At 39.5% G+C, this 57,671-nt stretch carries 51 protein-coding genes (2 of these 51 cut by a window edge); 38 read left to right on the top strand and 13 right to left on the bottom strand.

Annotated elements, in window-relative coordinates; genetic code table 11:
• The 4 genes in view from gldG to ACKTS5_RS11935 are tightly spaced (at most 40 nt apart) and all read right to left on the bottom strand, a layout consistent with a single transcriptional unit that may run on beyond the window.
• Positions 1–1,283 carry the 5' portion of a gliding motility-associated ABC transporter substrate-binding protein GldG gene (gene gldG, locus ACKTS5_RS11950; protein WP_408044106.1) on the bottom strand. Its footprint begins 361 nt before the window's first position, so the window shows 1,283 of its 1,644 coding nt (coding positions 1–1,283); it begins with the start codon at positions 1,281–1,283; its stop codon lies beyond the left edge, outside the window.
• Positions 1,276–1,992, bottom strand: a complete 717-nt coding sequence (gene gldF / locus ACKTS5_RS11945; RefSeq protein ID WP_408044105.1) for a gliding motility-associated ABC transporter permease subunit GldF — start codon at positions 1,990–1,992, stop codon at positions 1,276–1,278. The genes gldG and gldF overlap by 8 nt, the downstream gene beginning before the upstream one ends.
• Before the next feature lie 40 nt (positions 1,993–2,032).
• A complete protein-coding gene (locus ACKTS5_RS11940; RefSeq protein ID WP_408044104.1) occupies positions 2,033–2,329 on the bottom strand; it encodes a putative quinol monooxygenase in 297 nt (98 codons plus the stop codon).
• A gap of 3 nt (positions 2,330–2,332) precedes the next feature.
• Positions 2,333–3,196, bottom strand: coding sequence for an SAM hydrolase/SAM-dependent halogenase family protein (locus ACKTS5_RS11935; protein WP_408044103.1), 864 nt, complete (start codon positions 3,194–3,196; stop codon positions 2,333–2,335).
• A 120-nt stretch (positions 3,197–3,316) separates the two neighbouring features.
• On the opposite strand from ACKTS5_RS11935, the gene ACKTS5_RS11930 reads away from it, so the two are divergent.
• The gene (locus ACKTS5_RS11930) at positions 3,317–4,270 is read left to right on the top strand and encodes a PhoH family protein (protein ID WP_408044102.1); all 954 of its coding nucleotides are present in this window, start codon (positions 3,317–3,319) and stop codon (positions 4,268–4,270) included.
• A 35-nt stretch (positions 4,271–4,305) separates the two neighbouring features.
• On the opposite strand, the gene ACKTS5_RS11925 is transcribed toward ACKTS5_RS11930, so the two are convergent.
• Positions 4,306–6,477, bottom strand: coding sequence for a DUF5916 domain-containing protein (locus tag ACKTS5_RS11925; RefSeq protein WP_408044101.1), 2,172 nt, complete (start codon positions 6,475–6,477; stop codon positions 4,306–4,308).
• Positions 6,478–6,716: 239 nt separating this feature from the next.
• On the opposite strand from ACKTS5_RS11925, the gene ACKTS5_RS11920 reads away from it, so the two are divergent.
• The 8 genes from ACKTS5_RS11920 (at position 6,717) to ACKTS5_RS11885 (ending at position 17,750) form a co-directional block, all read left to right on the top strand.
• On the top strand, positions 6,717–7,772 hold the full coding sequence (locus ACKTS5_RS11920; RefSeq protein ID WP_408044100.1) for a sensor histidine kinase: 1,056 nt from the start codon (positions 6,717–6,719) through the stop codon (positions 7,770–7,772).
• Entirely contained in the window at positions 7,769–8,485 is a 717-nt protein-coding gene (locus tag ACKTS5_RS11915; protein WP_408044099.1) for a LytR/AlgR family response regulator transcription factor, read from the top strand. The genes ACKTS5_RS11920 and ACKTS5_RS11915 overlap by 4 nt, the downstream gene beginning before the upstream one ends.
• 90 nt (positions 8,486–8,575) lie before the next feature.
• On the top strand, positions 8,576–9,532 hold the full coding sequence (locus ACKTS5_RS11910) for a phosphoribosylaminoimidazolesuccinocarboxamide synthase (RefSeq protein WP_408044098.1): 957 nt from the start codon (positions 8,576–8,578) through the stop codon (positions 9,530–9,532).
• Positions 9,516–9,872, top strand: a complete 357-nt coding sequence (locus tag ACKTS5_RS11905) for a hypothetical protein (protein ID WP_408044097.1) — start codon at positions 9,516–9,518, stop codon at positions 9,870–9,872. The genes ACKTS5_RS11910 and ACKTS5_RS11905 overlap by 17 nt, the downstream gene beginning before the upstream one ends.
• Before the next feature lie 155 nt (positions 9,873–10,027).
• On the top strand, positions 10,028–10,489 hold the full coding sequence (locus ACKTS5_RS11900) for a (2Fe-2S)-binding protein (RefSeq protein WP_408044096.1): 462 nt from the start codon (positions 10,028–10,030) through the stop codon (positions 10,487–10,489).
• 19 nt (positions 10,490–10,508) lie between these two features.
• A complete protein-coding gene (locus ACKTS5_RS11895; protein ID WP_408044095.1) occupies positions 10,509–12,671 on the top strand; it encodes a xanthine dehydrogenase family protein molybdopterin-binding subunit in 2,163 nt (720 codons plus the stop codon).
• A gap of 298 nt (positions 12,672–12,969) precedes the next feature.
• Entirely contained in the window at positions 12,970–16,422 is a 3,453-nt protein-coding gene (locus tag ACKTS5_RS11890) for a pyruvate carboxylase (RefSeq protein ID WP_408044094.1), read from the top strand.
• A gap of 74 nt (positions 16,423–16,496) precedes the next feature.
• Positions 16,497–17,750 (top strand): aminotransferase class I/II-fold pyridoxal phosphate-dependent enzyme, encoded by a 1,254-nt coding sequence (locus ACKTS5_RS11885; protein WP_408044093.1) that lies wholly within the window; start codon positions 16,497–16,499, stop codon positions 17,748–17,750.
• A 63-nt stretch (positions 17,751–17,813) separates the two neighbouring features.
• On the opposite strand, the gene ACKTS5_RS11880 is transcribed toward ACKTS5_RS11885, so the two are convergent.
• Positions 17,814–18,443, bottom strand: coding sequence for an OmpW/AlkL family protein (locus ACKTS5_RS11880; RefSeq protein ID WP_408044092.1), 630 nt, complete (start codon positions 18,441–18,443; stop codon positions 17,814–17,816).
• Between the two features lie 131 nt (positions 18,444–18,574).
• On the opposite strand from ACKTS5_RS11880, the gene smpB reads away from it, so the two are divergent.
• Genes smpB through ACKTS5_RS11855 form a run of 5 tightly spaced genes read left to right on the top strand, consistent with a single transcriptional unit; the run spans position 18,575 to position 22,158 of the window.
• On the top strand, positions 18,575–19,033 hold the full coding sequence (gene smpB, locus ACKTS5_RS11875; RefSeq protein WP_408044091.1) for an SsrA-binding protein SmpB: 459 nt from the start codon (positions 18,575–18,577) through the stop codon (positions 19,031–19,033).
• A complete protein-coding gene (locus ACKTS5_RS11870) occupies positions 19,033–19,929 on the top strand; it encodes a UbiA family prenyltransferase (RefSeq protein WP_408044090.1) in 897 nt (298 codons plus the stop codon). Before smpB ends, ACKTS5_RS11870 begins: the two co-directional genes overlap by 1 nt.
• Entirely contained in the window at positions 19,919–20,500 is a 582-nt protein-coding gene (locus ACKTS5_RS11865; protein WP_408044089.1) for a Maf family nucleotide pyrophosphatase, read from the top strand. Before ACKTS5_RS11870 ends, ACKTS5_RS11865 begins: the two co-directional genes overlap by 11 nt.
• 52 nt (positions 20,501–20,552) lie before the next feature.
• Positions 20,553–21,503 carry a transketolase family protein gene (locus ACKTS5_RS11860; RefSeq protein WP_408044088.1) on the top strand — a complete coding sequence of 317 codons (951 nt, stop codon included), beginning with the start codon at positions 20,553–20,555 and terminating at the stop codon, positions 21,501–21,503.
• 49 nt (positions 21,504–21,552) lie between these two features.
• The gene (locus ACKTS5_RS11855) at positions 21,553–22,158 is read left to right on the top strand and encodes a porin family protein (RefSeq protein WP_408044087.1); all 606 of its coding nucleotides are present in this window, start codon (positions 21,553–21,555) and stop codon (positions 22,156–22,158) included.
• 65 nt (positions 22,159–22,223) lie between these two features.
• On the opposite strand, the gene ACKTS5_RS11850 is transcribed toward ACKTS5_RS11855, so the two are convergent.
• Positions 22,224–23,129: a lysophospholipid acyltransferase family protein gene (locus tag ACKTS5_RS11850; protein ID WP_408044086.1), complete on the bottom strand. Its 906-nt coding sequence runs from the start codon at positions 23,127–23,129 to the stop codon at positions 22,224–22,226.
• Between the two features lie 370 nt (positions 23,130–23,499).
• Between ACKTS5_RS11850 and ACKTS5_RS11845 the strand changes: the two genes are divergently transcribed.
• The 4 genes from ACKTS5_RS11845 to ACKTS5_RS11830 all read left to right on the top strand — a co-directional run bounded on the left by ACKTS5_RS11845 (position 23,500) and on the right by ACKTS5_RS11830 (position 29,292).
• Positions 23,500–24,060, top strand: a complete 561-nt coding sequence (locus ACKTS5_RS11845) for an RNA polymerase sigma factor (protein WP_408044085.1) — start codon at positions 23,500–23,502, stop codon at positions 24,058–24,060.
• Complete coding sequence (locus tag ACKTS5_RS11840; protein ID WP_408044084.1) at positions 24,050–24,895, top strand: hypothetical protein; 846 nt, start codon at positions 24,050–24,052, stop codon at positions 24,893–24,895. The genes ACKTS5_RS11845 and ACKTS5_RS11840 overlap by 11 nt, the downstream gene beginning before the upstream one ends.
• Positions 24,896–24,951: 56 nt before the next feature.
• Entirely contained in the window at positions 24,952–26,010 is a 1,059-nt protein-coding gene (locus tag ACKTS5_RS11835) for a hypothetical protein (protein ID WP_408044083.1), read from the top strand.
• A gap of 96 nt (positions 26,011–26,106) precedes the next feature.
• Positions 26,107–29,292, top strand: a complete 3,186-nt coding sequence (locus ACKTS5_RS11830; protein ID WP_408044082.1) for a TonB-dependent receptor — start codon at positions 26,107–26,109, stop codon at positions 29,290–29,292.
• A gap of 57 nt (positions 29,293–29,349) precedes the next feature.
• Here ACKTS5_RS11830 and pepT read toward each other — a convergent pair whose 3' ends face one another.
• The 3 genes from pepT to ACKTS5_RS11815 form a co-directional block, all read right to left on the bottom strand.
• On the bottom strand, positions 29,350–30,588 hold the full coding sequence (pepT, locus tag ACKTS5_RS11825; protein ID WP_408044081.1) for a peptidase T: 1,239 nt from the start codon (positions 30,586–30,588) through the stop codon (positions 29,350–29,352).
• A gap of 107 nt (positions 30,589–30,695) precedes the next feature.
• Complete coding sequence (locus ACKTS5_RS11820) at positions 30,696–31,250, bottom strand: hypothetical protein (RefSeq protein WP_408044080.1); 555 nt, start codon at positions 31,248–31,250, stop codon at positions 30,696–30,698.
• Positions 31,243–32,325 (bottom strand): DUF3810 domain-containing protein, encoded by a 1,083-nt coding sequence (locus ACKTS5_RS11815; RefSeq protein WP_408044079.1) that lies wholly within the window; start codon positions 32,323–32,325, stop codon positions 31,243–31,245. The genes ACKTS5_RS11820 and ACKTS5_RS11815 overlap by 8 nt, the downstream gene beginning before the upstream one ends.
• 128 nt (positions 32,326–32,453) lie before the next feature.
• On the opposite strand from ACKTS5_RS11815, the gene dnaB reads away from it, so the two are divergent.
• The 4 genes from dnaB (at position 32,454) to bshA (ending at position 37,537) form a co-directional block, all read left to right on the top strand.
• Complete coding sequence (dnaB, locus tag ACKTS5_RS11810; protein ID WP_408044078.1) at positions 32,454–33,986, top strand: replicative DNA helicase; 1,533 nt, start codon at positions 32,454–32,456, stop codon at positions 33,984–33,986.
• A 69-nt stretch (positions 33,987–34,055) separates the two neighbouring features.
• Positions 34,056–35,321, top strand: a complete 1,266-nt coding sequence (locus ACKTS5_RS11805) for an asparagine synthetase B (RefSeq protein WP_408044077.1) — start codon at positions 34,056–34,058, stop codon at positions 35,319–35,321.
• 112 nt (positions 35,322–35,433) lie between these two features.
• The gene (locus tag ACKTS5_RS11800; RefSeq protein WP_408044076.1) at positions 35,434–36,279 is read left to right on the top strand and encodes a transketolase; all 846 of its coding nucleotides are present in this window, start codon (positions 35,434–35,436) and stop codon (positions 36,277–36,279) included.
• Between the two features lie 124 nt (positions 36,280–36,403).
• The gene (bshA, locus tag ACKTS5_RS11795) at positions 36,404–37,537 is read left to right on the top strand and encodes an N-acetyl-alpha-D-glucosaminyl L-malate synthase BshA (protein WP_408044075.1); all 1,134 of its coding nucleotides are present in this window, start codon (positions 36,404–36,406) and stop codon (positions 37,535–37,537) included.
• 15 nt (positions 37,538–37,552) lie between these two features.
• Here bshA and aroB read toward each other — a convergent pair whose 3' ends face one another.
• Positions 37,553–38,611: a 3-dehydroquinate synthase gene (gene aroB, locus ACKTS5_RS11790; RefSeq protein ID WP_408044074.1), complete on the bottom strand. Its 1,059-nt coding sequence runs from the start codon at positions 38,609–38,611 to the stop codon at positions 37,553–37,555.
• A gap of 100 nt (positions 38,612–38,711) precedes the next feature.
• Here aroB and ACKTS5_RS11785 point away from each other — a divergent pair, with 100 nt between their 5' ends.
• From ACKTS5_RS11785 to typA, 3 genes are all read left to right on the top strand, one after another.
• The gene (locus ACKTS5_RS11785; protein ID WP_408044073.1) at positions 38,712–39,878 is read left to right on the top strand and encodes a proline dehydrogenase family protein; all 1,167 of its coding nucleotides are present in this window, start codon (positions 38,712–38,714) and stop codon (positions 39,876–39,878) included.
• Complete coding sequence (locus tag ACKTS5_RS11780; RefSeq protein ID WP_408044072.1) at positions 39,878–40,234, top strand: LETM1 domain-containing protein; 357 nt, start codon at positions 39,878–39,880, stop codon at positions 40,232–40,234. The genes ACKTS5_RS11785 and ACKTS5_RS11780 overlap by 1 nt, the downstream gene beginning before the upstream one ends.
• A gap of 112 nt (positions 40,235–40,346) precedes the next feature.
• Positions 40,347–42,119, top strand: coding sequence for a translational GTPase TypA (gene typA / locus ACKTS5_RS11775; RefSeq protein ID WP_408044071.1), 1,773 nt, complete (start codon positions 40,347–40,349; stop codon positions 42,117–42,119).
• A 52-nt stretch (positions 42,120–42,171) separates the two neighbouring features.
• On the opposite strand, the gene ACKTS5_RS11770 is transcribed toward typA, so the two are convergent.
• Positions 42,172–43,083 carry a DUF4476 domain-containing protein gene (locus tag ACKTS5_RS11770; RefSeq protein WP_408044070.1) on the bottom strand — a complete coding sequence of 304 codons (912 nt, stop codon included), beginning with the start codon at positions 43,081–43,083 and terminating at the stop codon, positions 42,172–42,174.
• Between the two features lie 990 nt (positions 43,084–44,073).
• On the opposite strand from ACKTS5_RS11770, the gene ACKTS5_RS11765 reads away from it, so the two are divergent.
• From ACKTS5_RS11765 to ACKTS5_RS11705, 13 genes are all read left to right on the top strand, one after another.
• Positions 44,074–45,609, top strand: a complete 1,536-nt coding sequence (locus ACKTS5_RS11765) for a tetratricopeptide repeat protein (RefSeq protein ID WP_408044069.1) — start codon at positions 44,074–44,076, stop codon at positions 45,607–45,609.
• Between the two features lie 451 nt (positions 45,610–46,060).
• Complete coding sequence (gene hisG / locus ACKTS5_RS11760; protein ID WP_408044068.1) at positions 46,061–46,918, top strand: ATP phosphoribosyltransferase; 858 nt, start codon at positions 46,061–46,063, stop codon at positions 46,916–46,918.
• Between the two features lie 2 nt (positions 46,919–46,920).
• On the top strand, positions 46,921–48,210 hold the full coding sequence (gene hisD, locus ACKTS5_RS11755) for a histidinol dehydrogenase (RefSeq protein ID WP_408044637.1): 1,290 nt from the start codon (positions 46,921–46,923) through the stop codon (positions 48,208–48,210).
• Positions 48,203–49,249 carry a histidinol-phosphate transaminase gene (gene hisC / locus ACKTS5_RS11750; RefSeq protein ID WP_408044067.1) on the top strand — a complete coding sequence of 349 codons (1,047 nt, stop codon included), beginning with the start codon at positions 48,203–48,205 and terminating at the stop codon, positions 49,247–49,249. The genes hisD and hisC overlap by 8 nt, the downstream gene beginning before the upstream one ends.
• A gap of 1 nt (position 49,250) precedes the next feature.
• The gene (gene hisB, locus ACKTS5_RS11745) at positions 49,251–50,387 is read left to right on the top strand and encodes a bifunctional histidinol-phosphatase/imidazoleglycerol-phosphate dehydratase HisB (protein WP_408044066.1); all 1,137 of its coding nucleotides are present in this window, start codon (positions 49,251–49,253) and stop codon (positions 50,385–50,387) included.
• A complete protein-coding gene (gene hisH / locus ACKTS5_RS11740; protein WP_408044065.1) occupies positions 50,387–50,968 on the top strand; it encodes an imidazole glycerol phosphate synthase subunit HisH in 582 nt (193 codons plus the stop codon). The genes hisB and hisH overlap by 1 nt, the downstream gene beginning before the upstream one ends.
• Positions 50,965–51,678: a 1-(5-phosphoribosyl)-5-[(5-phosphoribosylamino)methylideneamino]imidazole-4-carboxamide isomerase gene (gene hisA / locus ACKTS5_RS11735; RefSeq protein ID WP_408044064.1), complete on the top strand. Its 714-nt coding sequence runs from the start codon at positions 50,965–50,967 to the stop codon at positions 51,676–51,678. Before hisH ends, hisA begins: the two co-directional genes overlap by 4 nt.
• Positions 51,672–52,424, top strand: a complete 753-nt coding sequence (gene hisF / locus ACKTS5_RS11730) for an imidazole glycerol phosphate synthase subunit HisF (RefSeq protein WP_408044063.1) — start codon at positions 51,672–51,674, stop codon at positions 52,422–52,424. The genes hisA and hisF overlap by 7 nt, the downstream gene beginning before the upstream one ends.
• The gene (hisIE, locus tag ACKTS5_RS11725; RefSeq protein WP_408044062.1) at positions 52,421–53,005 is read left to right on the top strand and encodes a bifunctional phosphoribosyl-AMP cyclohydrolase/phosphoribosyl-ATP diphosphatase HisIE; all 585 of its coding nucleotides are present in this window, start codon (positions 52,421–52,423) and stop codon (positions 53,003–53,005) included. The genes hisF and hisIE overlap by 4 nt, the downstream gene beginning before the upstream one ends.
• Before the next feature lie 199 nt (positions 53,006–53,204).
• Complete coding sequence (locus ACKTS5_RS11720) at positions 53,205–54,170, top strand: fasciclin domain-containing protein (protein WP_408044061.1); 966 nt, start codon at positions 53,205–53,207, stop codon at positions 54,168–54,170.
• A gap of 163 nt (positions 54,171–54,333) precedes the next feature.
• The gene (locus tag ACKTS5_RS11715) at positions 54,334–55,497 is read left to right on the top strand and encodes a class I SAM-dependent methyltransferase (RefSeq protein ID WP_408044060.1); all 1,164 of its coding nucleotides are present in this window, start codon (positions 54,334–54,336) and stop codon (positions 55,495–55,497) included.
• Positions 55,490–56,062: a Crp/Fnr family transcriptional regulator gene (locus tag ACKTS5_RS11710; RefSeq protein ID WP_408044059.1), complete on the top strand. Its 573-nt coding sequence runs from the start codon at positions 55,490–55,492 to the stop codon at positions 56,060–56,062. Before ACKTS5_RS11715 ends, ACKTS5_RS11710 begins: the two co-directional genes overlap by 8 nt.
• Before the next feature lie 74 nt (positions 56,063–56,136).
• On the top strand, positions 56,137–56,811 hold the full coding sequence (locus ACKTS5_RS11705; protein ID WP_408044058.1) for a type 1 glutamine amidotransferase domain-containing protein: 675 nt from the start codon (positions 56,137–56,139) through the stop codon (positions 56,809–56,811).
• A 215-nt stretch (positions 56,812–57,026) separates the two neighbouring features.
• Here the strand turns inward: ACKTS5_RS11705 and ACKTS5_RS11700 are convergent, their stop codons facing one another.
• Positions 57,027–57,671, bottom strand: the 3' portion of a protein-coding gene (locus ACKTS5_RS11700) for a hypothetical protein (RefSeq protein WP_408044057.1). It continues 246 nt past the right edge of the window; 645 of the gene's 891 nt are visible here — the last part of the coding sequence; the start codon falls outside the window, past its right edge — the gene reads right to left on this strand; it ends in the stop codon at positions 57,027–57,029.

Genomic DNA, 57,671 nt, shown 5'->3' with positions numbered 1-57,671 from the left:
GGTTTAATTCTGTTCTCGTAGGCAGAAGCGAAATCCCCCTCAAGCAGTACGGCGAGTAATTGCGGTCCATCGGAATAATCGCGCTGTTGAGGTTCCTGAGTAATACTTTGTAATTCAATGATTTTAGGGGTTCCTATTTTCTTGCTCAAAGGAGAAGAGACCAATAAAGGTGTTTTTTGGAGCCCGCCTTTTAAGGTGTCAATTTGAGTTGTAAATCGAAAACGTACAGGCGATACATTCTTTGTAATAACATGATACGGATTTGCTTGTGCTAAAGGGTAATAAAACCAAGGCAACTGCTGAAACTGTGATTGGTTTCCTACATTTCCGGTGGCAAGTGGGATTTTTGCACTGTATAGGTCTTTGATCAACTTGTTATTAATACGAACTTGATAGCCAAACAATAAATCGGTGAGGTTGAGGTCTCTCGGAAAGGCCATCATTTTACCTTCGTTGTACAAACTGTCTGTATCGGAGTAGTTGGCATCCAACATCCATAGAGATTTTCCTCCGTGTGTAATAAATTGATCCAATACTAACTTTTCGCGTTCACTAAATCGTTCCGTAGGTTTTGCGATGAATGCAAGATCGTATTTTCGAAGGTCTTTTAGCGTTTTTTCAGGGTTCGAAGCGGTACTGTCGAGGGTGAATTTTGCCAATCGGTATTTTGTGCGAATGTCAGAGAGTAAACTGTAGAGATACTTATCGTCCAATTCTCCATTTCCTGCTAATACGGCGATGCTTGGTTTTTGGTCCTTTAATAGGGTGGCAATTCCATTTGCAAACGAGTATTCGAGTTTTTCGATAGCTTGTTGTAGCTGTTCTTCTTGCGACTTTGCCTGGGTTGATGGTAATAGTGAAACTGAGGTACGTCGGGTACCGTAGGTGAGTTCGGCCCAAGGGAAAATAATGGCTTCTGACAGCTTGCCATCTTCCTCGACGGTGAGTCTGCTAGGTAGCATGCCTCTTTTGATCAGATCTTCACGATAGTCGTCAGGATTGATAAAACGGATGTTAACTGAGCCATTTCTGGCTTGTAACTCATCTAAAAATTGGGCGGTTTCGATTTGCAATCGTTTAAATTCGGCAGGGAATTCTCCTTGTAAATAAACGTCGATATAGAGTGATTCGTCTAAGGAATCTAATAAGTCTTCACTGACCTCTGAAAGCGTATAGCGCTTGTCTTCAGTTAAATCAAATCGGAGGTAGCTGCGTTGTGCTATATAATTGAGAACTGCGATGCCTAAAAGCACCAGTAAACTGTTTTTTATGCTCTTATTCATTGCGTAGTTGTTGTTTGGTCATAAATAAAAAGAAAAAGGTCAAACTTCCGAAATACAATATATCTCGGGTATCGATAACACCTCGACTAATACTTTTATAATGCTCGTTGAGTCCAAGGAGTTGAAGCGTCCTATTGTTGTCAAGTGTTGTTGCGGCTGCTTCAAATCCGTAAAATAGCAGGAAACAAATAAACACCGCCGCGATAAAAGCAACAATTTGATTTTTGGTCAGTGTCGAAGTGAAGATCCCAATTGCGGTGTAGCAAATGGCAATACAAAACAAGCCTACATATGACCCTGCAATGCTTCCAAAATCAATCCCTCCTATAGGGTTTGCAAGCGCGTAAATAGTATAAGTATAACTCAGTGTTGGCAAGATAGCAATGCAAACTAATAATAGCGCCGCCAAGTATTTTCCGACGATAATTTGCCAATCTGATAGGGGTTGGGTTTTGAGTAACTCAATAGTTCCCGTTTGATATTCATCGGCAAAAGACTTCATTGTTATTGCTGGAATGAGAAATAAAAACAGCCAAGGAGCTAGAAAAAAATAACTGCTCAAATCGGCAAAACCAGCTTGAAGTATATTCAAATCGTCTTTTAAAACCCATAAAAACAAGCCGTTGATTAAGAGGAATACACCAATAACCAAATAGGCAATAGGGGACGAGAAAAAGGAGTTAAACTCTTTTTTTATTATTGAGATCATAGAGATATACGGTTTATAGGGTTATCGTGTGTTCCTCACCTTAAGGTAGGCTCACTAGTTTGTCTACACTCCAAGCCTCGGGTTTTCCATTGAAAAAAACTTTCGTTTTGGCCCAAATTCCTTGGAAGAGTTCTGAATTTCTGTAATTTTCTAAATCTTCTTCACGTTCCCAATAGCTATACGTGAAAAAAATACTAGGGTCGTGCTTATCGCTGTACATTTCTAATAAACGACAACCGGGGAAGTTTCGTATGTGTTCTTTTTGTTCTTCAAAGTTGGCTAAAAACTCCTCGATGTGTTCTGGAGCAAAACTAAGCTTGACAATTCTTACAAACATATATTAAGTTATGGGGATAAATTCAGGTTTTACGATTTCTTCAAATTCAATAGTTACAGTATCTCTGTATTGCAATCCTAAAAGGGTAGAGGCGCCTCCAACAGTTCCTAAATTACTGCGGTAAATGGCAATTTCCAAAAAACCTGCTGAATTAAAAAGGGCCAGTTTCTCTCCGTCGTATTGCCGCTTCTCTTCTGGTAAAGTGAGATCTACAATTTCATTGTAACGGTTGAAGATCTTTTTGAAGCGGTATCGTCCTGCCGATACGACAAAAGGACGTCCTTTTCCAATTTTTTGAAAAAATCTCTTGTGTATATTACTGATAACATTACCGTAATTGTCGATGTACAAAACACCTCCTTTGATGATGGTTTGTCGCTGATTGGTTTTGGGTTGAATTTCAATCAGTTTTTTGTAGTCGGTAATTTCTTTACCGATAACGTTTAAACTACCACCTCGAGCAATGTGAGAGGCAACCTTAACAAAGACGTCCAACACCGGGAAACTCGTGCTTATGTGGTTGTGGATGTTGATTTCGACAATTTTTGTCGGTTGTATTTCTGAGGCAATCATAGAAATTAAGCCGTTGTCAGGACAAATAAAATAATGATCGTCTAAGAGTATAGCAATGTGTTTATTTTCGACGCTGAGTTCCGAGTCTACACCGACGATATGAATCGTATTTTTCGGAAAACTCTTGTAGGCATTTTTTAAGATATACGCCGTTTCTGTGATATTGAATGGCGATATGCTATGGGTAATATCAACAATCTTCGCATCGGGTAATTCCGAATATATGGCTCCCTTGACAGCTCCCACAAAGTGGTCTTTGATTCCAAAGTCGGTGGTTAAGGTGATGAGAGACATTGCGTTAGCGTGTTGTTAATTGTTTTGTTAAAAAATTACTCGAAAATTAAAGCAAAACTAAGTAATTCATTAAAAATAATTGGTATTTTTAAACAGAATAATATTTAAAATCTATTACATTTGAACGAACGTATTATTGAATTAACAGAAATCAACCCAAATGATTTTTTTGGTGCGCAAAATAGCACCATCGCTCAATTAAAAACGTACTTCCCAAAAATAAAAATAGTTGCTAGAGGAAATACCCTGAAAATTTACGGAGAATCGGAGATATTGGATGAGTTTGAAAAGCGCTTTGACATGTTGGTGCGCTATTTTCACAGATATAATCGATTGGACGAGAATAGTATTGAACGAATTTTGACCTCTACCGGTAAAGAAGAAGAACTGAGGAAATCGGGGAGCAGTAAGGATGTGTTAGTCCATGGAGTGAGTGGGAAATTGATCAAAGCGGAAACAGAAAACCAACGCAAAATGGTCAGTTTGATGGGGAAAAACGATATGCTTTTCGCTGTTGGACCTGCTGGTACCGGAAAAACCTATACAGCAGTAGCCCTTGCGGTGCGCGCATTGAAAGAAAAGGAAGTTCGCAGAATTATTTTAACGCGTCCAGCGGTAGAGTCTGGAGAGAACCTCGGTTTTTTGCCAGGAGATCTAAAAGAAAAACTCGATCCGTATATGCAACCGCTTTACGACGCCTTGAGAGATATGATCCCACATGAGAAATTACAAGCCTATATAGAAAACGGAACCATTCAAATTGCACCTTTAGCGTTTATGCGTGGACGTACTTTAGACAATGCCTTTGTAATTTTAGATGAGGCTCAGAACACTACCCACGCCCAAATGAAAATGTTCTTAACCCGTATGGGACGACGAGCAAAGTTTATTATTACGGGAGATCCGGGGCAAATTGATTTACCGCGTAAACAAGTTTCAGGTCTTAAAGAATCCTTGTTGGCCTTAAAAGATATAGAGGGCATTGGACAAGTATACCTAGACGATAAAGATGTTATCAGGCATCGATTGGTGAGAAAAATTATCTCAGCGTATAAAAGCATAGAATCAGAATAAAAAAAAGCGAGTAGTTCACTACTCGCTTTTTTTAGCTATATGTTAAAGCGATAGTTGAGTTTAAGTGCCACACCCCAATTCGTTCTGTGTACGTGCTGGTCAAAGTTGTCGGTTACAACGAGGTATACATAAGACAATGGAAGGTACTCCCATTGCAAGCGACTGTTGATGTTCAGATTGTTGAGTTGGGTGTTGTATTGAATGTAAGTAGTCCAATTTAATCGACGTGAAAAAAAGAGCTCGTTGGTCATTCGCAATAAATGAAACGTGCGTTTTCCCAGTGCTTTTAAGTCTATGGCATTTACTTCGTAGGTAGCTCTGAATTTAGCTGTGGGGAGTACTAAATATTCTGCATTTACAAATAGTCTTGACCGCGTGCCGTGATAGTAGCTACCGTGACGCAAGGAAGCGTTGTACCGAAAGTTTCGATTGCGAACGGAGTTGTATCCTGCCTGTACGCCAGCATAATGATAAGTTCCGGGTTGCAAGTAGTTCCCATTTCGCAATAAGTCAAAGGCGTATTGGAGTTCGTTATAGTCGAAGAAAGCATTGAAATAGATAGAAGAAAGGTTTTTAAACCACAGGGCATTGTTGAAAAATAAAGACGATTGTATGAGTTGCCCACGAGCATTCCAGGTACCGCTGCTTCGCAAAAGAAAATAACGATAAGAATCGAGGGATGCGTGATTTTTGAAAAAAGTTCGAAAGGAAAGTCGTGCGTTGGCCTGGGTATAGCTTTCTCTCATGGTTTGTTGACTCGCGGCATCATAGGTGTACAAACGAGGTACAAAGCCAATATTGGTGAGGTAGTTCTGTTGCACGTGATGTGCCGAAAAGCCAACTTCACTTTTATTACTGGTATACCACATTCCTAAATGATAAAAATTGTTGGCGCTGTCGTAGTCGTTTCCGAGGCTTTTGGCGTAATTGGCTAGGCCAGTCCATTTGTTGTTGTCTGACCGATAGTTTACATTCGCCCCTGCAACGCGATTGTATTGATCTCCAAACCGAAACCCGTCCATTTCTTGGTGATTGACAATAAAGCCAGTTGTGCTAAAATTGCGATTTAATTGCTGTTCGAGTACTAAAGCTCCGTAGTTTTCTGCAGAGGTATTGGCATTGGCCTTAGTGAATACGTCTAAAAATCCCAAACGCGTTTTTGGACTGAGGTTTCCGGAGAGTTTTGCACCGAATAAAATATCGCTTTTTGCTCCAATGCGACGAGAATAGAACGGGTTTACCGCAGGGATCCCCAAATTTGAAAACAGATCGCTGTTTTCGAGAAAAAAGTTTCTTCTCTCTGGAAAGTTAATAGAAAACTGACTCAAATTGGTTACTTGCTGATCCACATCGATCTGTGAGAAATCGGGATTCACTGTAGCGTCGAGTCGCAAGGATGCGTTGATGGAATACTGCAGGTCTAAACTCGGGGTAAACTGACTTTTGTGAAGCGCTGGACGGAGTGTGTGTTGGTATTGTGAGGTGATAGAAGGCGTTAAAGTGATGCGAGAAGTACTGCTCTGATTTAGTTTTTCAACGTGAAATTTCTTGGTAAATCGCAAATCGAAGATTTGATAGTTGCGCGTTATGGCGCTATAACTAGACCAGGAATTTTTTTTAATGTCTCGATGGTAAAACAGCAAACCAAATTCAGGGCTGTTTTCTGAGAACCCAATAGAAGAGAGCGGGATTTCTATTTCGTAGATTTTACGTGTGTTTTCCTGTGAGGTTTCAGCAGTCCATATAGCATTCCAACTGTTGTTGATATTGTAAAATTGACCGTTGCGTTCAATCAGAGCATCGGAAAGAGCTCCTCCGATATTGCAGGCAAAATAAAAGGCATTTTGATGTTGATTATTGGTGTCGAGTACCAAGACAAAAGCATCACTGCTCGCAACGGAATTTCGGATGTCGTCTCTTTTTAAGGAGCCAATTTGCGTTCTTTCAGTCGAATCGCGATAGACAGCACTGATAAATAGCGACTGTCCATTGTGGAAAATTTTAACCTCAGTTTGCTGTTCGGATAAACTGCCATTTTCTGGAATAAAGTTGCGGAACTTACTATAGGAAGGTAAGCTTTGCCATACCGCTTCTTGAAGCTTTCCATCGATGGAGGGGCGTTGATTGATAAAAGGAATTGTCTGCTCCTGTGCTCGGGTGAATTGCAATGTGGCCAACAGTGCGATGACGGTGAGTAATGATTTCATAGATTTGGTTTTGTGTAATAGGTTTATTGAGGACCAAACTATAAGTTTGATGGGAGCTATTTTCGGAAAGTAGACCAACCTAGTACCAAGGCATACAGAAACTCAATAGGAGTCGAAAACGGTGTTGGTCGACCTAAATCTTGGTTTGGTTGTCGTCAAAGGGGTTTACGTCTTTGCTATGGCTAAAATTTAAAAATTAACTGTACATTCGCTAGATAAGTAGTTTTTGAGTTTCTGTTATGAATGTTCAGCTGTTAAGATATACCTATGTAAAGCAAAGCCTTTTTTGGCTTTTGGTCTTTAGTTATTTTTACCTCACCACCGATATTTCTTTTTATGAGGCGGGGTATTTACAAGTATTTGAAAGCATTTTGATTTTGGTATTTGCTCAGTTTATTTGTGCGCAACTCATCCGTCAGTGGTTGGTACCTGCTTTTTTGAATAAGGGGCAGTTTTATAAATTCATCGCGAGTACCGTGCTGTTGCTTTTTCTGGCCTATGTACTGTATTTAGCCATGCGCACGTATTGGTATGAACCGCGTTATCTTTCGTATTATCCCATCAAAAAGCAGCAAATTATGCTCCGTCCCTTTTGGGAGAAGGTCTGGAATTTTAGAGCTATTTTAAGCAAGGCCATTAAGTTTGTCACACCGGCGGCGATGTTGTTGATGTACGATTTTTACCGTAAACAGCGTCAGTTGTTAGAGTTAAACGAGCAAAAGAAGATCGCTGAATTAAAAGTACTAAAGCAGCAGTTGAATCCTCATTTTTTATTCAATACGCTCAACAATCTCTACGCGTTGACCTTGAAAAAATCAGAATTAGCTCCTGTGATTATTGAAAAGTTGTCGGCTATATTGGATTATATGCTTTACGGGTGTACCGCTAATTTTACGAGTTTGTCAAAAGAGTGGCTGTTGATAGAGAATTACATCACCTTAGAAAAAATCCGCTATGGAAAACGCGTCAAGGTCGTGAGTAGGAGCGAAGTTACAGAAGAAGTGAAAATAGCCCCGTTGATCGTATTGACATTTGTTGAGAATGCCTTTAAGCACGGAGTGGCTCAAGAACTCGAACAGGCTACTATTGAGATACATTTATCGATCGTAGCGAATCAAATTGTATTTACGGTAGTAAATTCAAAACCCAAAAAACAACTAAGCACAAACAAACCCAGTATAGGACTGCAGAATGTAAAAAAACAGTTGGCGCTTTTGTATCCACAGGCACATACATTGGACATTTCTGAAACCGATACCGAGTTTAGTGTCCGATTAACACTTGAAAAACGATGAAGTATACTTGTATGATAGTCGATGATGAGGAATTAGCCAGAGAACTCATTGAAACGCATTTGTCACAACTCGATGATTTTGAGTTGGTAGCTTCTTGTGGGAGCGCGATAGAGGCGAGCAAGGTATTGCAACAAGAGGCGATTGATTTACTGTTTTTAGACATAGAGATGCCAGTGTTAAAAGGAACGGAGTTCTTTAAGAATTTACTAAATAAACCTAGAGTTATTTTTACGACCGCTTACAGGGATTACGCGGTGGAAGGTTTCGAATTGAACGCTGTTGATTACCTTCTAAAGCCCATCGTTTTTCATCGTTTTTTTCAGGCGATTGAGAAGTTCAGAGCATTGCAAACTACCACACCTACGAAGGTACGAGCAACGGTGCCGGAAACGGGAAGCCAAAAGAGCATCTTTATTCGAAAGAATCGCAAGCAATGCAAGCTGATACTCGCTGAAATTGCGTATGTGGAAAGCGTGAAAGATTACGTGAAGATAGTTACCGATACCGAAGTTCACGTGGTCAAATACGGCATTTCGGAGTTCGAAAAAAAACTGGACCATCGATTTGTTAGAATTCATCGTTCGTATATCGTAAACAAAAACAGAATTACCGCATATACCAAAAACGATCTCGAATTAGGAGAAAAGGAAATTCCTATAGGGGAGGTGTTTAAGGGTAATATGGAGCGCTTGTTTAACGACAGTGCTACCTAGCGAAATTTGCTGATTTTTCCGATCTAAATAGCCGGTAATATTCCCGAAATCACTTACATTTGTGAGCTACAACACAACTTACAAGAATACATGAATACAATTAACGAAACTGCGTTTCAGTTTCCTGGGCAAAAGGCCGTTTACAAAGGGAAAGTAAGAGAAGTATATACTTTAGAAAACGATTTGCTAGTGATGATCGCTTCTGATCGTTTATCTGCATTTGACGTGATTTTACCGAAACAAATTCCGTTTAAAGGGCAAATCTTAAATCAAATCGCTGCGAAAATGATGAAAGATACCGAGGATTTGGTTCCCAATTGGTTGGTGGCAAATCCGGATGAGAATGTCGCTGTCGGACATGCCTGCGAGCCTTTTAAGGTAGAAATGGTTATCAGAGGGTATTTGTCAGGACACGCAGCGCGAGAATACAGTGCAGGAAAAAGGGTATTGTGCGGAGTAGCCATGCCTGAAGGAATGAAAGAAAACGATCAATTTCCTGAGCCTATCATTACGCCTTCTACCAAGGCAGATAATGGAGCCCATGACGAAGATATTTCTAGAGAAGACATCTTGAGCAAGGGAATTGTTTCAGAAGAAGATTACCTCGTACTAGAAAAGTACACACGTGCACTTTTTCAAAGGGGGTCTGAGATAGCTAAAGAGCGCGGATTGATACTCGTAGATACCAAATATGAATTCGGTAAAACGCCTGCAGGAGAAATTGTTTTAATCGATGAAATTCACACGCCAGATTCGTCGCGCTATTTCTATTCGGATGGTTATGAAGAACGCCAGGAACGCGGAGAAAAACAAAAGCAGCTGTCAAAAGAGTTTGTCCGTCAGTGGCTTATCGAAAACGGTTTTCAAGGGAAAGAAGGACAGGAAATCCCAGAGATGTCTACAGAGAAAATTACAGAAATTTCGAATCGATACATCGAACTTTTCGAGCAAATTACCGGAGATCGCTTTGTGAAAGCCGATACTACCAATGTGGCGAAGCGAATAGAAACCAACGTGTTAAATTTTTTAAATGAACAGAACGCCTAAAATTAGACCGGAATTGAATTTGTCGGGCACGAGTGAAGCTGAGGAGTTTCAGAATACTGTATTGCGACCTGTGCTAAAATTACAGCACGAATTATTGCTAAGGCTAATAGATGAATATGCTGCACAGTTTAAGTTGGACGTATACCGTGGAACGAAGGAGACTGTTTTAGAAGAAGTCACCAATTTAGTTCAAAAACAGCGAAGTGTGAAGGCAACGCTCATAGGTACGGTCATTGGCCAGTTTTCCACGGCAGAACTCGAGGTGTATTTGGCAGGACGAAAAGAGTACGACAAGAGAATTCAACAAATGATTTTACAGCGTTTTAGAGATAGTCTATAAACATTTACAACAAGCTCACTGAGCTTGGATGAATGTATCAAAAAAACAGTCTTCGGACTGTTTTTTTATTTAAAAATATCTTAAAAAGGAGTGTAGCTTTTCTTGGCTATGGGATTTTTTGTAACTTACACAGAACGAACAAAACTTTCAAAATAATGCCAACCTATACACTGAAAATTAACGGTGCATCGAAACAGGTGACCGTTGATTCAGATACCCCGTTACTTTGGGTACTGAGAGATGAACTCAATTTAGTAGGAACAAAATTTGGCTGTGGAATTGCCCAATGTGGCGCTTGTACAGTCCATATTGACGGTGTAGCCATGCGGAGTTGTCAGTTGCCAGTTTCTGCACTGACTACCGAGGCGGTTACGACGATCGAAGGGCTGTCTGCTGAAGGCGATCATCCATTACAAGAAGCGTGGAAAGCGGTTGATGTTCCACAATGTGGTTATTGTCAGGCTGGCCAAATAATGACTGCAGCTTCCTTCCTAAAGGACAATCCCAATCCGACCAAAGATGAAATTAGAGAGGCGATGCACGGAAATTTGTGCCGTTGCGCTTCTTACAATAGAATAGAGAAAGCTGTGGCGATAGCTGCTGAGAAAATGAGCTAACCTTTACAAAAATAACTACATGAAAACAACAGTAAAAACTTCAGGTGTAAGTAGGAGAAATTTTTTAAAGGCCAGCGCGCTTACCAGTGGTGGTTTGCTCATTGGGTTTAATTTGTTTACTGCTTGTAAATCCAATGCTAAACCTCCTGTAAATATCGACCAGTTAAATTTTAACGACTTTAATGCCTTTATTGAAATAGCGGATAATGGTTATGTGAGCATTTATTCTCCTAACCCAGAAATTGGGCAAGGAGTGAAAACAGCAATGCCCATGATCATCGCAGAAGAATTGGATGTTCCTTGGGAGCACGTTAAGGTGGTACAAGCAAAATACGACAATAAAAAATACACCCGTCAAGTAGCCGGTGGTAGCCAGAGTATTCGACAGGGCTGGGATGCGTTGCGTCAAACTGGGGCAACTGCCAAACAAATGTTAGTGAACGCCGCTGCTGCAAAGTGGGGGGTGAGTCCTGACCAGTGTACTGCACGTGCAGGAATTATCAGTAATGCTGACGGAAAAACCTTAGGTTATGGAGAGGTGGCCTTAGCGGCCGCCAAATTGGAGGTTCCGAAAGATGTAAAACTTAAGAAGCCTAGTGAGTTTACCTTGATAGGTACGGATGCTATAAATGTAGATTTGAGCAAAATTGTCACAGGGAAGCCGCTGTTCGGATTGGATTATAAGGCCGAAGGAATGCTGTATGTATCAGTACTCAGACCTCCTGCGTTTGGAAAAAAACTCGTCAGTTTTGACGATCGTGTGACAAAAGAAGTTTCAGGAGTAAAAGAAGTACACCGTTTTGGTGATAAGGTGGCTGTTTTGGCCACGAGTACTTGGGCTGCCATGAAAGGAAAGAAAGCCTTGCTTGCAGAATGGAAAGCGGAAGGGAGTTTGGAAAGTACAGCAGATCACGATAAAATTTTAAACGGTATTTTGGATGCTGATGATTTTGATGTACGAAGAGAAGATGGAAATGTAGCCCGCGCTTTTAAAGAGGCTGATGAAGTTCTGGAACGCACTTACCATTCCCCTTTTTTACCGCACAATTGTTTGGAGCCGATGAATTTTTATGCCGATGTCACCCCAGAACGAGTGCATTTGGTAGGCCCCATACAAACACCTCAGTGGACAGCAGGAAGAATAGCAAAGTTGCTCAACCGAGATGAAAGCGATATCGAACTCGAAATGACGCGTATGGGAGGTGGATTTGGAAGGCGTCTTTACGGAGATTTTGCACTGGAAGCTGCAGAGATTTCCAATATAGCCAAAAAACCAGTAAAGGTAGTGTTCTCCCGAGAAGATGATATGACGGACGGAATCTACAGACCGGCGATTAAGTATCGAATAAAGGCCGCAATTAAAGAAGGTAAAATAACCGGATATCATTTAAAAGAAGCGGCTATTAATGGAAATATGTACGGACTCATACCTCATTTTTTTCCTGCAGGCTGTATTCCAAATTACAAAGTATCCACTCAAAACTATAAAAGTGCTATTACAACGGGGGCATGGCGAGCTCCTTACACCAATTTCTTAGCATTTGCCGAGCAGAGTTTTTTCGATGAGCTGGCCGAAAAATTAGCAAAAGACCCTGTTCAATTGCGATTAGAACTTTTGCAAGAAGTAAAAGGCTCAAGTGATGAGAAAATTGAATATTCTGGTGAGCGTATGGAGCAAACTATTAAACTAGCAGCCGAAAAAGCAAACTGGGGCAAAGCCAAAGAGGGAGTGTATCAGGGGTTTGCAGCATATTACAGTCATAATACACACGTTGCTGAGGTAGCAGAGGTAGTCCTAGAAGATGGGAAGCCTCGTGTAACCAAAGTAGTGGCAGCGGTGGATTGTGGTATCGTAGTAAATCCGACGGGTGCTATAAATCAAATTCAAGGAGGTGTCTTGGATGGAATAGGCCATGCAATGTATGGTGATTTTAGTTTTGAGGACGGCAAACCATCAAGTAAAAATTTCGACTCGTATCGTCTAATACGAATGCAAGAAACACCAGCGGTCGAGGTGCATTTTGTGAGCAATGAATTGTCTCCAACAGGTTTGGGAGAACCGGGTTTACCTCCGGCAGGAGGAGCTGTGGCCAATGCGGTTTTTAAAGCACTAAATACTCGAATGTATTCACAACCTTTTACAAAAGAATTGGAAGCTTCTACTAATGAACTCAAGAGCTAGCTCTGGGTTTTGAATTGAATGTACAAAAGGAAAAGACGCATTTTGCGTCTTTTTTTTTAGCCCTTTTGTTGAGAATTTAATTTTTTACTCGTAAATTGAGAAATACTACTGCATTTTGAGTTGTTTTTCTTTTGTATTATAACTATTGGTGTGTGTTTTTGTTTTAAAAATGGTTTAAATTTAGTTTTTGGTTAAAAATTTATATCATTTTAACATAGTTTAATAAAAAATACAAAAAAGAGCTAACTTTGTTGGAAATCAACAACACAATTAATATTTATCAAAACATTTACGTACAATGAACATCAAAAAAGTTCTCGTAGCTAACCGTGGAGAAATCGCCATTCGAGTATTCAGGGCTTGTTATGAAATTGGTATCAAAACAGTAGGGATTTACACTTTTGAAGACCGCTATTCACTCCATCGTTACAAAGCGGACGAATGCTATCAGGTAGGAGCGGACAACGATCCGTTAAAGCCGTATTTAAACATGGATGCAATTATAAAGGTTGCCAAAGAGACCGGAGCAGATGCGATTCATCCAGGATATGGTTTCCTCTCTGAAAATGCTGAATTTGCCCAGAAATGTGAGGATCATGGAATCATCTTTATCGGGCCCAAAGTGTCAGTTTTGAAGGCTCTTGGTGACAAAATCACAGCAAAGCAAGTAGCTGTTGACAATCAGGTACCTATTATTCAAAGCAATGCCCAAAGTTTGACTTCAGTAGCGGTTGCTCTTGAAGAAGCGGTCAGAATTGGCTACCCTGTTATGCTCAAGGCTGCCTCTGGAGGAGGAGGAAGAGGAATGCGCGTGATTCGAAATGACGAGATGCTTCGCAAAGCCTTTCCTGAAGCGCAACGAGAATCGTTAAATGCATTCGGAGACGATACCTTGTTTTTAGAAAAGTACATAGAAAATCCAAAGCATATAGAAATCCAAATCGTAGCTGATGCACACGGGAATATGGTACATCTTTATGAACGTGATTGTTCGGTTCAAAGACGCTATCAAAAAGTGGTAGAAATTGCTCCTTCAATTAACTTAGATACCGCGATTACAGAACGCTTATACGATTATGCCTTGTCTATTTGTAAAGCGGTAGATTATAACAATATTGGAACTGTTGAGTTTTTGGTGGATCAAGACGGAAGCATTTATTTTATCGAGGTCAACCCTAGAATTCAGGTAGAACACACGGTTACAGAAATGGTAACCAATATAGATTTGGTTAAGACACAGCTATTCATAGCTGGAGGCTACAAATTAGCAGACAAACAAATTAAAATTCCAAATCAAGCATCGGTAAAGGTAGTTGGTCATGCCTTGCAATGCAGGGTTACCACGGAAGATCCAGCTAACGATTTTAAACCTGATTACGGAACGGTAACAACCTACCGTAGTGCTTCTGGTTTTGGAATTCGTTTGGATGCGGGAAGTATTTATCAAGGAGTGAAAATTTCACCATTTTTTGATTCGATGCTCGTAAAGGTATCTGCGCGAAGTAGAACTTTTGATGGTGCCTGTCGAAAAATGATCCGAGCTTTGGGGGAATTCAGAGTCCGAGGCGTAAAGACAAATATTCCGTTTTTAGACAATATATTAAAACACGAAACCTTCCGAAAAGGCGAGGTAACGGTGAACTTTATAAAGGAACACCCTGAGTTATTCAAGCTCAGAAAATCGAGGAACAGAGCAAATAAAATAATTAACTATTTGGGTGAGGTGATCGTAAACGGGAATCCCGATGTCAAGGTGGTGAACCCGAATCACAAATTTAGCACGCCTATAGTTCCTTCATTTCCGCTCCTAGACAAGCATCCTAAAGGAACGAAAGACCTTTTGACAGAGCTCGGACCCGAAGGTTTTTCAAAGTGGTTGCGCAGTGAAAAGAAAGTTCATTTTACAGATACCACCATGCGCGATGCACATCAGAGTTTGTTGGCGACGCGAATGCGAACTGTTGATATGCTAAAAGTGGCAGAGGGCTACAGTAAGAATCATCCGGAAATTTTTAGTATGGAAGTTTGGGGAGGAGCAACTTTTGACGTGTGTCTCCGATTTTTACAAGAAAATCCTTGGGAACGACTGGCACTTCTGAGAAAAGCAATGCCCAACGTACTTTTGCAAATGTTGATTCGAGGGTCAAACGGAGTAGGATACACAGCTTATCCAGATAATTTGATTGAGAAGTTTGTCGAAAAATCTTGGGAAACTGGAGTAGATGTTTTTAGAATTTTTGATTCGTTGAATTGGATGAAATCGATCGCTCCTTGTATTAGTCACGTACGAAATAAAACGAATGGATTGGCAGAAGCGTCGCTCTGCTATACAGGAGATATTTTAAATCCTTCAAAAACAAAGTACGACTTAAAGTACTATTTGCAACTGGCCAAAGACATTGAAAATGCAGGAGCGCATATTCTCGGTGTCAAAGATATGGCGGGCTTGTTAAAGCCTCAGGCGGCTTATGAACTAATCAGTGCCTTGAAATCAGAAATTTCGATTCCTATCCATCTGCATACGCACGATACTTCTTCCTTGCAATCGGCCACGTATATCAAGGCGATAGAAGCAGGAGTTGATGTGGTAGACGTAGCGTTAGGAGGACTGTCAGGTTTGACCTCGCAGCCTAACTTTAATGCATTGGTGGAGGTGTTGGCTCACCATGAGAGGGCGCCGCACTTCGATACGGAAAAACTCGCAGAATACTCCAACTATTGGGAGGCTGTAAGAGGTTATTACTACCCTTTTGAATCAGGCTTAAAATCGGGTACAGGAGCAGTGTATACCCACGAAATTCCCGGAGGGCAATATTCGAATTTAAAAGGACAGGCAATAGCTTTAGGCTTGGAAGATAAATTTAATGAAGTGACGAAGATGTACGGAGAGGTTAATCAACTTTTCGGTGATATCATCAAAGTGACGCCGAGTTCGAAAGTTGTGGGAGACATGGCCCAGTATATGATTACGAATAACTTGACGGTCCAAGAAGTTTTGGAACGTGGAGAAACAATTTCGTTCCCACAATCGGTGATTAACTTTTTTAAAGGAGATCTCGGACAACCTGTTGGAGGATTTCCTGAGAAATTGCAAAAGATTATCCTTAAAGGTGAAAAGCCTTATACAGACCGACCGAATGAACATTTAGCACCGATCGATTTTGAAAAGGAGTTCGACGTGTTTAAAAATCAATTTCAGACGGGAATTGACAGGGAATTGCAGCTCACGGATTTCTTATCGTATAAGTTGTACCCTAAAGTGTTTGTCGATGCTTTTAACAAGCATGAAAAATACGGAGACATCATGCAGCTGCCTACCAAGAGCTTCTTTTTTGGTTTAGAGGAAGGAGAAGAAATTATGGTTGATATTGAGCCAGGAAAGCGCATTTTGATCTCATTGATGCAAAAGAGTGCCGCCAATGAAGACGGAATGGTAGAGGTGTTTTTCAAAGTAAATGGTCAAATGAGATCGGTACTGATCAAAGATGAAACCATTGCGGTAGAAAAGATAGAGAACGTCAAGGCCTCTGAGGGTGATGAGAAGCAGATAGGTGCACCACTACAAGGTTTGTTGTCGAATGTATTGGTTAAGCCGGGCGAAAAAGTGCTGGAAAACCAACCCTTATTTGTCATTGAAGCCATGAAAATGGAGACGACAGTAACTTCGGTAAACTCGGGGGTCATTGCTAAAATTCAATTGGAGGCAGGGGCCTTGGTTGATGCCAACGATTTAGTTGTTGAATTGGCATAAGTTGAGTAGCTCGTTGTTTTGAAATCGTTGCAAAAAAGGTTACTTTCGCATCATACTAAAAACAAAAAGTAAAAATGGTTAAAGATTTATTTGAAAGAATCAAAGGAGATAAGGGACCGCTAGGGAAATGGGCTGATAAGGCTGAAGGTTATTACGTATTCCCAAAACTAGAAGGACCTATTTCTAACCGCATGTCTTTCAATGGAAAAAAAGTAATTACTTGGAGTATTAATGATTATTTAGGATTAGCAAATCATCCTGAAGTGTTAAAAGTTGATGGTGAATCGGCTGCGGAAGATGGTATGGCATATCCTATGGGGGCGCGTATGATGTCAGGTCATACAAAGTACCACGAGCAATTGGAACGCGAATGTGCTGAATTCGTGGGAAAAGAAGCTTCTTATTTAGTGAATTTTGGATACCAAGGAATGGTATCAGCAATCGATGCCTTAGTTTCTAAAGACGATATCATCGTTTACGATATGGATACTCATGCCTGTATTATTGACGGTGTGCGTTTGCACGCTGGAAAGCGCTTTGTATACCGTCACAACGATATTGAGAGTTGTGAGAAAAATTTGAAGAGAGCAACCAAGATGGCCGAAAAAACAGGTGGTGGAATTTTACTTGTTTCTGAAGGAGTTTTTGGAATGCGAGGAGAGCAAGGACGACTTGCCGAAATCGTTGCCCTTAAAGAAAAATACAACTTTAGATTGTTGGTAGATGATGCACATGGTTTTGGAACTCTTGGTGAAGGAGGACGTGGTACTGGATTTGAGCAAGGTGTTCAGGACGGTATTGACGTGTACTTCGCAACCTTCGCAAAGTCAATGGCAGGAATAGGAGCCTTTTTTGCAGGTGATAAAGATGTGGTGCAATACTTACAGTACAACATGCGTTCTCAGATGTTTGCAAAGTCTTTACCAATGCCAATGGTGAAGGGAGCGTTAAAGCGTTTAGATATGATTCGTACGATGCCTGAGTTGAAAGATCGCTTATGGGAAATCACGGATGCCTTGCAATCGGGATTGAGAGCGGCCGGATTCGATTTGGGAACTACGCAAACCTGTATTACACCGGTGTACTTAAAAGGAGATATTCCAGAGGCGATGGCTATGGTACATGACTTACGTGAAAATCACGGGGTGTTCTGTTCTATTGTAGTCTATCCTGTGATTCCAAAAGGATTGATTATCCTGAGGTTGATTCCAACTGCGAGACATACCGTAGAAGATGTAAACGAAACAATTGAGGCCTTTTCAGCAATTCGAGAGAAATTAGAAAACGGAACCTATAAAAAAGCAGCTGCCCTGTTAATGGCAGAATAAGCATACAGCAAAGAAAAAAGCTCGGATATTTTCCGAGCTTTTTTTTATGATGAATATGACGTGTTAAAACTTTATACCAACACCAAAACCGATGAGTAAAGGGTTGATTTTAACAGCAGCAGGTACTGTTGCAACACCGGCATTTACCGTAACATCAGTTTCTAGGTTTACGTACTTTGCATCTACGTTTAAAAACCAGGTATCGTCTAAATCGTAATCAAATCCTACCTGAAAAGCATAGCCAAAAGAGTTTTTGTAACTGACATCCACTACGGCTCCGGGATTGCTGTTGTAAAACAACGTATAATTACCACCTGCACCTACATACGGACGGAAGCTGTTGAAATTGAAATGGTATTGAGCTAATAGGGTCGGAGGCAATAGCCATACATGTCCTAAATCGACATTTCCTAAAGCGGTATTTACGGCTTGTACTTGGTGTTTACTCGTTCCGAGAATCAACTCCACAGCGATGTTTTCAGTAAAGAAATAGCTAAAATCGAGTTCTGGAATAACATTATTGCTAATAGCTACATCACCTCCAATAGTACCGATGGTAGCCGATTCGTTCGGAACCACAGTCACCCAGCGAAAACGCGCTTGCCATTTTTTGTCTTTTTTGGTGCCTTCTTGCGCGTATAATGATGAAAAACAAACGAGTAGTAGTGCTAAACTGGTAAAAACTTTTTTCATAAGTTCTATTTTTAAATTATCTTTAAGTTCTAGACAAAATTACTGGGAGAAAAGACCTTAAAAAATGATGAAAATCATAGTTTAGCAATTTTTTATTTACCTTAAATTAATGAGTATATTTGCTTTTAATTATGCAAAAGAACATCAATATACAGAATAAAAAAGCTCGGTTTGAATACGAGATTTTAGATAAATATACAGCGGGTATCCAATTGACAGGTACAGAGATTAAATCGATTCGTTTGAGCAAGGCTAGAATTACGGAAAGTTTTTGTGAATTTAATGAGCGAGGAGAGCTTTTTGTAGTTAATATGTATATCGAAGAATACGCTTTTGGTCATCATTACAATCACAAGCCCAAAAGTGAACGTCGCTTGTTATTAAACAAGAGAGAGTTGAAGAAATTGCATCGCGAAGTTGAAGCAAAGGGAAATACCATCGTTCCGTTAAAACTCTTTATCAATGAAAATGGATGGGCGAAACTCGATATTGCGTTGGCAAGAGGTAAAAAAACACACGATAAAAGACAAACGATGAAAGATCGCGATAACAAACGCGATTTGGCTAGACTAAAAAAGAGTTTTAATTAATGAGCTTGAACTTTTTCAAAATAATACATTGGAAAAAACTACTGTACATTGTTTTAGTACAATTTTTGTTCAAGATTTGTTTTTTACACGATCAGGGCTTTGAGACACGCTTGTCGTTTTGGCTTTTTGGTCTGTTGTCCTTGGCGACAGTATTTACCTTGGCCTCGGGGTATTTGACCAGCTATTCGGTGCGCAAGTACCATCAAAAACATTTAAAATATACCGTCAAAAGAGCTATGGGCGCGGCAGTACTGTCTGTACTAGCGGCACTCGCTCTGTGTACCTTTGTATCGCTGCAAATACAAGAGCCTTTATACGTACTCATAGGAATCGTCGCGGTAATCTTAGTCAATGTATATTCTATATACGTGACAAAAAAAACGTTTTTTAGTAATATTATTAACGCTTTCGTAAAAACGATAAGCGTACTTACCGTATGGTGGTTTGATACTCCTGTTGGCTTAAACGAAGAACAATGGGATGTGTATTTTAAGTTGCAACTGATAGCGATGTTTTATGTTTCAGTGTCTTTTTTAGGAAATATCGTCCGAGAAACGGTTAGAGATATTGTCAATATTAATCACGATTACACCTATGCCCATAAAACGATTCCCATAGTTTTGGGAAGAAAAAGAGCAAAGAATATAGCCTTAATTATTGCATTTATAGCGAGTTTAATAGTGTTTGCTTTTGCGATAGTTTTTATCAAAAATAAATTTATACTTACCACTATTTTACTATTGGGAACCTTTCCTGAAATGTATTTCATTTATCACCTACTCAACGCCAGAACACAGCGAGAATTTCAGTTTCTGTTAAAAATATCGGCTGTATTGTACGCATTGGCGTTGTTAAGTGTTCCTGTAGTAGCCTATTATTTTAGATATGTCATTTAATAATTTAAAAGATTACCAGCTGATACTGGCTTCGGGATCACCGCGAAGACAACAGCTACTCCGTGATTTGGATATCGATTTTGTCGTCGATGTCAGACCGGTTGATGAGGTGTATCCGGCTACCCTAAAAGGTGCCGAGATTACAGAATTCCTCGCAAAATTAAAATCGGAGTCCTTCGCAACAAACTGTTCAGAAAAGGATATTGTCATTACCTCTGATACCATTGTTTGGTTGGCTGATGAAGCCCTAGGGAACCCCAAAGATTTTAAAGAAGCGGAAAACATGCTCTTAAAATTGTCAGGAAAAGAGCACGAAGTAATTACTTCGGTATGCTTGCGAAGGGGAAATCAGCTCACTGTTTTTAGTGATACCGTGCGCGTTTTCTTTAAAACACTGACACTCGATGAAATCCATTACTACATAAATACGTACAAACCATACGATAAAGCTGGAGCTTACGGTATTCAAGAGTGGATTGGAAAAATAGGAATTGACAAGATTGAAGGGAGCTATTTTACAGTGATGGGCTTTCCCGTTCATAAACTTTATAAAGAATTAAAAAAAATATAACTCGGGTGTGCATTAAAAGTTTATTTTTGACCCGTATTTACAACACATACTAATGAAGAAATATACGTATACAGAGAAGAAAGATACCCGTTCAGGATTTGGAGATGGGTTAACAGAATTAGGTAAAACGAACCCGGATGTCGTTGCCTTATGTGCCGATTTAACAGGGTCGTTGAAAATGAATGACTTTGCGAACAATCATCCAGAGCGTTTTTACCAGGTAGGAATCGCCGAGGCTAACATGATGGGGATCGCAGCTGGTTTGACGATTGGAGGAAATATTCCTTTTACTGGAACGTTTGCGAACTTTTCGACAGGTCGTGTATACGATCAAATTCGTCAGTCAATTGCCTACTCTGATAAAAACGTGAAAATTTGTGCTTCTCACGCCGGATTAACTTTAGGAGAAGACGGTGCTACCCATCAAATTTTAGAAGATATTGGTTTGATGAAAATGCTACCTGGAATGACCGTTATCAATACTTGTGATTACAGTCAAACCAAAGAGGCTACCAAAGCAATTGCTGCACACGAAGGTCCAGTTTATTTAAGATTTGGACGTCCAAAGGTGCCTGTATTCATGACGGATATGCCGTTTGAAATCGGGAAAGCGATTCAATTGACTGAAGGAACCGATGTAACTATAGTAGCTACTGGTCATTTGGTTTGGGAGGCATTACAGGCTGCCGAGCAATTGGAAGCTAAAGGTATTTCTGCTGAAGTAATCAATATTCATACTATTAAGCCATTAGATGAAGAAGCGATTTTAAAGTCTGTGGCAAAAACAGGGTGTATCGTAACTGCTGAAGAACACAATAAGTTCGGAGGTCTTGGAGAAAGCGTTGCACGTTGTTTAGCAACCAACAATCCAACACCACAAGAATTCGTTGCTGTAAACGATAGTTTCGGGGAATCAGCAACTCCTGCAGAGCTTATGGAGAAGTACGGATTGAATGATGTTGCCATTGTTGCTGCTGTTGAGAAAGTAATAAGCAGAAAATAATTTGTTGAACCTCGCGTTCTACTATAGAAATTTAAAAAGCAAAACGATTATGAAAAAATTTGCATTAGCGTTAATAGCATTAGTCGCTTTTATTCAAACTTCACAAGGGCAAATCGCCTTTGGTATAAAGGGAGGAATTAACTACAACTCGGATTCGTTCCGTGAAGTATCGACCGATATTTTGGAAGGTGCTAAAAGTAGAACAGGTTTTCATGCGGGGATTTGGACTCGAATCAAGATTCCTGTAATTGGTTTGTACGTGCGTCCAGAATTGGTGTATACCAATTTGAAAAGTGAATACAAAGCAAAGGGAAGTAATACGATGGCTACCTATAACTTTCAGAAAATCGATATTCCTGTATTGTTGGGAAAACGCTTTCTTAAGGTAGCACATGTATTTGCAGGTCCTTCTTTTCAGTATGTAATTAATGGAGATTTTAATTTACAAACCCTAGGAAATGTCGTTACAGAAGCCGATGGTTTAACTGTGGGATTACAAATGGGTGCTGGTGTTGAATTGGGTAAAATAGGTTTGGATGTACGTTGGGAACGCGCTTTTTCTGATGTAGAGTCTAAGTTTATTAGCGGAAGCAATACAGAACGATTTGATACGAGAGTAAATCAAATAATTGTAGGATTATCGTACAGATTTTAAGAGACGGTTCTTCAAAGATCATAAAAAAAACCGAGTGTTTCGAAACACTCGGTTTTTTTTGTTTATTATGACTTCTTCTGATGTGCCAGCCATTCGTCATAGCTGTGCTCGTGCTTAAAGCGTTTGTGTGACCATAAATAATATCCAGGTTGTTTGCGAATCGCCATTTCTGTCAGTCGTAAGTATTCATCGATAACATCAAAATTCTGATAGCTCTTAGGTTCGTCTGTTATCAAGGTCAACTCGGCTTCGTAATAACCTCTTTTAACCTTTTCAACAGAGTAGTTTACCACCGCAAAATTGAACTTTTTAGAAAGGGTTGCGGCTCCTGTGTGTACTGGTACTTTAATTCCAAAGAACTCAGTCCAATACGTGGCGCGCAACAACATAGGAGACTGATCGCTGAGTAGGAGGTACAATCCCGTTTTATTAGCTTTGTAATTTTTGAACATCGTTTTTACGGTATCTTCTGATTTTACAGTAATGACACCAAAGCGTGAACGCATATTTTTAACTACTTTATCAAAATACGGGTTGGCCAATTTTGTATACGATGCATAAACCGGAGGATCTAAGGCCAACGGAATACTAAAAAACCACTCCCAATTGGCTTGATGCGCACCAACCAAGGCAATGCTTCTGCCTTCAGCAGCTAAATTATTTACTAATTCAGGGTTTTTAAATCGATATCTTTTGGCAATTTCTTTTTTACTGATGGTCAGTGATTTGACACTCTCCATCATTATGTCTAAGAAATGCCTAAAAAACTTTTTACAAAGTCTGTCAATTTCTTCGTTGGACTTTTCCGGGAAAGCCTTTCTTAAATTGTCCTTAACAACCGTTTTTCGATATCCTATGAGGTAGTAAAGTACGTAAAATAAAAAGTCTGAAAAGACATATAGCACCCGTAAAGGCAGCATTGATAAGCACCAGAGTATTGGGTAGCTTATGAAGTATACTATAAAATTCATCTGTCTGATTTAGCTTGCAAATATCGGGTTTTATCAAATAAGATAAAAGTGAGAACTCTAAATACTCTGCAGAAAGTGCGTTCTAGTAAAGCCCAATCAGAAAAATAAAAGTTTTGGAAAATAGTTAAAATTGTTTTTTTTCTGTTTTTAACGAAAAAAAGGTGATAATCAGTGTTTTTCCTGAGAAAAAACTGAGTTATATGGCTATCTTTGAGTAAAAATAAGAAATTAGTGATCCCCCCGTATTTATCATTCTAATTTTAGTGAGAGCTCTCCAATTAATTTTTAATTGGGGAGTTTTTACTTTTCAGGCAACCTTTTTTAAATTGCAATCGTCTATACAAGTGTAAGCAACAAAAGCTAAAGCGAATTGAAAGTAATAGCCCTTCATAAAACCACGAGTTCATTATTAGCGAAAGCTGTGAAAAAAGACAGAGAAGCGCAGCAACAAATTTTTGAACTATACGCTCCTAAAATGTTAGGGGTGTGCAGACAGTACGTAAAAGATATGCACCACGCGGAAGAAATGATGCTGTCAGGGTTTTTAAAAGTATTTACCCACCTAGCGAAATTCAAAAACGAAGGAAGTTTTGAGGGATGGATACGTAAAATAATGGTGAATACCTGTCTTACGCACTTAAAAAAGAAACGTGTTTTTGAGTATACTGATGACGAGTACCAATTTGTGGAGAGTGCAACCGACAATTTGGAAGGTACCCATGTAGAAGATATTCAACGTTTGATAGATGGGCTACCCGAAGGATACAAAGTGGTTTTCAATTTGTACGCTATTGAAGGGTATAAGCATGCTGAAATTGCTGATAGGTTAGGAATCTCTATCAGCACATCCAAATCCCAATTGTTTAAGGCTAGAAAGTTGTTGCAAGCAAATTATGTTAAATTGAATACACTTAAAGAAGATGGAAAATAATAAGGAGTTTGATCAGTTGATAAAGCGTCAGTTTTCTGATCGAGAACTAACGCCTTCCAATTCTGCTTGGGAACGAATGGTGTCTAAGTTAGAGGAAGAAGAGCAGCAAACAGCAAAACGCCGCAATTGGAGATGGCTAAACATAGCGGCGGCAGTAGTAGTACTCTTCAGTGTAGCCTTGTGGTTTACCGCTGCTGAGAAGCCCCTTTCACAGCCAGATGAAATGGCCGAAACTTCCATTGATTCAACGAAGACAAGAGAGAAGGATTCTAACAAGGAACAGCTACATCAGAAGTCTGCTCCGCAATTGGCTAAAAATTCGACAACTATTGCCATGACGAAAAGGATAAAAGCATCCTCCGATAGGAAGTCGAAAGATGAGAAGACTGTACTCGTAACACAAGTTGAAGCGGATAGTCACTTGTTAAAAGAGGTTGGAAAAATGACACCTTTGGAAGAAGTGACTGCCCCAGTAACAGCAGTTGCAGAAAATAGGGACCATCAACTTAATACTTCCAAAGAGCAGAGTACCGTAAATAAGACGTTAAAACAGCAATCAAGAATACAGGTGAGTGGAGATGACTTGTTGTATGCAGTGACGCATAATGCGGAAGAAGTAAAGCAATATTACATCGCACAACGCATGACGAGAAAAAGTATGCTCGACAGTATTCGCAAAGAATTTACAAAATTCAAATTGAACATTGATGCAGAAGAGTTCTTGGCGGCGGCTGAGGAGGAATTGATCAATGAAGAGTTTAAGGGGGATTTTTTGGATAAACTAAAAATTAAAATTTCAGACATCGCTGTTGCCGTAGCAGAGAGAAATAAATAAAAATAAAGGACTGTGTATTCACCAGTCTATTTACAAAACATTTAATACTAATTATTATGATAAGAATACTATTAATACTAGTGTTGTTAAGCACGACTATGGTTTTTTCTCAAGAAAAGACCTTTGAAAAAGAAGTAAAGAAAATATCGAAAACGATCGATAAAATTACGAAAACCCAGAAAGATTCACTCAAAGAAAAGGTGCGCCTCATCAATGCAGCTTTGGCCGAAGAAAAAATTACTCCAGGAGAAGCGAAAAAACAAAAGAAACAAGCAGCTGAGTATCACGCCAAAGAAATTGCTCGTAAAGTTGGGATTCAGGAGTACAAATTGCAGCAACTCGTACAAGACAAAACCGATGGTAAAATTGCGAGCTCTGACGATGATGCCTTCACGGTGAGTTTTTTTGAAAAGGATTTTGTAGTTTTTGAAACCAACAGAAGGAAAAAGAAATTTCGAGGCCAAAGAGACAAGCGTACAACCACTCAAATAGTGTTTGCAATGGGGGTGAATAATGTGTTGGAAAATAATCAATTGAGTAGTTTAAACGATTCGAAATACAAGTTTTGGCAGTCCCATTTTTACGAAATTGGTTTTACGTTTAAAACGCGTATGTCCAAATTACCATCAAAGACGTATTTTAAATATGGATTGTCTTTTTTGTGGAACAATTTACGTGCAAAAAACAATCAATATCACGTATTACAACCGAACTCTCTAGGTTTACAAGTGCATGGTCGTCCCTTGTCGGAAAGCAGATTGCGACACGTACAAATGACTTTTCCGATGCATTTAGAATTCGATTTTACGGATAATAAAGTGTTGTCAGATAAACGAGTGGTTGATGATACGCACGATGCCTTGCGTATTGGAATTGGAGGATTTTTCGGATTTAAACTCGGAACGAGGCAGTATTTAGAGTATGTTAATGCCGAAGGCATTCGCGTTGAAGAAGTGCAAAAAGGAGATTTCAATATGAATACCATCAACTACGGTTTGAGTACGTATGTCGCTTATCAAGGCATAGGACTCTATGTTAAATACGATCTAAATCCACTGTTTAAAAACTCAAAAACTCGAAATATAGCTATGGGAGTCCGTTTAGATATCAATTAAATAGCGTTTAAAAAATAGTTAAATATCAGAGAGGGAACTGTTAAAGTATTTTAGAGACATTTGTTATTTTTAGAGTATCAATAAAATCAAATGAACATGAGAAAAATTTTAACAGTTTTCTTTTTTTTCACCTGGTTCGGGCTTTTTTCCCAAGTGACCACTTCGAAAATTAAAGGAATTGTAACGGATACAGCGGGCGAACCGCTGTTTGGTGCCAATGTGCAAGTAAAACATCAACCAACAGGGACGGTTGCAGGAGCAATTGCTCAAGACAACGGTCGTTTTACCATTCCAAACTTACGCGTTGGAGGTCCCTATACGGTAACGATTAGTTATGTAGGATTTAAGAGTTTTGAAGTAGAAGCCGTGTTCTTGACACTCGGGAAAACTACGGAAATTAATGCTGTACTCGCTGAGGAAGGCATGGCTTTGGAAGAGGTCGTCATTTCGACATCTAGAAACAAAACATTTAACAGCGATCGCACAGGTGCACAGACAAGTGTGAGTGCCACCCAATTAAAAACCTTGCCGACTATTTCGCGATCGGCGGCCGATTTTACGCGTTTGGAGCCCACAGCTAGTAATGGTTCCTTTGGAGGACGAAATGATCAGTTCAATAATTTCTCTTTAGACGGTTCGATCTTTAATAATCCTTTTGGTTTGGATGCAGCAACTCCAGGTGGTCAAACCGATGCACAGCCTGTTTCGCTAGACGCCATTGAGCAAATTTCCGTTGCCACGGCTCCTTATGATGTTACCTTGTCTGGTTTTACTGGAGCCTCTGTAAATGCCGTTACGAAAAGCGGAACCAATGAATTTAAAGGAACAGTTTACGGATTTTTTAGAAATCAAGACATGACAGGAGGAGCGATTAAGGGCCAAGAGGTGGTAAAGCCTAAGTTGTCGCAAAGCCAGTACGGGGTGAGTATTGGTGGTCCACTAATAGAAGATACCTTGTTCTTTTTTGCAAATTTTGAAAAGGACGATCGAGAAGATCTCGGAACCAATGGATGGATTCCGAATAATGGAGACGGGGTAACAGCAGTAAATGAGTCTTCTGTTTTGGAGTCCGATTTAATTGCCGTGAGTTCAGCGTTGCGTGCCTTGGGATATGAAACAGGGGCGTATCGAGATTTTACATTTACTTCGGGATCAACCAAAGGGCTGTTTAAGCTGGACTGGAATCTGAATGCCAAGCATCGTATGGCCTTAGTATATAATTTTTTACGAGCGTCAAAAGAAAAGCCGGCACATCCGACAGCATTAGGTTTGAGAGGACCGAGTGCGAATATGCTGCAGTTTCAAAACTCGGGATATGAAATCAATAACAATATAGATTCCTTTTTATTGGAGCTGAACTCGACGTTTAATGAAACGACGACTAATAAATTGCAAATAGGGTATACCTATTTCGATGATTTTAGAAATCCCTTGTCAACTCCAGCTCCGGTGATAGCCATTCAAAACGGGGCCGGAAGTAATCATATTATTGCGGGGCACGAACCCTTTTCAATTAATAACAAATTAGATCAACGCGTGTGGCAGCTGACAAATAATATGAACTTTTTTAAAGGAGATCACACGTTTACGATAGGATTTTCTTTTGAAAAATTCATGTTTCAGAATTCCTTTAACCTGACCAATTACGAGTCGTTTAATTTCGGAATATTCCCGTATTACGGATTGTTTAATCCTTATCCAGATGTTGCGACTTTCTTGGCCAATGCGCAGCCGGGAGGCGTTGTAGCTCAGTATTTAGCTGCTACCCAACAGGCCTATGACCGATTTAATGCCAACGGAACTGGAAATGACGGAGGTTGGAAACTTTCGGAACTCAATGTAGGGCAATTGGCATTTTATATGCAAGATGAATGGGAGCTTAATGAGGCGTTTAAACTGACGTATGGAATCCGCTTTGATAAACCTTTGTACTTTGATACAGCTTCTCTCGTTCAAAAGTTTATCGATACCGATAATGGTGCGACCAGAAATAATGCGATTCAATATTTTAATCCGAATACCGGCCAAGAAGTGAGCCTTAACTCGACAAAAATGCCGACAAATCAATGGTTGGTGTCGCCGAGACTCGGCTTTAATTGGAATGTGAACAAAGAAAATAAACTTCAAATCCGCGGAGGAACTGGAGTGTTTACAGGACGATTGCCCTTTGTTTGGTTAGGAAATCAGGTGAGTGGTGCAGACGATGGTTTTTTCCAGATAGTTGCACCTGACTTTAAATTCCCGCAGGTCTGGCGATCTAATTTGGGAGCCGATTATCGATTCGAGAATGGAGTGGTGTTCACAGCAGATGTGTCGTATACCAAAGATATTAATGGTGCGCACGTTCAGAATTGGGGACTTAGAACACCTACAGAGCGATTGACTGGAGTAGACAATCGCGAGTACTATACCAACAAAGGAAACAATGCCTATGTGTTCACCAATTCGGACAAAGGACGAGTGTACAACGCTTCGTTTAAGTTGACAAAGACGTTTGACAACGGTTTATACACCAATGTAGCTTACAGTTATTTGAATGCTAAAGATGTAAACTCTATCGAAGCTGAGATTACCGGTGATGCCTTTGCTTTTAATCCAGTAGTGGGCAATGCCAATACCGATGTGTTGAGTTATTCAAAGTACGGAGATACGCATCGAATTATAGGGGTTGCATCAAAAAAATTCAGTTACGGAGGTGACAGATTTGCAACTACCATAACCGCTTTTTTTGAATATGCTCAAGGAGGGCGTTTTAATTATACTTACGGAGGAGATATCAATAATGACGGTTCCGCGGTCAACGATTTGTTATACATACCAACGACAACAGAACTCAATCAAATGCAGTTTACAACACCAGCACAGAGAACGGCTTTTGAATCGTTTTTACAGCAAGACGCGTATTTGAGTTCGAGAAGAGGGCAGTATGCCGAACGCTACGGTGCTTTGGCTCCTTGGCGTGGACGTTGGGATATCAAGGTGTTGCAAGACTTTAAACTAAAGTTTACTGATAAGAAGGAACACACTATTCAATTGAGTATAGATATTTTGAACGTCGGGAATTTATTGAATTCTGATTGGGGAGTTGTACAAGTACCAACCAATGTACAGCCTTTAGGGGTGAGGTTCCCAGATGCAAATCCCGATCCAGCAGTTTACCAAGCTGATTATACCCAACAACCTATCTACAGTTTTGATTCGGAGCTAAAAGAAACTTTTAGTGCTGACAGTAGTTTATTGTCGCGATGGCAAATGCAATTGGGCTTGCGCTATATCTTTTAAATAAAAAAATCCAGAGCTTAGCTCTGGATTTTCTTTTTATAGTATGTAGCAAATGGCTTAGGCAAATTTTTGACCTACCTTTTCAGCGATTCCTACGATTACTTGGCTTGCTTTAACGATGCTTTCTGCAGGAACGTATTCGTAACGTCCGTGGAAATTATGTCCTCCAGCAAAGATGTTTGGACAAGGGAGTCCTTTGTAAGAAAGCTGTGAACCGTCAGTTCCACCTCGTATAGGCTTGATGATAGGTGTAATACCCATATCATTCATAACTTCCTCTGCGATATCTACGATATGCATTACCGGAGTCACCTTTTCTTTCATATTAAAGTATTGATCCTTGATTTGAACCTCTATGAGTTCTTTTCCTAAGTGCTCATTCATTTCCTTAGCAACGTTTAGCATGAACTCCTTGCGTTGTTGAAACAAATCCATATCGTGGTCGCGGATAATATAGTGGAGTGTAGTACTTTCTACAGCTCCTTCCATGTGGTGTAAGTGGAAAAATCCTTCGTAGCCTGTAGTGCGCTCAGGTACTTCTTCTTTAGGGAGTTTGCTGATAAACTCACTGGCAATAGTCATAGAGTTAACCATTTTACCTTTAGCGTACCCAGGGTGAACAATTTTACCTTGTATATGTACTTTAGCACCAGCGGCATTGAAGTTTTCGTATTCCAATTCACCAATTTGACTACCGTCCATGGTATACGCCCATTCAGCGCCAAATTTTTCAACATCAAACATGTGTGCTCCTTTCCCCACTTCTTCGTCTGGAGTGAAGCAGATACGTATTTTTCCGTGTTTAATTTGAGGATTTTGAAGTAGGTACTCCATAGCTGAAACGATTTCAGTGACTCCAGCCTTATCATCAGCACCTAAAAGAGTAGTTCCGTCCGTGGTAATGATCGTTTGTCCTTTGTATTGCAATAAATCGTCAAAATAACTCGGAGAAAGAACGATGTTCTCTTCAGCGTTTAAAACGATGTCTTGACCGTCGTAGTTTTCGTGAATTTGAGGTTTGACATTGGCACCTGTAAAATCAGGGCTCGTGTCTATATGTGCTACAAATCCAATGGTTGGAACCTCATAGTCTAAATTGCTAGGTAAGGTAGCCATTAAATAACAGTTTTCGTCAAGGGTAACCTCTGACATCCCGATATCTTTGAGTTCCTGTTCTAAGATACGTGCTAGGTCCCATTGTTTTTCCGTACTAGGAAATGCAGGGTTGTTCGGATCACTTTCTGTATCTACAGTTACGTACTTGATAAATCTGTCTATAATATGCTGTTTGTTCATGTGTCTAAATTTAGGCTTCAAAAATACTTATACGATTTGAAATACTTGCTATACTGGAACTATAAATTACTTGAATTTGCAGGGGAAACTTAAATTTTATGGTGAAATTACAAGGTTTTAATTTTTTTAATCAGTTGAACACTTTTACAAAGGCGCTCATCGACGAGAGAATCACCGTAAATTTCAACTTTCGAATGGAGAAGCGCTTCTTCTGAAGGTTTGTGAAAAATGTTCAGGATGGTATAAGGGTAAGCGCCTTTTTTACCTTTTGCCAAGGTGTAATAGGCAGGGCTGTCATCAATGGTAAATCGCTTTGTTTTGACTTCTTTAAAGCCCATTTTCTTATTGTCACTGCTAATTTTGTCCGAAAACTTGCTGTCAATAGGAGTGCTATTGTTTAAAAAACTAATATCCATAAGGATGGAGTTTTGTAAACTAATAGTGGTATCTGCAACGAGGAGTGATGACAAACCCTCTTCGTCGTATAAACTCGTCTTCCAATGTTGAGGAATGACTATGCTAAACTTGTTGTTAAAATCCCGTACAGTTTTTTGTTTGCTGATAATTTTATAACCACTGCAATTAAAATCTTGGTCTAGGGTATGGTTAGCACAGGACATTAATAAAAAGAGTCCGAGAATTCGTAGGGGGTATTTAATCATTACTGTTGGTTTTAGTTTTGTAATATGCGATAAGCAAATCTACGACATAATCGTAAGATTCAATTCCGTGGGTTTGATTGTTGGCCTTGAGATAGCTACTGTATCCTTTCTTAAGGAGGGGTTCTATGGGGTTCTTAAAGCTGTTCCAGTGCAAATGGGTTTGGTAATAATCTTTTCGGATTCCCATACGCAAGGTCGACCTCAGATGTGCGGCCTCTTGTGGCATTCGTTTGTACATTTCATCAATGCAGTAGCGATAGGCCATGCGGTAACCTGCGTATTGAAAATAGAGGTCTTTATGGTGAATTGTGGCCAAAAATCCTAGGAAGTTGGCGTCGTTCTCCGCGGCCCAACCCAATTGATGTGCCATTTCATGGCAGGTGGTTGCGGCGTATCCGTTTAAGGGAATTTGGTAATTTACCTGCGCCTCACCAGTAATTGGATTGAAGTAGCCCGCAGTACCACCGTAAGAATGGAACAAGCTAACTAAGGAACTTTTTATAGAGCGATGATGGTATTCTAACTGAGGATAGGTATTGGCTAACACAGCAAATCCTTCCGGAGCCATTTTGTAAATAGTAGCTCTGGAATACGGAACTTTTACGACCGCAGTGTCAGAGGCCGTTAACTGGAAGTGACGGCTGTTGAGTTCGTAAATAATGCGTTCGGTAGTTTGTAGCAGCGCCTGGTCACTATAGGCTTCTTGCTGTAATTTTAGGCGCTCGGCCATAGGAGCTCTGAAGTAATTTAACCCCCAAAAAGTGTAAAAAAGAAAGTGGACTACCGATAAATAGCTGATAAATTTCAAGGATATTGGAATGAAATTTGTAAATTTAGTTCTGATGAGTTGCACGGTGCCTTTTAAGAAATAGAAAGCGAGCACAAACCCGATCACATCTCCCACAGAAAACGGTATCCAGCCTAATAAATAGCGCAGCGTTTCTGATAAAAACGGATAAAAAGATTGGCTGTAATGAGTTTCAATCCATTCAGTTTGCCCACTCAAATAGCGAATAAAGACTATTTGAATAGGTAGAAAGAGGCAGAGGAATAGGGTTGTTTTACGGTATTTCATAGCTTCAAAAATAAGAAACATACTAGGTTATCAACAAGTTAATAACATTTTTGTTTACAGGATTTGTGTAAAAAGAAAGTTGGGAGGAAACCGAGCAAATATCATCATAAAAATTTACTTTTGTCACCATGGAGAAAATGCAATCGGTACGGGGAACCAAAATAGATAAATCTAGAATCATAAGTTTAGAAAAAGGAAAGCTGCCACCTCAAGCTTTAGAGCTGGAAGAGGCGGTGTTAGGTGCGATGATGATTGATAAGAAAGGTATTGATACTGTTATTGATATCTTGCATCCGGAAGCATTTTACGATAAAAGGCATCAAGAAATCTACGAGGCCATTTACATGCTGTTCCAAAATTCGGAGCCTATTGATTTATTATCTGTTTCAAACCAATTAAAAAAGAACGCCAAACTCGAACTCGTAGGAGGTGACTTTTATTTGATCGGCTTGACGCAAAAGGTGGCCTCTTCGGCACATATTGAATTTCATTCGCGAATTATTCTCCAAAAATACATCCAGCGTAAGTTGATTAGCATTTCTTCGGAAATCATTGAAAATGCCTATGATGAAACCATGGATGTGTTTGATTTACTCGACGACGCCGAAGGGAAACTGTTCGAAGTAACCCAAGGAAACTTGAAAAAAGGAGCGGAACGAGCAGACTCTTTAGTACAACAGTCGATTACTAAGATTCAAGAAATTTCAACCAAGGAAGGAATGAGTGGTTTGGCAACAGGTTTTACCAAACTCGATGCCTTGACTTCGGGTTGGCAACCTACGGACCTTATTATTATTGCGGCTCGTCCGGGTATGGGAAAAACGGCTTTCGTAATTTCGATGGCAAAAAACATGGCTATTGAATTTAATCATGCCGTAGCAATTTTCTCACTGGAGATGTCATCGGTACAGTTGATTACGCGTATGATATCATCGGAAACAGGTTTGACTTCTGAGAAATTGCGTAAAGGGAACCTAGAGCCCCATGAATGGGAGCAGTTAAATGTCAAGGTAAAACGCTTGTCTGACGCTCCTATCTTTATCGATGATACACCGGCGCTTTCAATTTTTGATTTACGTGCAAAAGCGCGACGTTTGGTGTCGCAACACAATGTCCGTATTTTGGTTATTGACTATTTGCAGTTAATGACAGCAGGAGGAACGGCAGGTAACCGAGAACAAGAAATCTCGACCATCTCTCGTAACTTGAAAGCCTTGGCAAAAGAATTAAATGTACCAGTGATTGCGCTTTCACAGTTGTCGCGTTCGGTAGAAACTCGTGGAGGTAGTAAACGTCCGTTACTATCGGATTTACGTGAATCTGGAGCAATTGAGCAGGATGCGGATATCGTATCTTTTATTTTCCGTCCAGAATACTACGGAATGACCGAATGGGATGATGATGATCATTCACCGTGTGAAGGACAGGGAGAATTTATCGTCGCAAAACACCGTAATGGTGGTCTTGACAACATACGATTGAAATTTACCGGACACCTCGCCAAATTCTCGGATCTGGAAGAAGGCTTTAGCAGTGAATTCCAATCGAGTATGAACTCTGGCTTTAATGACGAAATAAGCTCAGGGAATTTCGCCTCACCAGAAGATGCTTTCGGCCCTTCGGAAACTGGAGGTGGAGGAATGGACGATGTTCCTTTTTAAAATTGACAAATGCGTTAAAATAAATACAAATACACAATTATATCTTATAATTGTGTATTTTAGTTTTTAATGATGAAGAACCTACTTATTTTATGTGTACTTTTTGTTCTGGGAGTTCAAAGTGCCTTTGCTGATTTCTTGTACATTCCAATGAGTCACGACAATCAAAAAAACCACTTAAAAGCCTATGGAATCGTGTACTTCGCTCTCGAAAAAGGAGTGAAAGCGAAATGGTTATTGAACTATGACGGAGGGGCATTTTTAATGGAGAATGAAGCGAGCTTGGAAAAGGAGTGTAAAATTCGTGGGGTGAGTTACCAGTTGATTAGCGCTGCAAAAGCGCAGCTTATTTTAGAAGAAATTAGTTCGCCTGCCAAAAATCAAGAGGCAGTACCCTTGGAGAAAGCTCCGAAGATAGCAGTGTATTCACCAAAGGATAAAATGCCTTGGGACGATGCCGTAACGATGGTATTGACCTATGCAGAAATTCCTTTTGACGTGGTGTATGATGAAGATGTATTGAATGACAAACTGCTAATGTACGAATGGTTGCACCTACATCACGAGGATTTTACCGGGCAATACGGTCGTTTTTACGGCGCCTATCGCACGGCACCTTGGTATGTACAGCAAAAAAAAGATGCTGAGGCTTTGGCAAAAAAACTTGGCTACACCAAGGTATCTCATGAAAAGGGAGCAGTGGCGAAAAAAATTAGAGACTACGTAATAGGAGGAGGATTCATGTTTGCCATGTGTTCGGCTACAGATAGCTTTGACATAGCCCTTGCAGCGGATGGTGTTGATATTTGTGAAACGATGTTTGACGGCGATCCTTCAGAACCTAATTATCAAGCGAAAATTGATTTTCAAAACACCTTTGCTTTTACCAACTTTGAATTGGTACGCAACCCGATGACGTATGAGTTTTCTTCGATTGATATGACGCGTAAAAGACGGATCAACAAAGAAACGGATTACTTTACACTCGGAGAATTTTCTGCAAAGTGGGATCAGGTCCCCACCATGTTAACCCAAAACCATACGCAATTAATTAAAGGTTTTATGGGGCAGACTACGGCTTTTGATCCCGCCAATGTAAAACCTACTGTGATGGTGTTAGGCGAGAGTAAGCACAACAGAGAAGCGCGATACATACACGGAACCAAGGGGAAAGGAATGTTTACTTTTTACGGTGGTCACGATCCGGAGGACTACCAACATCGCGTTGGAGATCCGAAAACAGAACTCGATTTACACCCCACTTCACCGGGATACCGTTTGATACTCAACAATGTGTTGTTCCCGGCAGCGAAAAAGAAAAAGCAAAAAACCTAAGGACTACTAAGGTCTTAAAAGTGGGGCCTTGTTGCGACGGAAAAGAAAAGAAAAAAGTAATTGCGCTATAAGCGATAATCACTTACATTTGTCGCTTAAAACAAAAACAAGAATGCCAACAACACAACAACTTCAAGATTTCACACAACAAGTTCGAAGAGATATTGTTCGAATGGTTCACGCTGTAAGTTCAGGACACCCAGGAGGTTCATTAGGATGTGCAGAATTTTTTACCTGTTTGTATCAAGAGATTATGGATTACTCTACAGATTTTGATATGAATGGAAAGAACGAAGATTTGTTTTTCTTATCTAACGGACACATTTCTCCAGTGTATTACAGTACTTTGGCTCGTAGTGGTTTCTTTCCTGTAGCGGAATTGGCTACGTTTAGAAAATTAGACACGCGTTTGCAAGGACACCCTACAACACACGAAGATTTGCCAGGAGTACGTATTGCTTCAGGATCTTTGGGGCAGGGGATGAGTGTTGCTATTGGAGCTGCGGAAGCTAAAAAGCTTAACGGTGATGACAAAACTGTGTACTCATTACACGGAGATGGAGAAATTCAAGAAGGTCAAATTTGGGAAGCAGCAATGTATGCATCTGCAAAAAAAGTAGACAATTTAATCGCAACGATTGATGTTAACGAAAAGCAAATTGACGGTACTACAGACGAGGTTTTAGCAATGGGAAGCATCAAAGCAAAATTTGAAGCTTTTGGTTGGGATGTTGTTGAAATTCAAAAAGGAAATGACGTAGAATCAATTTTGGCTGGAATGGCTGAAGCGAAGTCAAAAACAGGTAATGGTAAACCAATTTGTGTATTGTTATATACAGAAATGGGGAATGGTATCGACTTTATGATGCACACCCATGCTTGGCACGGAAAAGCTCCTAATGATGAGCAGTTAGAAAGTGCTTTAGCTCAAAATCCTGAAACTTTAGGAGATTACTAGAATAAAATACTGAGATAGAAACCGTTGTGAAAACAACGGTTTTTTTTATGATAAATTTTACATAATTCATAGTCTATTCTCGTAAATTTACTTTTATTTCCCAAACCCAATAATCAACGCAAATATGAAAATAGGTATCGTTTGCTACCCGACCTTTGGTGGTAGTGGAGTCGTGGCAACAGAATTAGGAATGGCACTGGCTGATAAAGGACACGAAGTACATTTTATCACGTATAACCAACCCGTCCGACTCGATTTTATTTCTCATAGATTGCATTTTCACGAAGTGGTTATGGAAGAATATCCACTGTTTCAATATCAACCTTACGAATTGGCCTTGTCGAGTAAAATGGTGGAAGTGGTTCAAAAATTTGAACTTGAAGTATTGCATGTACACTATGCTATTCCACATGCATATGCGGCCTACATGGCGAAAAAGATGCTCGAAGATAAGGGGATTAATGTAAAGGTCGTTACAACCTTGCACGGAACAGATATTACCTTAGTAGGGAGCCATCCTACTTACAAAACAGCAGTGGAGTTTAGCATCAACAAATCGGATGAGGTAACAACGGTATCTCAAAGCTTAAAGGAAGATACTTTGCGACTTTTCTCTATTGAAAAAGATATTAAAGTAGTCTATAATTTTATCGATGCGGAAAAGTACGATAGAGCCCATGAAGCTGAATGTAAACGCAGTGCCTTAGCAAATCCAGAAGAGCGTATTTTAACGCATATCAGTAATTTTAGACCGGTGAAAAGAACGGATGATGTAGTGCGTATTTTTGAGAAAGTGCAACGAGAGATTCCCGCGAAATTACTTATGGTAGGTGACGGTCCAGAGCGTTTAAAAGTAGAAAATTTAGTGAAAGAATTTGGGATTGAAGACCGCGTTCTATTCTTAGGAAATAGTAGCGAAGTAGCAAAAATACTCTGTTATACCGATGTCTTTTTACTCCCTTCAGAAACCGAGAGTTTCGGATTGGCTGCTTTGGAGGCGATGGCTGCCGGAACTGCAGTTATTTCAACCAATGCTGGAGGGCTTCCCGAAGTTAATATTCCCGGGAAAACCGGATATTTGAGTGCCGTGGGAGATGTTGAGGACATGGCTGCCAAAGCCCTTGAGGTATTGCGCGATGAAACTGTGCTTACGACTTTTAAATCCAATGCAAAAGCACATGTGAAAGAGTTTTCACTCAGTAAAATTTTACCCCAGTACGAGGCTATTTACAAACGTTGCTATGCTGTAGCAAAGTAAGGCAATACGCTAGTGTTAACTAGCGTAATACCTAATGCTTTCTAGAATGAGTTCTTCAGGAACGTTGCAATCTATTTTAAATGTTTCGATATCGTTTAAAAGTACGAAGTTGATCGTGCCGCCAACATTCTTTTTATCGTGCTTCATAAGCTCGTAAATTGCTGGTAAATCGGCTTCTTCGATGCTTGCTTTTCCAAAAATAGCGATCAGTCGTTCTTTGACTACGGATACCATATCGGTTGGGAACTCTAATAGCTTTGCAGAGAGGTAGGTTTCGCAAATCATACCGATGGCAATCGCCTCTCCGTGCGTTAAGTTTTCCTTGGCAGGAGATTCTAAGAAATACGATTCTACACCGTGTCCTATGGTATGTCCCCAATTCAATACTTTTCGCAATCCGCGTTCTTTAGGGTCCTCTAAAACCACTTCGTTTTTAATCGAGATGGAGCGGTGAATTAGATCGATGATGTTGACCTCTGGATTCGCAGTTATTTCTTGAAATAACTGTTGGTCATGTGTCATTCCGTATTTGATGATTTCAGCCGATCCAGAGCGAATTTCTCTAGGGTCGAGGGTGTGTAAAAATTCCGGGTCAATAACAATTAATTCCGGATTGGCAAAGACGCCAATTTGATTTTTAAGTACGCCTAAATCGATACCTGTTTTTCCACCAACTGAGGCGTCAACCATACTGAGCAAGGTTGTTGGGATATTAATAAAATCAATGCCGCGCTTAAAGGTCGAAGCGACAAAACCACCTAGATCGGTAATCACTCCTCCACCTAGGGTAATTAGCACACTTTTTCGATCGGCACCGAGCTCGGTCATAGCATTCCACAAGCCGATACAAGTATCGATGTTTTTGTGTACCTCTCCGGCATCGATTTGCAGTACCTCCATAGGTAAAGTTGTTTGAAGCAACTGCATAAATCGAGGATAACAACAACGCATCGTATTATCATCTACCAAAATAAAGATAGAAGAGTATTGTTTTTGGTCTAATAACAAAGCCAATTCTTCATAGGCTTTGTTTTCAAAGTGTATCGGGTAGCTTACCGCTTGAATAGTGGTCATTTCCTATTAATTTATAAAGTCGCAAATTAAATAGAAAAAATTGAAATATATCACCCTATACAATTATATTTGTCTTCCAATAAACCTTAACATTACGTAGTTGATGAAACTTTTTGACAACACAGAAATAGCATTCAAGTTAAAGTCCGATTCGGAGTTAGAGCGTGCGTATTTTTTATTTAAAATGATTCAAAGTCAGCCAATGGTTCGTATTGGAACAGCTGTAACCAATTTTGCGCTGAAAGCTCATTTGCCAGTAGAAGGATTGATACGTTCTACTGTTTTTGATCACTTTTGCGGTGGAGTAACGGAAGAAGATTGTTTACCGAACATCGAAAAGATGTATAGTAAAGGTAATGTATGCAGTATTTTGGACTACTCTGTTGAGGGTAAGGAAGAAGAGGATCAGTTTGAGAACGCCTTAAAAATGACCTTAAAAACAGTAGAGTTTGCGGCGGAAAAGCAGGCGATCCCTTTTGCTGTATTTAAACCAACCGGATTTGGTCGATTTGAGTTGTACCAGAAACTTACGGAAGGAGAGACGTTAACCGACGAAGAGCAAACGGAGTGGGCACGTGTCGTTGAGCGTTTTCATTTGGTGTGTAAAGCAGCCGTTGAAAAAGATGTTCCGTTGTTAATTGATGCGGAAGAAAGTTGGATGCAAGACGCAGCCGATGACCTTATTGAAGAGCTCATGGAGCAGTACAACAAGGAAAAGGCAATCGTATTCAATACCTTGCAAATGTACCGACACGATCGTATGGAATATTTGAGAAACCTACACCAACGCGCACATCAAAAAGGATTCCATATCGGAATGAAAGTTGTTCGCGGGGCTTATATGGAGAAAGAAAGAGCTCGTGCTGCTGAAAAAGGATATGAGTCGCCTATATGTGTGGATAAAGAAGCTACAGACGTTAATTACAACGAAGCTATTACCTATATGATGGAACATAAAAATATGGCGATCTTTGCAGGAACACACAACGAAGAGAGTTCGTATTTATTAATGAAATTAGCGCAAGACCATAAAATTGCCGCCGATGATAAACGCATGTGGTTCGGGCAATTGTACGGTATGAGTGATCATATTAGTTTTAACTTAGCCACAGAAAAATACAACGTAGCGAAGTACGTACCGTTTGGCCCTGTTCGCGATGTGATGCCCTACTTAATTCGCAGGGCGGAAGAAAATACTTCAGTTGCTGGACAAACCTCCAGAGAATTGAATTTATTAAAAACAGAAAAAGCTCGCCGTAAACTTTAATGAATACGGTAGATGAAATAAAAGAAGCCATTCGAAAGAATAAAAAACGTTTGGCAAAAGAACTTCAAGAGAGTAAGGAGTTGGTGTATTTAATACGTAAATCACTAACTACCTCACTCTCTGCTGAAGAAAAAACCAAGATCAAAGAGCAGATGTTAGATATCTGCAAAGCCATTCCTGCCTTTACAGTGTTTATGCTTCCAGGCGGAGCGCTATTACTTCCTTTGTTAATCAAATTGATTCCGGATATACTGCCCAGTGCGTTCCGTGAAGATGACGAAGAATTGGAAGAAAACCAGGATGACGAGGAGCGCGATGATTCGGATTCCCTTCCAGAACTACCTACTGATTCCTAAGAAATTCGGGATGATTTTTAGCAATTCTTAGCTTTCTTTTAAAAATCAAAACCCAAAATCCATTTTATTTACATAATATATAGTACTTTTGCCGCAAATTTAACGGAGCAAAATGCAATCAATTAGAAACATCGCTATTATAGCACACGTTGACCACGGTAAAACCACCTTGGTTGATAAAATTATAGACCAAGCTAAAATCTTAGATGAACGTAAAGAACGCACTGACTTATTATTAGATAATAATGACTTAGAAAGAGAGCGTGGTATTACAATTTTATCTAAAAACGTATCTGTAAACTACAAAGGCGTTAAAATTAATGTAATCGATACTCCTGGTCACGCCGATTTTGGTGGTGAAGTAGAGCGTGTTTTAAAAATGGCTGATGGTGTACTCTTATTGGTAGATGCATTTGAAGGACCAATGCCGCAAACGCGTTTTGTATTGGGGAAAGCGATTGAATTAGGATTGACTCCGATTGTGGTAGTAAATAAAGTAGACAAGGAGAACTGTACTCCTGATCTCGTACACGAAAAAGTGTTTGATTTGATGTTTGCTTTGGAAGCTACTGAAGCGCAATTAGATTTTACAACCATTTACGGTTCTGCAAAGAACGGATGGATGAGTACCGATTGGAATGAGCCTACTGAAGATATCGTTCCGTTGTTAGACGCCGTGTTGGAAACGATTCCAGAAGCGCCTTACAGAGAAGGTTCTCCTCAAATGCAAATCACGTCATTAGATTATTCTTCATTTAAAGGACGTATTGCCATCGGACGTGTATTCCGTGGTGATTTGGAAAAGAATAAAGATTATATGCTTTGTAAAGCTGACGGGACTACCAAAAAAGTTCGTATCAAAGAATTACACGTCTTTGAAGGAATGGGGAAAGCTGAAGCCGATAAAGTTAGAAGTGGAGATATTTGTGCCGTTACCGGAATAGATGATTTCGAGATTGGAGATACCATCGCCGATTTAGAAGCTCCTGAAGCTATGCCGCGTATTGAAGTTGACAAGCCTACGATGAGTATGTTGTTTACCATTAACAACTCACCATTTTACGGTAAAGAAGGAAAATACGTAACTTCACGACACTTACGTGATCGCCTGTACAAAGAAACTGAGAAAAACTTAGCCTTGAGAATTGAAGATACCGATACGGAAGATAAATTCAACGTATTCGGACGTGGAATTCTTCACTTATCTGTTTTAATTGAAACGATGAGAAGAGAGGGCTATGAATTACAAGTAGGTCGTCCTAAAGTAATTTTAAAGGAAATCGACGGTGTAAAGTGCGAGCCTTATGAGACTTTAGTAATCGATGTACCTGAAGAGTTAGCAAGTAAAGCCATTAACCTCGTTACGATGCGTAAAGGTGACTTATTGGTAATGGAGCCTAAAGGAGATTTACAACACTTAGAGTTTGATATTCCATCTAGAGGATTAATCGGACTTAGAAATAAGTTGTTGACAGCGACTCAAGGAGAGGCTATTATTAACCACCGTTTACGTGGATATGACGCGTATAAAGGAGAGTTTTCTGATGTTGTAAACGGAGCAATCGTTTCGTCGGAAGCAGGAAAAGCGACAGCCTATGCTATTGACAGATTACAAGATCGTGGAAAGTTCTTTATCGATCCTAACCAAGAAATCTACAAAGGACAGGTAGTGGGAGAGAATGCAAAGCAAGATGACTTAGCTGTAAACTTAATTAAAGGAAAGAAATTGACGAATGTACGTGCTTCTGGATCTGATGATGGAGTTAAAATTGCTCCAAAAATCGATATGTCTTTAGAAGAGTGTATGGAATACATCAAGGATGATGAGTACTTAGAAGTAACTCCTGAAAGCTTGAGAATGCGTAAAATTAACTTTGTGCGCTAGTTCGTAGAAAGAATCATAAAAAAAAACTCCACCGTTTCCGGTGGAGTTTTTTTTATTGCTTGTGTTCGAGTAAAAAACGATCAAAGTCCTTTTTGTTGTTGATGAATCGAAGCAAATCTCTGAACTTGTAAAATTGATCTTTGTAGTCTACAAAATCAAAGCTGTACTTCAGCAGGACTAATTTATCATCATCGAATGAGAATTCCTTAATAATTAAACGCAGTTGCGAAGGGTTAAAACAGTTCTTGGCAAGTTGCTTTTTTGCCAGATTGAGTTTGTCTTTCGGAAAGCGCTCGTCTTTTATGGTTTTAAGGATGTAGTCAAATTCACTCGGAGGTGTATGACAGGTGTCAACAGGCTCAGGAGTGTTGTACGTTTCGATCTGTTCATCGATAAACAAACGCAGGCGTTGCTTTTCCATATCACTATCGATTAATTGTAGGGTATAATAGTAATTTTCTACATCAATGGCGCCAGGAAAGGCGAACTTTAAGAAGCTCATTCTATAGCTTGTAAGTCCAATTTTTTGGGTTAACTTCATGAGTTGAGCAGTACTAAAGCAATTTCCGTCGGTCAATTTTTTTAAATCCGAAAAGAGCTCTTGATCATTAGGTGCATTGCTAGCTGTGTTCATGAGTGCTTTAAAAGCAAACTTTGACATAGGTTGTTTGCAATGGTCGTTGAGTATTCCGTGATAGTGCTTTAGCTTTGGGTAGTTAACAACAGGTTCTTGTACTGGAGTTGCTACTGCCTTCCCTTGTGTATGATGATATAATTTGATTGCATAGGCAAAAGAGCTAAACACGTCGTAGACCTTAAAAAAGTTTCGCTTGTCACGAATTCTTGGGTAGGCTTCTAAACAGAGCTTGTATTTCATCTTTTCACGAGGAAAGTAACTGCATAAATCAATGAGGTCATCTACGTACAACTCGTGATCATGGGTGTAATCCAAGGCTTTGGTCAAAACTAGTTCCTTGGCAGATTTCTGCTTTTGTAACTGGCTTTTAAATTGTTTGAAAGAATCACGTTGCTAAGCAAAACTCAAGGTACTAAGTAAGAGGAAATACAGTAGTGTAGTTTGAAACTTCATAAGGTTATTTTTAATATTCTTATGCTTGGATATTCAAACAGCGTGCCAAGAAATTAGCTAAACATGTATGTAAATAATAGTTTCTTTCGCTTAGTGCTGTAAATCAGTGAGTTGTTTTTGTAAAAAAAAAGGAGATTAAAATCAGTTAGCGTAACTGACAAAAAAGAAAAAAAGTTACCAAAATCACTTGCGATGTAATAAACTTAAGGGAAAAACGCTTGTTATGTTTTGGTAACTATAACTTAGTTATTAATAAATAAGGGAAAAAATTAATAAACTTTGATACAAATATACAGGCTTTATTGCTTGCTTTTGCTGGTGTAGTAGTTTTGTAGCGTACTATATTTTTACTACACTGTAGAAAATCTTAATGTTAACCTATTGTTAACTAGATGTTTATTTATTTTTAATAAAAAGCGTAATTTATTGTGATGTAATTAGTGGTATTGTCGCTTCGTTGGCGTATAAACAAAAAAAAGTTACCAAAAGTAGGAATGTAGTAGGTTCAAGGGATTACATTACGACGTCTTTGGTAACTCATTGTGAGATATTAATAACTAAGGGGAAAGAATTAATAAATCTGGGCTAAATGTACAGGTTAAATAGTATGGATTTGAGGGTGTAGTATGAATGCAGTGGTTTTTAACGAGGTAGATTACAGTGTTATATGTCGAAAAAACCGAGTAAATAAAGGAGATTCGGTGATAATTTTTTTGTTTGTTAGTAGTAAAAAATATGTGTAAAAAATTTACAGTGTAGTGTTTTTGATGTATATTTAAAACATCTTTTAGAACAAGAGAGAAGGGGAAACATTTTTTAGTAAACAGATGTAGTGCGTTTGACGTGCTGCTAAAAGTGATGTATATGGTAAAATATAAACTACTTTTTTTCTCTTTGTGTATCTATGTTATGTCGGGGCTATTGCAGGCTGTGCAGGCGCAGCAATCTTCTTCAGATGACCGGCAGGTGAAAGACCGACTTATTAAAGATTACTATCGCTTCCAGAAGAGTGAGGATGAACGCTTGTTAGATAGTATTTTACGTTTTGTAAAGCTCAATAAACTCGAATTTAAAGAAGATTCCATCACGAGTAAAATACGCTATTTACAAGGAGTCAATAATCTGTTTTTACAACGTTTTGAAAAGGCAGAATCACTATTCCAACAATCAAAAGTACTCGCGGAAAAAACGAATGATGTACTATTAAAAGGGACCATTGCCAATTCACGGGGAGTTACATTTTCTATGGGAATGAAAGATTTTGTCACGGCCGAAAAACTGTATCGAGAAGCAATAGCGAACTTTCAGCTAATCAACGAGCTACCCCAGCAAATAGACGCTTTTTATAATTTGACAGTGAACTCCCGAAAGCTTCAAAAATGGAATAAGTCTAATAGGTACGCACAAGACTGCCTTGAACTCATAGCCCAGTATCAGTTTAAAAGGGGAGGAGTAAAACGCTTGTATTACTTTATAGGAGACAATTATTTGAAAATGAATCAGCTCGATAAGGTTGAGGAGTACCTTCAAAAGTCGGATAGTGTGCACCTCAGAGGTGATGTCTATACAGAAGGACTGGTAGATGAATCTTATGCCCGTTTGTACGCTGCGAAAAAAGAGTATGAGCGTTCCCTAATGTATTATGAAAAAGCAATTTCCAACTTGCGAGATTACAATCAGCAATACCAAGGGAATATCCGAGCTTCTTTTGTTAAAGAGCTCGACCTTGAAAACAAAGTGAAAATTCAAAAAGACAGCGTTATTGCCAGCCAAAAACAACGTCTTTTGTTAAGTACAACAGTAATTTTATTGCTTGTATTGTTGCTCATACTGTTGTTTTGGGTAATTCGAAACAATCGTCAGAAAAAAATTAAAATCCAGGATTTAAATGAGGATTTACAGCGTTTGATTGCCGACCTAAAAAATAAGAATACCGATTTGGTAACGAACAAGAAACAAATTGAAGAGTTGTTGCAAATGAATGAACAGGCGATGTTTTCAAGGGTGTTGAAAATTTCTACCTACAACGATACTATTCGCAAAATAAGTGCCGATATCGATGCCTATCAAGATAATTCATCCAGTTCATCACCCTATTTAAGCAAGGTGAATAAAAAATTACTCGATTTAATTTCAGAGGAGGAACTCTGGGAAGATTTTAAAATACAATTCGAAAAAATAAGACCGCAATTCTTTAATAAATTAAAGGATTTTGCACCGAATTTATCAGTCAATGACCTTAAACATTGTACGTATATCGTATCAAATTTGAAAAGTAAAGAGGTCGCTCAGTTGATCAATGTGTCTCCGAGAAGTGTGGAAACAACGCGATACCGCATCAAGAAAAAGCTAAGTTTAGAACGCGAAGACAATTTGTACGATTTACTGAGTAGTCTTTAAAAAAGAAAAGTTATCAAAACAATACAATTGAATTGATAACTTTATCAACGGTAAACTCTAAAAAGGGAGACCTTCTTTCGAAAAAAGAAAGCCTGAACTTTATTGAGGCTAAAATACTAGGAGTTCCTGCATGTTTTAAAGATGTAGTACATTTGTCGTACTATTGCCACTTTTAGAAATGCCCTAGTGTAAAGGCAATGTTAAATTTTTAAATAAAGTTTGGAAAACTAAAAATTTATTACAAATATTTGTAGCGTTAAAAACAAAGACATGAGTTTTATTCAATTACATCATCATCATCATCATACTTGCACTCAGGCGAGCTGACGATGTATTGAATAAATGTAAATATATTAACAACCCGTTTGAGTAAATCGAACGGGTTTTTTATTTCCAGGTACCAGAAATCTAAAATACTTCTCCGATTTACTCAAACCCAACAAAAATAACAATGAGTAAATTAAGAATAGCGATTCAAAAATCGGGTCGACTTAATCAAGATTCTTTACAAATATTAAAAGACTGTGGTATCTCCATCGATAATGGAAAAGATCAGTTAAAGGCTTCGGCTAGCAATTTTCCTTTGGAGGTTTTTTATTTGAGAAATGGTGATATTCCTCAGTATTTAAAAGATGGAGTGATCGATGCAGCCATAATTGGTGAGAACCTCCTCGTCGAAAAAGGAGCGGGTATTTCTTATGTGGAAAAATTAGGTTTCTCCAAATGTAAAGTATCCCTTGCGATCCCAAAATCAGAGTCTTATGCTGGTTTGGACTACTTCGAAAACAAACGTATCGCGACATCTTATCCTAATACAGTAAAAAAATATCTCGATGCTCAAGGAGTAAAGTATCAGTTACATATCATTAACGGATCAGTAGAGATTGCACCCAATATCGGTTTGGCAGATGGTATTTGTGATATAGTTTCGAGTGGTTCTACTTTGTTTAAAAACAACTTAAAAGAAGTAGAAGTATTGCTAAAATCAGAAGCTGTGCTTGCTGTGGCTCCTAAAATTGCTGCGGAAGAGCAAGCCCTGTTAGAAACGCTTTTGTTTAGAATTAGAGCAGTTCTTAAAGGACGAAATTCGAGATATGTATTACTAAATGCACCTAATGAAAAGCTTGATAAAATCATAGACATCTTACCGGGAATGCGCAGCCCAACAGTATTACCATTGGCAGAAGAAGGGTGGAGTTCTGTACACTCTGTGTTGGATAAAAACAAGTTCTGGGAAATCATCGATGAGTTAAAACGCAATGGAGCTGAGGGAATCTTGGTTTGTCCAATCGAAAAAATGGTGGTGTAATGATGAAGGTAATTAAGTATCCAAAGCGTGAAACTTGGCAAAACTTATGCCAGCGCGCACAAATTGAACGTAAAACACTCACGAGTAGCGTTGCTGATATCTTAGAAACCGTAAAACTAAAGGGGGATCGTGCTTTACTCGATTTTACTGAAAAGTTTGACGGCGTAGCACTTGACAGTCTAGTGGTGCAACCTGAGGAGATAACCGAGGCAAAAACTAAGGTGAGTACCGAGTTAAAAGAGGCTATTGTGTTGGCAAAAAACAATATTGAACGCTTTCACAAAACGCAACAATCTAACGAGAAGAAGGTAGAAACGATTGAGGGAGTGGTTTGTTGGAGGAAAAGTGTGGCGATCGAAAAGGTAGGCCTGTACATCCCGGGTGGAAGTGCTCCTTTATTTTCAACCATCCTGATGTTAGCAATTCCAGCCCGAATCGCAGGGTGCAAAGAAATAGTATTGTGTACACCTCCGAATGCAGCGGGTAGCATCGCTCCTGAAATTTTGTTTACGGCGAATTTAGTGGGGGTTACGAAAATAGTGAAAGTCGGGGGGGCTCAGGCAATTGCAGCCATGGCTTACGGTACGACGTCCGTACCCAGAGTATACAAAATTTTAGGACCGGGCAATCAGTATGTAACCAAGGCAAAAGAATTGGTTCAGATTGATGGAGTAGCTATTGACATGCCTGCTGGGCCAAGTGAGGTCTTGGTACTGGCCGATGAAACTGCGGTACCCGAATTTGTGGCTGCCGATTTGCTTTCACAGGCGGAACACGGACCTGATAGTCAGGTGATTTTGGTAGGAACAACAGCTGAGATACTCGAAAAAACACTCCGAGAATTGGAAAAGCAATTAGCAGCACTACCAAGGAAAACTATTGCTAGTAAGGCCTTAGATAATAGTCGTGCTATTTTAGTTGAATCGTTGACAGAGGGAATTGCGTTTAGTAATGAGTACGCTCCGGAACACCTTATCCTAGCCTCAGAAAATGCCAGTACTGTGATGGATGCTATTGTAAATGCAGGTTCTGTTTTTTTGGGGAATTACAGTTGTGAAAGCGCAGGAGATTATGCTAGTGGCACAAATCATACCTTGCCGACAAACGGTTTTGCGAAAAATTTTAGCGGAGTGTCCTTAGACAGTTTTGTCAAAAAAATAACCTTCCAAGAACTCACAAAAAAAGGAATTCAAAACATCGGTCCGGCCATTGAACTCATGGCAGCTGCGGAAGGATTAGATGCACATAAAAATGCAGTTACCCTGCGCTTAAACCAAGTAGAAAATGTTTAATTTAGAAGCGATTACCAGAAAAAATATATGGAATTTAAAGGCTTACAGTTCCGCCAGAGATGAATTTCAAGGGAAGGCAGAGGTATATTTAGATGCCAATGAAAATCCTTTTGGAAACTTAAACCGCTATCCAGATCCTTATCAACGTTCAGTGAAGGAGCGATTGAGTGTATTAAAAGGACTGCCGGTAAATCAGGTATTTATAGGAAATGGTAGTGATGAAGTAATTGATTTGTGTTTGCGAATTTTCTGTGAACCTGGAAAAGAGAAAGCCTTGACTTTTGTACCTACTTATGGTATGTACCAAGTATCGGCGGCCATCAATGATATTGAGTTACTCGAGTTACCGTTAACAGATGATTTTGATATTGATTTGGAGTTGGTACAGCCGTATTTAACCGACGCGTCCTTAAAAGTGATCTTTTTGTGCTCCCCCAACAATCCTACCGGAAACTGTTTGTCGGTTGAGCGTATTGCAAGCATAGCCAAGGCGTTTCGTGGGGTAGTGCTCGTTGACGAGGCCTATATAGACTTTAGTACGCAGACCTCATGGACGGAACAATTGGCAGCGTATCCGAATCTAATTATCTCACAAACATTTAGCAAAGCTTGGGGTATGGCCGCAGCACGTGTTGGAGTAGCATATGCATCATCAGAAATTATTGGGCTTTTTAATAAAGTAAAGCCTCCTTACAATATCAGTAGTCTAAACCAACAGGCCGTATTGACTAGCTTAGATGCATTGGAACTTTACGAACGTAACAAAGCCAAAGTGCTCAATGAACGTGAAGTGCTATTACGAGAATTGCCTACAATCGGATTAGTAAAGAAAATTTATCCAACCGAAACTAATTTCATCCTCGTGGAAATGCTCGATGCGGATACCGTATACGAACAATTGGTAGCTCGAGGAATTATTATTCGAAATAGGTCTTCATTGATCGCCAACTGTTTGAGAATAAGTGTAGGTACCCAGCAAGAAAACAAACAATTAATCAACGCATTAAAAGCATTAAGTGAACGCTTAGTAACCGAGTAAAATGAAACAAAAAGTATTATTTATAGATAGAGATGGAACGCTCATTAAAGAACCTGCAGATGAACAAATTGATTCATTTGAAAAATTAGTATTTTATCCGAAAGTATTTGAAGGCCTGGGAAAAATAGCCAAAGAATTGGACTACGAATTGGTATTGGTCACCAACCAGGATGGCCTAGGAACCGATGTATACCCAGAAGCTACGTTTTGGCCTGTTCACAAGTTTGTGATGGCTACCTTAGAAAATGAAGGTATTCAATTTGCTGCTGAACATATCGATGTCACTTTTGCAAAGGACAATCAGCCTACGAGAAAACCGAATACAGGCCTATTAACGAAGTACTTTTCTGAGGCTTATGATTTGGAAAATTCACTGGTGATTGGTGATCGACTCACCGATGTAGCACTGGCTAAAAACTTAGGAGCAAAGGCAATTTTTATTAATGATAAAACGTATCTGGGAGCCGAAGAGGTGGCTGGAGAAGAACGTGAGTTGGAAGAGTATATAGCGCTGGAAAGCAATGATTGGTGTGAAATTTACGAATTTTTAAAACTCACAGTACGCAAAGCAGAACTCGTTCGCAATACGTCGGAAACGGAGATTGCCATGAGCTTGAATTTGGACGGAACAGGAAAGGCGACCATCGATACGGGTATCCCATTTTTTGATCACATGCTCGATCAGATTGCGCGTCACGGTCAAATGGATTTATCAATTGAGGTAAAAGGTGACCTCGAAGTTGATGAGCACCACACAATAGAAGATACAGCTATTGCTTTAGGAGAGTTGTTTGCTAAGGCATTGGGTGATAAAATTGGAATTGAACGCTACGGATTTTGCCTGCCGATGGACGATTGCTTGGCACAAGTAGCTATCGATTTTGGAGGACGTAATTGGTTGGTTTGGGAAGCTGAGTTCAAGAGAGAGATGATTGGAAAGATGCCGACAGAAATGTTTTATCACTTTTTTAAATCGTTTACCGATGGCGCCAAATGCAACTTGAATATCAAAGCGGAAGGTCAAAATGAGCACCACAAGATTGAGGCGATTTTTAAAGGCATGGCAAAGGCCATGAAGGCAGCCGTTCGAAGAGATCCAGAGAAAATGATTTTACCATCGACTAAAGGAGTTCTGTAATGATAGCAATAGTAAAATACAACGCAGGAAATATTCGTTCGGTGAAAAATGCGGTAACTGCCTTGGGGTATGACTGTATTATTACGGACAATCCGGAGGAGTTAAAAGCAGCTGACAAGGTAATTTTTCCTGGGGTGGGAGAGGCGAGTTCCGCAATGAACTACTTACAAAAAAGAGGATTGGATACAGTATTGACTTCCTTGACACAACCCGTATTGGGAATTTGTTTAGGCTTGCAGTTGCTGTGTGACTATTCTGAAGAAGGAGAAGTAGCTTGTTTAGGAGTGTTTAAAACCAAAACCAAGCGCTTTCCAGAGGGGAAGAAGATCCCTCATATGGGATGGAACAATTTTACGAGTCTAGCTGCTCAGCCAATTTTAGAGTCCATGAATGCTGTTGATGATGTGTATTATGTACACAGCTATTATGCGGAACCATGCGAATCAACCATCGCAATTTGTGATTATGGAATTCCGTTTAGCAGTGTGATGCAGCGCGATAATTTTTACGCAATGCAGTTTCATCCGGAAAAATCGGCACAAGTAGGACGAGTACTATTACAAAACTTTTTAGAATTATGAGAATCATACCAGCAATAGATATAATAGAAGGAAAATGCGTGCGCTTGACCAAAGGCGATTACGATACTAAAAAAATATACAACGAAAACCCCTTAGAAGTAGCTAAGGAATTTGAAGCAAACGGAATAACGTATCTACACGTAGTGGATTTAGATGGTGCAAAGGCGCAGCAAATTGTCAATTACAAGGTTTTAGAAACCCTTGCCAGCAAAACAAATTTACAAATTGATTTTGGTGGCGGATTAAAATCTGACAATGACGTACGCATCGCTTTTGAATCGGGGACCAACCAGGTTACAGGAGGAAGTATCGCTGTAAAAAACAAAGAACTCTTTACAAATTGGTTACAGCGATATGGAGCAGACAAAATAATACTAGGAGCAGATTGCAAAAACAGGAAAATTGCCACCCACGGATGGATGGAAGTATCGGAGTTGGACGTAGTAGATTTTGTGAAATCCTACGAAAAATTAGGTGTTGAGCAAGTAATTTGTACGGATGTGGCAAAGGATGGAATGCTGCAAGGAGCCGCCTTTGAATTGTATGCTGAGATCTTGAGAAAAACAGGAGTTAGTTTGATTGCAAGTGGAGGAGTTTCTTCTGTATCGGATCTATACAAACTAAAAGAACTGGGCTGTGAAGGCGTTATTATTGGTAAGGCTATTTACGAAGGATACATCACCCTAAAAGAACTCGTAGCCCTATGTTAAAGAAAAGAATTATTCCGTGCTTGGATATTAAAAATGGACGGACGGTAAAGGGAGTGAACTTCGTCGATATTATTGACGCCGGAGATCCTGTAGAATTAGCGAAACGCTATGTAGAAGAAGGAGCAGATGAATTGGTATTTCTCGATATTACAGCGACTTTGGAGAATAGAAAAACCTTGGTTGCATTGGTGGAGCGCATCGGTGAAGTTATTGATATTCCTTTTACTGTTGGAGGAGGTATTAACACCGTAGACGATGCCTTGCGCTTGATAGAGGCAGGAGCTGATAAAGTGAGTATCAATTCTGCAGCAGTGAGAAATCCCGAATTAATTGTAGCCTTATCAGAGCGATTTGGAAGCCAATTTGTCGTGGTAGCTATTGACACAAAATACGTGGATGGAACTTGGAAAGTATTTACCAAAGGAGGTACTCATGAAACCAACTTAAGCACGCTCGATTGGGCTCGAAAAGTTGCCGAGCTAGGCGCAGGTGAAATTTTATTGACTTCGATGAATAACGACGGAACCAAGGAAGGTTTTGCCCTTGACATTACCCGAGAAGTGAGTGCAAACTTGTCAATTCCTGTTATCGCATCTGGAGGAGCTGGGGCAGTAACCCATTTTAAAGAGGTGTTTTCTGAAACAGAAGCCAGTGCAGGGCTCGCTGCAAGCATCTTTCACTTCGGAGAAATTCCAATACCGACCTTAAAAAAGTATTTAAAAACAGAAAATATTGCCATACGATGAACATAGATTTTGAAAAGGGAAACGGACTGGTGCCAGTTATCGTTCAAAATGCCCTAAGCCTAGAAGTATTAATGCTGGGTTATATGAACCAAGAAGCTTTTGATACAACCGTACAAAGTAACAAAGTGACTTTTTTTAGTAGGTCAAAAAATAGGTTGTGGACCAAAGGAGAAGAATCGGGGAATTTCCTCGAACTCCAGTCATACAAGATCGATTGCGATGCAGATACCATTTTGGTACAAGCAATTCCGAAGGGCCCTACCTGCCACAAAGGAACGTCCTCGTGTTTTGGGGAAGCCAGTTCGAAAGGCTTTTTATACCAACTAGAGGCAACCATTACCGAGCGTATTGCTACTGACGACTCGAGCTCATATACCAATAGTCTATACAAAAGAGGTATCAACAAAATGGCACAGAAAGTAGGAGAGGAAGCTGTAGAGCTCGTTATTGAGGCAAAAGACGATAATCGCGACTTATTTGTCAATGAAGCCGCCGATTTACTTTATCACTTTCTCATATTATTATATGCAAAAGGCCTGAGTTTATCAGACATTGAAGCAATTTTAAAATCAAGAAGTTAAAAATGTTTAATAAAAATTATTAAAAGTTAAACAAAATTTATATCTTTGGAGTAACACTTTGACAAGCAAACGGATAAGTGTTATTTTTTTCACTAGTGAGTTTTTGTTTATTTTTTCTCTTTAAAAGTTAAACAAACGTCTTGGTAATGCCGAAAGCAGACGCAAATAATCGAGTAGGCACTAACTTAAAACTAATACGATGTTTATTAAAAAACTAAAATCAATTCTTGTACTTAGCATGTTGATGGGAACCACGGTATTATTGTCGTGCAGCGATGATGATACACCAGCAGTAGAAACCCAAAAAGATATCGTTGAACTCGCAGCAGCAAATTCGAACTTGAGTTCCTTAGTAGCTGCGGTAGACAAAGCAGGACTAGCAAGTGTGTTAAAAGGAAACGGACCTTTCACGGTTTTCGCACCAACCAACGCAGCTTTTCAAGCCTTATTAGATTCAAATAGTAGTTGGAATACTTTAAATGATATTCCACAAGATGTATTGGTAAATGTGTTAAAATTTCACGTACTGTCATCAGAAGTGAAATCAGGACAATTGACAAATGGATATACGCCAACCTTGGCTACAGGACCAAATTCTGAATACTTATCATTACAAGTTGCCACGACTGGAGGAGTTAAGTTTAACGGTTCAGCAGCTCCAGTTAGTGTAGATATTGACGCTAAAAACGGAGTAGTACATGTAATTGACAAGGTCATGTTACCACCAAATGTTGTAGAGTTAGCGTTAAACAATCCTGACTTTTCAAGCTTGGTAGCAGCATTGACAGATAGCCGACACACCACTGATTTTGTGGCTGTATTGAAAGGGAATGGTCCATTTACGGTATTTGCTCCTACCAATGCCGCGTTCAAAAACTTACTTGACAGTAATGCATCGTGGAATTCGATCGCCGATATTCCGATTGCAACCCTTGAAGCGGTATTGAAGTATCACGTAGTGAATGCAGCCAACGTACAGGCAAAACAATTGACAGACAAACAAGAAATTACTATGTTGAATAACGCCAAAGTAACGGTTGATTTAACGAACGGCGCAAAATTAAAAAGTGCTAGCAACCAAGAGGTAAATATTACAGCTACCGATGTACAAGGTGCTAATGGAGTAATTCACGTCATTGACAAAGTATTGATTCCAGGAACGTAACAGTTATTTTTTCATAGCTTAATAGTTGGTAAATCGGTGGTAAATTGTTGGTTATTTATCGCCGGTTTCCTTTTTATTGAATGGACTTGTTTGTCCGAACTACTCCCTAAAATTGCTTTGGTATTCCTGTGACTTTCCTTTAAAGTTTGCGTATTTTTGCAAAATGAAAGAAGAATTGACCCCATTAATATCAGCCTTTGAACAACGTGTTAGTGATGATAGTTTTGTAAAATTAACTTTGAGCAAGCCTATCCGCAAGAGCGAAAAATTACAAAATGTTTACATCAGGCAGGTCTTGATCAAAGACGAGCTAAATTATCAATTTTTATACCGTTATACGACCAACGATCAGGTTAAAAATTACTCGTTTGAAGAGGGCGTGTCATTGCTGGTAACTTTGCTAGCAGAAAACTTTCGAGCAGCTACGCTGTTTTCATTGGAAAATGACTTTTTAACATTTGTATCCAAAAAGAAAAAAGTGAGTTTTAAAACAACGGCGGCAAGCTTTAAAAATAAACCTCCACAAAGCCATGACAAACCCAAGTTAAAACGAGCAGAAGACAGTCTGTATTTAAAAGAGTTGGGAGTGTTGGATAATGAGGGGAATCTCATTCCTAAAATGTCGGATAAATACCGTCAAATTAATAAATATTTAGAGGTAATTGAAGCGCAGTTAAAGTCCGTAAAGCTTCCGAAACAAATTCATATTGTTGACATGGGCTCTGGAAAAGGGTATTTGACTTTTGCCCTTTATGATTATTTGGTCAATAAGAAAGGGTTCGAGGTGAGTATGACAGGAATAGAATTGCGCACAGAATTGGTGAATTATTGTAATGACCTAGCTGAAAAATGTAACTTTACAAAGTTGGATTTCGCCGCTAAGCCTATCGAGGAGTACAACGAAAATCAAATCGATATACTCATTGCCTTACACGCCTGCGATACCGCAACCGACGATGCAATTTACAAAGGATTGGTGGCAAATGCATCACTCATTATTTGTGCTCCTTGTTGTCATAAACAAGTTCGTCAGCAGGTAAAAGGAAAGGAGCAAGAAAGTCCTATTTTAAAATACGGTATTTTTAAGGAACGCCAGTTTGAAATGGTCACTGATACCTTGCGTGCGTTGATCATGGAAAAGCACAACTATCAAACCAAAGTATTTGAGTTTATTAGCAATGAGCACACGCGTAAAAATGTGATGCTCGTAGGAGCGAAAACCAGTAAAAAAGTAGATGCAGACTTCTATGATAGTAAAATTGCGGCGCTAAAAGAAAGTTTTTGTATTGAACAACACTATCTAGAAGGATTGCTGTGGCATGAATAGACAGCAAGTAACCACGGCATTTAAGGGACTTGACCTGACAGAATCGAACTGGAACCGCATACAAAAGGTATTTACAGAATTGCGATTGAAAAAGGGAGAGCAACTCTTGAAAGCAGGGGAGGAAGCGCGTTATCAATACTATGTGATGGACGGTTGCTTAAGAACTTACTTTCTCGATGATAAAGCCAAAGAGCACACGGTTCAGTTTGCGATTACCGATTGGTGGATTAGTGACTATATGGGGTACTTTTTAGAAGGACCTTCGGAACTGTATATCGAGAGCATCTCGGAAGCTGTAGTTTTTAAGGTAGCGAAAGAAGATATGGATATTTTAATGGAGAGCCTACCTGAAGTGACTAATTTTTACCGAAAAAAATTAGAACGCGCCACGGTTCGATTTCAAAAGCGAATACTGTATAACCTCGCGTATACTGCCAAGGAACGTTACCTGCAATTTTTAAAACAATACCCCAATATAGAACAGCAAATAAAAAACTACCACTTGGCTTCTTACCTCGGAATTACTACAGAAAGCTTGAGTAGAATAAGAAAAGAGCTTCAGTAGTTCGAAATTACCATAGGTCAATTTTTTTCATATTCCTAAAGAGTACTTTTGAAAGTAATTTAAATAAAGATAGTATGAAAAAAGTTTTAATGGTACTTACCAGCCATGACCAGTTAGGAGATACGGGATTAAAAACAGGATTTTGGATAGAGGAATTTGCAGCGCCATATTACGTGCTCAAAGATCAGGGAATCGATATTACGTTGGCGTCGCCTAAAGGAGGACAGCCGCCAATTGATCCGAAGAGTGACGAACCAGATTTTCAAACTCCGGCAACCGAGCGCTTTCATCAGGATGTTGAATTACAGGAGTTATTGGCCAAAACACTACAGTTGTCTGAAGTAAATGCGGCCGACTATGCTGCGGTATTTTACCCAGGAGGTCACGGTCCGTTGTGGGATTTAGCTACAGATACTGCTTCAGTACATCTTTTAAATGCTTTTGCTGCTGCGAACAAGCCGATAGGAGCTGTTTGTCATGCCCCAGCAGTATTTAAAGATGTGGTGGTAAACGATATGCCTTTTGTGAAAGGTAAAAAGCTCACAGCGTTTTCAAATACCGAAGAAGCGGCTGTACAATTGACAGACGTGGTTCCGTTTTTAGTGGAAGACATGCTCGTAGAACGCGGAGCTGTTTACAGCAAAGCCAACGACTGGGAATCGTATGCGATAGTAGATGGAAATCTAATAACCGGACAAAACCCGGCCTCTTCAGAAAAGGTAGCAACCTTGCTTTTGGAGCAACTTTAAAACTCTTGAGTTCCTTGAATTCAAGGAACTCAATTAAGAGCTCTTTTTCGGGAGGGCATGGTTAAAAAATACTGCTGTCAAAGATGGAAACATCAGTACTAGATAAAAAGTAGCACAAAAAAAGCTCAATGAAAATTGAGCTAGTTGTAAATGGTGATTTCTTCATCTATTCTTTTACTGATGAATGTTTAATGTTGATGTTTTGATTAATAAGTTTAAGGTTTTTCTAACTCTAGTTTTTTAAGTCTGGCTTGAATGTCGAGAAGTTTTTTGTTTAGCGATTTTAACGCTTCAATTTCCTTAGCTTGACGAGCTATTTCTTTCTCTTGTTGTATGGTATAAAGCGTTAATTCTTCTATTTTTTGAAGTAATTTAGCATCCATTTCTCCTAAAAAGATACCATTTTCTTCTACTTCTTTGGCACTGGGAATACCTTGTAGGTGTCCTTTTTCTTTAATGTGTTCTTCTACTTCCTTAAGTGTGGGAAGTTTATATGAGTCGTAAAAAACAAAATCAGACCATCCGGTTTCGACTTTTATTTCCTTAGCTCTAATATTTCCATTTACAGAAAGTTTCCAATTTCCTGTGTTGAGTGTGCCTATACCGACATTTCCTCCTTGATTAGCTAAGTAAATATTACCGTTCTTGTTGTAATTTAGATATATAGAACCGTCATGGGTACCTGCCATTAAGTGTAAGATTCCGTCAGATGATCTTCCGATGATTTTTGAATAGCCTGTAATAGCGCTTTCTTCGTTATTACCCTCATAAATTATGTCGTTTCCACTATCTAAAATTGATTTCCAAGAATACCAGGTATTTCCTCCTGATGAGTAATCAGCAAATCGAATTTTTAAACG

The organism is Tenacibaculum litopenaei, assembly GCF_964514025.1.
In the GTDB taxonomy this organism is placed as follows: domain Bacteria; phylum Bacteroidota; class Bacteroidia; order Flavobacteriales; family Flavobacteriaceae; genus Polaribacter; species Polaribacter litopenaei.
This window is presented reverse-complemented; position numbering and strand designations above follow the sequence as displayed.

Excerpts from the sequence above, each read along its gene's own strand:
- gldF (WP_408044105.1), bottom strand. The coding sequence starts at position 1,992 with ATGATCTCAATAATAAAAAAAGAGTTTAACTCCTTTTTCTCGTCCCCT.
- ACKTS5_RS11940 (WP_408044104.1), bottom strand. The coding sequence starts at position 2,329 with ATGTTTGTAAGAATTGTCAAGCTTAGTTTTGCTCCAGAACACATCGAG.
- ACKTS5_RS11935 (WP_408044103.1), bottom strand. The coding sequence starts at position 3,196 with ATGTCTCTCATCACCTTAACCACCGACTTTGGAATCAAAGACCACTTT.
- ACKTS5_RS11925 (WP_408044101.1), bottom strand. The coding sequence starts at position 6,477 with ATGAAATCATTACTCACCGTCATCGCACTGTTGGCCACATTGCAATTC.
- ACKTS5_RS11920 (WP_408044100.1), top strand. The coding sequence starts at position 6,717 with ATGAATGTTCAGCTGTTAAGATATACCTATGTAAAGCAAAGCCTTTTT.
- ACKTS5_RS11915 (WP_408044099.1), top strand. The coding sequence starts at position 7,769 with ATGAAGTATACTTGTATGATAGTCGATGATGAGGAATTAGCCAGAGAA.
- ACKTS5_RS11910 (WP_408044098.1), top strand. The coding sequence starts at position 8,576 with ATGAATACAATTAACGAAACTGCGTTTCAGTTTCCTGGGCAAAAGGCC.
- ACKTS5_RS11905 (WP_408044097.1), top strand. The coding sequence starts at position 9,516 with ATGAACAGAACGCCTAAAATTAGACCGGAATTGAATTTGTCGGGCACG.
- ACKTS5_RS11900 (WP_408044096.1), top strand. The coding sequence starts at position 10,028 with ATGCCAACCTATACACTGAAAATTAACGGTGCATCGAAACAGGTGACC.
- ACKTS5_RS11895 (WP_408044095.1), top strand. The coding sequence starts at position 10,509 with ATGAAAACAACAGTAAAAACTTCAGGTGTAAGTAGGAGAAATTTTTTA.
- ACKTS5_RS11890 (WP_408044094.1), top strand. The coding sequence starts at position 12,970 with ATGAACATCAAAAAAGTTCTCGTAGCTAACCGTGGAGAAATCGCCATT.
- ACKTS5_RS11885 (WP_408044093.1), top strand. The coding sequence starts at position 16,497 with ATGGTTAAAGATTTATTTGAAAGAATCAAAGGAGATAAGGGACCGCTA.
- ACKTS5_RS11880 (WP_408044092.1), bottom strand. The coding sequence starts at position 18,443 with ATGAAAAAAGTTTTTACCAGTTTAGCACTACTACTCGTTTGTTTTTCA.
- smpB (WP_408044091.1), top strand. The coding sequence starts at position 18,575 with ATGCAAAAGAACATCAATATACAGAATAAAAAAGCTCGGTTTGAATAC.
- ACKTS5_RS11870 (WP_408044090.1), top strand. The coding sequence starts at position 19,033 with ATGAGCTTGAACTTTTTCAAAATAATACATTGGAAAAAACTACTGTAC.
- ACKTS5_RS11865 (WP_408044089.1), top strand. The coding sequence starts at position 19,919 with ATGTCATTTAATAATTTAAAAGATTACCAGCTGATACTGGCTTCGGGA.
- ACKTS5_RS11860 (WP_408044088.1), top strand. The coding sequence starts at position 20,553 with ATGAAGAAATATACGTATACAGAGAAGAAAGATACCCGTTCAGGATTT.
- ACKTS5_RS11855 (WP_408044087.1), top strand. The coding sequence starts at position 21,553 with ATGAAAAAATTTGCATTAGCGTTAATAGCATTAGTCGCTTTTATTCAA.
- ACKTS5_RS11850 (WP_408044086.1), bottom strand. The coding sequence starts at position 23,129 with ATGAATTTTATAGTATACTTCATAAGCTACCCAATACTCTGGTGCTTA.
- ACKTS5_RS11840 (WP_408044084.1), top strand. The coding sequence starts at position 24,050 with ATGGAAAATAATAAGGAGTTTGATCAGTTGATAAAGCGTCAGTTTTCT.
- ACKTS5_RS11835 (WP_408044083.1), top strand. The coding sequence starts at position 24,952 with ATGATAAGAATACTATTAATACTAGTGTTGTTAAGCACGACTATGGTT.
- ACKTS5_RS11830 (WP_408044082.1), top strand. The coding sequence starts at position 26,107 with ATGAGAAAAATTTTAACAGTTTTCTTTTTTTTCACCTGGTTCGGGCTT.
- pepT (WP_408044081.1), bottom strand. The coding sequence starts at position 30,588 with ATGAACAAACAGCATATTATAGACAGATTTATCAAGTACGTAACTGTA.
- ACKTS5_RS11820 (WP_408044080.1), bottom strand. The coding sequence starts at position 31,250 with ATGATTAAATACCCCCTACGAATTCTCGGACTCTTTTTATTAATGTCC.
- ACKTS5_RS11815 (WP_408044079.1), bottom strand. The coding sequence starts at position 32,325 with ATGAAATACCGTAAAACAACCCTATTCCTCTGCCTCTTTCTACCTATT.
- dnaB (WP_408044078.1), top strand. The coding sequence starts at position 32,454 with ATGGAGAAAATGCAATCGGTACGGGGAACCAAAATAGATAAATCTAGA.
- ACKTS5_RS11805 (WP_408044077.1), top strand. The coding sequence starts at position 34,056 with ATGATGAAGAACCTACTTATTTTATGTGTACTTTTTGTTCTGGGAGTT.
- ACKTS5_RS11800 (WP_408044076.1), top strand. The coding sequence starts at position 35,434 with ATGCCAACAACACAACAACTTCAAGATTTCACACAACAAGTTCGAAGA.
- bshA (WP_408044075.1), top strand. The coding sequence starts at position 36,404 with ATGAAAATAGGTATCGTTTGCTACCCGACCTTTGGTGGTAGTGGAGTC.
- aroB (WP_408044074.1), bottom strand. The coding sequence starts at position 38,611 with ATGACCACTATTCAAGCGGTAAGCTACCCGATACACTTTGAAAACAAA.
- ACKTS5_RS11780 (WP_408044072.1), top strand. The coding sequence starts at position 39,878 with ATGAATACGGTAGATGAAATAAAAGAAGCCATTCGAAAGAATAAAAAA.
- typA (WP_408044071.1), top strand. The coding sequence starts at position 40,347 with ATGCAATCAATTAGAAACATCGCTATTATAGCACACGTTGACCACGGT.
- ACKTS5_RS11765 (WP_408044069.1), top strand. The coding sequence starts at position 44,074 with ATGGTAAAATATAAACTACTTTTTTTCTCTTTGTGTATCTATGTTATG.
- hisG (WP_408044068.1), top strand. The coding sequence starts at position 46,061 with ATGAGTAAATTAAGAATAGCGATTCAAAAATCGGGTCGACTTAATCAA.
- hisD (WP_408044637.1), top strand. The coding sequence starts at position 46,921 with ATGAAGGTAATTAAGTATCCAAAGCGTGAAACTTGGCAAAACTTATGC.
- hisC (WP_408044067.1), top strand. The coding sequence starts at position 48,203 with ATGTTTAATTTAGAAGCGATTACCAGAAAAAATATATGGAATTTAAAG.
- hisB (WP_408044066.1), top strand. The coding sequence starts at position 49,251 with ATGAAACAAAAAGTATTATTTATAGATAGAGATGGAACGCTCATTAAA.
- hisH (WP_408044065.1), top strand. The coding sequence starts at position 50,387 with ATGATAGCAATAGTAAAATACAACGCAGGAAATATTCGTTCGGTGAAA.
- hisA (WP_408044064.1), top strand. The coding sequence starts at position 50,965 with ATGAGAATCATACCAGCAATAGATATAATAGAAGGAAAATGCGTGCGC.
- hisF (WP_408044063.1), top strand. The coding sequence starts at position 51,672 with ATGTTAAAGAAAAGAATTATTCCGTGCTTGGATATTAAAAATGGACGG.
- hisIE (WP_408044062.1), top strand. The coding sequence starts at position 52,421 with ATGAACATAGATTTTGAAAAGGGAAACGGACTGGTGCCAGTTATCGTT.
- ACKTS5_RS11720 (WP_408044061.1), top strand. The coding sequence starts at position 53,205 with ATGTTTATTAAAAAACTAAAATCAATTCTTGTACTTAGCATGTTGATG.
- ACKTS5_RS11715 (WP_408044060.1), top strand. The coding sequence starts at position 54,334 with ATGAAAGAAGAATTGACCCCATTAATATCAGCCTTTGAACAACGTGTT.
- ACKTS5_RS11710 (WP_408044059.1), top strand. The coding sequence starts at position 55,490 with ATGAATAGACAGCAAGTAACCACGGCATTTAAGGGACTTGACCTGACA.
- ACKTS5_RS11705 (WP_408044058.1), top strand. The coding sequence starts at position 56,137 with ATGAAAAAAGTTTTAATGGTACTTACCAGCCATGACCAGTTAGGAGAT.